At 46.9% G+C, this 55,695-nt stretch carries 72 protein-coding genes (2 of these 72 running past the window's edge); 67 read left to right on the forward strand and 5 right to left on the reverse strand.

The genetic code is table 11. From position 1 onward, the window contains the following. Positions 1-796: the 3' portion of a glutamine-hydrolyzing GMP synthase gene (guaA, locus tag B5F53_RS10575; protein ID WP_087223156.1), read on the forward strand. 749 nt of this gene lie to the left of the window's left edge; the window shows 796 of its 1,545 coding nt (coding positions 750-1,545); its start codon lies off the left edge, out of view; its stop codon occupies positions 794-796. A gap of 84 nt (positions 797-880) precedes the next feature. On the opposite strand, the gene B5F53_RS10580 is transcribed toward guaA, so the two are convergent. The 5 genes from B5F53_RS10580 to B5F53_RS10600 form a co-directional block, all read right to left on the reverse strand. Then, a complete protein-coding gene (locus B5F53_RS10580) occupies positions 881-2,383 on the reverse strand; it encodes a site-specific integrase (RefSeq protein ID WP_087223158.1) in 1,503 nt (500 codons plus the stop codon). 323 nt (positions 2,384-2,706) lie between these two features. Continuing rightward, positions 2,707-3,258 carry a helix-turn-helix domain-containing protein gene (locus tag B5F53_RS10585; protein ID WP_087223160.1) on the reverse strand — a complete coding sequence of 184 codons (552 nt, stop codon included), beginning with the start codon at positions 3,256-3,258 and terminating at the stop codon, positions 2,707-2,709. 23 nt (positions 3,259-3,281) lie between these two features. Further along, a complete protein-coding gene (locus tag B5F53_RS10590; protein WP_087223162.1) occupies positions 3,282-3,707 on the reverse strand; it encodes a zinc ribbon domain-containing protein in 426 nt (141 codons plus the stop codon). A 44-nt stretch (positions 3,708-3,751) separates the two neighbouring features. Further along, positions 3,752-4,102: a helix-turn-helix domain-containing protein gene (locus B5F53_RS10595; protein WP_162610579.1), complete on the reverse strand. Its 351-nt coding sequence runs from the start codon at positions 4,100-4,102 to the stop codon at positions 3,752-3,754. Between the two features lie 149 nt (positions 4,103-4,251). Beyond that, complete coding sequence (locus tag B5F53_RS10600; RefSeq protein ID WP_087223166.1) at positions 4,252-4,464, reverse strand: hypothetical protein; 213 nt, start codon at positions 4,462-4,464, stop codon at positions 4,252-4,254. A 103-nt stretch (positions 4,465-4,567) separates the two neighbouring features. Here B5F53_RS10600 and B5F53_RS10605 point away from each other — a divergent pair, with 103 nt between their 5' ends. From B5F53_RS10605 to B5F53_RS10930, 66 genes are all read left to right on the forward strand, one after another. Further along, positions 4,568-4,777: a helix-turn-helix domain-containing protein gene (locus B5F53_RS10605; protein ID WP_087223168.1), complete on the forward strand. Its 210-nt coding sequence runs from the start codon at positions 4,568-4,570 to the stop codon at positions 4,775-4,777. A 32-nt stretch (positions 4,778-4,809) separates the two neighbouring features. Next, on the forward strand, positions 4,810-5,286 hold the full coding sequence (locus B5F53_RS10610) for a helix-turn-helix domain-containing protein (RefSeq protein WP_087223170.1): 477 nt from the start codon (positions 4,810-4,812) through the stop codon (positions 5,284-5,286). 13 nt (positions 5,287-5,299) lie between these two features. Next, a complete protein-coding gene (locus tag B5F53_RS10615) occupies positions 5,300-5,515 on the forward strand; it encodes a hypothetical protein (protein WP_087223172.1) in 216 nt (71 codons plus the stop codon). Between the two features lie 16 nt (positions 5,516-5,531). Beyond that, on the forward strand, positions 5,532-5,699 hold the full coding sequence (locus B5F53_RS19855) for a hypothetical protein (RefSeq protein ID WP_162610573.1): 168 nt from the start codon (positions 5,532-5,534) through the stop codon (positions 5,697-5,699). After that, on the forward strand, positions 5,696-6,052 hold the full coding sequence (locus B5F53_RS10620; protein ID WP_087223174.1) for a hypothetical protein: 357 nt from the start codon (positions 5,696-5,698) through the stop codon (positions 6,050-6,052). The genes B5F53_RS19855 and B5F53_RS10620 overlap by 4 nt, the downstream gene beginning before the upstream one ends. Further along, a complete protein-coding gene (locus B5F53_RS10625) occupies positions 6,037-6,279 on the forward strand; it encodes a hypothetical protein (protein WP_087223176.1) in 243 nt (80 codons plus the stop codon). Before B5F53_RS10620 ends, B5F53_RS10625 begins: the two co-directional genes overlap by 16 nt. Positions 6,280-6,319: 40 nt before the next feature. Continuing rightward, positions 6,320-7,438, forward strand: coding sequence for a hypothetical protein (locus B5F53_RS10630; RefSeq protein WP_087223178.1), 1,119 nt, complete (start codon positions 6,320-6,322; stop codon positions 7,436-7,438). Then, positions 7,438-7,854 (forward strand): hypothetical protein, encoded by a 417-nt coding sequence (locus B5F53_RS10635; RefSeq protein WP_242970297.1) that lies wholly within the window; start codon positions 7,438-7,440, stop codon positions 7,852-7,854. Before B5F53_RS10630 ends, B5F53_RS10635 begins: the two co-directional genes overlap by 1 nt. After that, positions 7,851-11,681, forward strand: a complete 3,831-nt coding sequence (gene sbcD, locus B5F53_RS10640) for an exonuclease subunit SbcD (protein WP_087223179.1) — start codon at positions 7,851-7,853, stop codon at positions 11,679-11,681. Before B5F53_RS10635 ends, sbcD begins: the two co-directional genes overlap by 4 nt. A 9-nt stretch (positions 11,682-11,690) precedes the next feature. Further along, complete coding sequence (locus B5F53_RS10645) at positions 11,691-12,497, forward strand: phage replisome organizer N-terminal domain-containing protein (protein ID WP_087223181.1); 807 nt, start codon at positions 11,691-11,693, stop codon at positions 12,495-12,497. Continuing rightward, positions 12,494-13,102 carry a replicative helicase loader/inhibitor gene (locus B5F53_RS10650; RefSeq protein ID WP_087223183.1) on the forward strand — a complete coding sequence of 203 codons (609 nt, stop codon included), beginning with the start codon at positions 12,494-12,496 and terminating at the stop codon, positions 13,100-13,102. The genes B5F53_RS10645 and B5F53_RS10650 overlap by 4 nt, the downstream gene beginning before the upstream one ends. Next, positions 13,099-13,941, forward strand: a complete 843-nt coding sequence (locus tag B5F53_RS10655; protein WP_087223185.1) for an N-6 DNA methylase — start codon at positions 13,099-13,101, stop codon at positions 13,939-13,941. The genes B5F53_RS10650 and B5F53_RS10655 overlap by 4 nt, the downstream gene beginning before the upstream one ends. Continuing rightward, the gene (locus B5F53_RS10660; RefSeq protein ID WP_087223187.1) at positions 13,926-14,804 is read left to right on the forward strand and encodes a Cas9 inhibitor AcrIIA9 family protein; all 879 of its coding nucleotides are present in this window, start codon (positions 13,926-13,928) and stop codon (positions 14,802-14,804) included. Before B5F53_RS10655 ends, B5F53_RS10660 begins: the two co-directional genes overlap by 16 nt. A gap of 12 nt (positions 14,805-14,816) precedes the next feature. Continuing rightward, positions 14,817-17,009 carry a PcfJ domain-containing protein gene (locus tag B5F53_RS10665; protein WP_087223189.1) on the forward strand — a complete coding sequence of 731 codons (2,193 nt, stop codon included), beginning with the start codon at positions 14,817-14,819 and terminating at the stop codon, positions 17,007-17,009. 1 nt (position 17,010) lies between these two features. Next, the gene (locus tag B5F53_RS10670; RefSeq protein ID WP_087223191.1) at positions 17,011-17,202 is read left to right on the forward strand and encodes a hypothetical protein; all 192 of its coding nucleotides are present in this window, start codon (positions 17,011-17,013) and stop codon (positions 17,200-17,202) included. Next, positions 17,203-17,358, forward strand: coding sequence for a hypothetical protein (locus B5F53_RS19860; protein ID WP_162610580.1), 156 nt, complete (start codon positions 17,203-17,205; stop codon positions 17,356-17,358). Further along, positions 17,339-18,337, forward strand: a complete 999-nt coding sequence (locus B5F53_RS10675) for a DUF5131 family protein (RefSeq protein WP_087223193.1) — start codon at positions 17,339-17,341, stop codon at positions 18,335-18,337. The genes B5F53_RS19860 and B5F53_RS10675 overlap by 20 nt, the downstream gene beginning before the upstream one ends. A 12-nt stretch (positions 18,338-18,349) precedes the next feature. Then, positions 18,350-18,637 (forward strand): hypothetical protein, encoded by a 288-nt coding sequence (locus B5F53_RS10680; RefSeq protein ID WP_087223195.1) that lies wholly within the window; start codon positions 18,350-18,352, stop codon positions 18,635-18,637. Further along, positions 18,621-19,157 carry a Holliday junction resolvase RecU gene (locus B5F53_RS10685; RefSeq protein ID WP_087223197.1) on the forward strand — a complete coding sequence of 179 codons (537 nt, stop codon included), beginning with the start codon at positions 18,621-18,623 and terminating at the stop codon, positions 19,155-19,157. Before B5F53_RS10680 ends, B5F53_RS10685 begins: the two co-directional genes overlap by 17 nt. Continuing rightward, positions 19,154-20,230, forward strand: coding sequence for a DNA polymerase III subunit beta (dnaN, locus tag B5F53_RS10690; RefSeq protein ID WP_087223199.1), 1,077 nt, complete (start codon positions 19,154-19,156; stop codon positions 20,228-20,230). Before B5F53_RS10685 ends, dnaN begins: the two co-directional genes overlap by 4 nt. Then, entirely contained in the window at positions 20,227-20,715 is a 489-nt protein-coding gene (locus B5F53_RS10695; protein WP_087223201.1) for a hypothetical protein, read from the forward strand. Before dnaN ends, B5F53_RS10695 begins: the two co-directional genes overlap by 4 nt. 16 nt (positions 20,716-20,731) lie before the next feature. After that, positions 20,732-21,172: a hypothetical protein gene (locus B5F53_RS10700; RefSeq protein WP_087223204.1), complete on the forward strand. Its 441-nt coding sequence runs from the start codon at positions 20,732-20,734 to the stop codon at positions 21,170-21,172. Further along, positions 21,162-21,611, forward strand: a complete 450-nt coding sequence (locus tag B5F53_RS10705; RefSeq protein ID WP_087223207.1) for a hypothetical protein — start codon at positions 21,162-21,164, stop codon at positions 21,609-21,611. Before B5F53_RS10700 ends, B5F53_RS10705 begins: the two co-directional genes overlap by 11 nt. 25 nt (positions 21,612-21,636) lie before the next feature. Further along, positions 21,637-21,879 (forward strand): hypothetical protein, encoded by a 243-nt coding sequence (locus tag B5F53_RS10710; RefSeq protein WP_087223209.1) that lies wholly within the window; start codon positions 21,637-21,639, stop codon positions 21,877-21,879. Positions 21,880-21,889: 10 nt separating this feature from the next. Further along, positions 21,890-22,264 carry a hypothetical protein gene (locus B5F53_RS10715; protein WP_087223211.1) on the forward strand — a complete coding sequence of 125 codons (375 nt, stop codon included), beginning with the start codon at positions 21,890-21,892 and terminating at the stop codon, positions 22,262-22,264. Further along, positions 22,261-22,446 carry a hypothetical protein gene (locus tag B5F53_RS10720; protein ID WP_140398236.1) on the forward strand — a complete coding sequence of 62 codons (186 nt, stop codon included), beginning with the start codon at positions 22,261-22,263 and terminating at the stop codon, positions 22,444-22,446. Before B5F53_RS10715 ends, B5F53_RS10720 begins: the two co-directional genes overlap by 4 nt. A gap of 9 nt (positions 22,447-22,455) precedes the next feature. Next, positions 22,456-22,710, forward strand: coding sequence for a hypothetical protein (locus B5F53_RS10725; protein ID WP_140398237.1), 255 nt, complete (start codon positions 22,456-22,458; stop codon positions 22,708-22,710). A gap of 343 nt (positions 22,711-23,053) precedes the next feature. After that, positions 23,054-23,275 carry a hypothetical protein gene (locus tag B5F53_RS10735; protein ID WP_087223219.1) on the forward strand — a complete coding sequence of 74 codons (222 nt, stop codon included), beginning with the start codon at positions 23,054-23,056 and terminating at the stop codon, positions 23,273-23,275. Between the two features lie 12 nt (positions 23,276-23,287). Then, positions 23,288-23,674 carry a hypothetical protein gene (locus B5F53_RS10740; RefSeq protein ID WP_087223220.1) on the forward strand — a complete coding sequence of 129 codons (387 nt, stop codon included), beginning with the start codon at positions 23,288-23,290 and terminating at the stop codon, positions 23,672-23,674. Between the two features lie 14 nt (positions 23,675-23,688). Beyond that, a complete protein-coding gene (locus tag B5F53_RS10745; RefSeq protein ID WP_140398238.1) occupies positions 23,689-23,892 on the forward strand; it encodes a DUF6011 domain-containing protein in 204 nt (67 codons plus the stop codon). Positions 23,893-24,041: 149 nt separating this feature from the next. Next, positions 24,042-24,254 carry a hypothetical protein gene (locus B5F53_RS10755; protein WP_087223228.1) on the forward strand — a complete coding sequence of 71 codons (213 nt, stop codon included), beginning with the start codon at positions 24,042-24,044 and terminating at the stop codon, positions 24,252-24,254. A 4-nt stretch (positions 24,255-24,258) separates the two neighbouring features. Further along, positions 24,259-24,495, forward strand: a complete 237-nt coding sequence (locus tag B5F53_RS10760) for a hypothetical protein (RefSeq protein WP_204246929.1) — start codon at positions 24,259-24,261, stop codon at positions 24,493-24,495. 15 nt (positions 24,496-24,510) lie between these two features. Further along, positions 24,511-25,092, forward strand: coding sequence for an HTH domain-containing protein (locus B5F53_RS10765; RefSeq protein ID WP_087223230.1), 582 nt, complete (start codon positions 24,511-24,513; stop codon positions 25,090-25,092). A 204-nt stretch (positions 25,093-25,296) separates the two neighbouring features. Then, complete coding sequence (locus B5F53_RS10770; RefSeq protein WP_087223232.1) at positions 25,297-26,685, forward strand: sodium:solute symporter family protein; 1,389 nt, start codon at positions 25,297-25,299, stop codon at positions 26,683-26,685. Beyond that, positions 26,666-27,448 carry a phosphoadenosine phosphosulfate reductase domain-containing protein gene (locus B5F53_RS10775; RefSeq protein WP_087223234.1) on the forward strand — a complete coding sequence of 261 codons (783 nt, stop codon included), beginning with the start codon at positions 26,666-26,668 and terminating at the stop codon, positions 27,446-27,448. Before B5F53_RS10770 ends, B5F53_RS10775 begins: the two co-directional genes overlap by 20 nt. A gap of 55 nt (positions 27,449-27,503) precedes the next feature. Beyond that, complete coding sequence (locus B5F53_RS10780; RefSeq protein WP_087223236.1) at positions 27,504-28,139, forward strand: ParB/Srx family N-terminal domain-containing protein; 636 nt, start codon at positions 27,504-27,506, stop codon at positions 28,137-28,139. A gap of 161 nt (positions 28,140-28,300) precedes the next feature. Next, positions 28,301-29,281 (forward strand): phosphoadenosine phosphosulfate reductase domain-containing protein, encoded by a 981-nt coding sequence (locus B5F53_RS10785; RefSeq protein WP_330396187.1) that lies wholly within the window; start codon positions 28,301-28,303, stop codon positions 29,279-29,281. After that, on the forward strand, positions 29,271-29,792 hold the full coding sequence (locus B5F53_RS10790; protein ID WP_087223240.1) for an IbrB-like domain-containing protein: 522 nt from the start codon (positions 29,271-29,273) through the stop codon (positions 29,790-29,792). The genes B5F53_RS10785 and B5F53_RS10790 overlap by 11 nt, the downstream gene beginning before the upstream one ends. A gap of 105 nt (positions 29,793-29,897) precedes the next feature. After that, positions 29,898-30,716: a phage terminase small subunit gene (gene terS, locus B5F53_RS10795; RefSeq protein ID WP_162610581.1), complete on the forward strand. Its 819-nt coding sequence runs from the start codon at positions 29,898-29,900 to the stop codon at positions 30,714-30,716. After that, the gene (locus B5F53_RS10800) at positions 30,706-32,184 is read left to right on the forward strand and encodes a DEAD/DEAH box helicase family protein (RefSeq protein ID WP_087223245.1); all 1,479 of its coding nucleotides are present in this window, start codon (positions 30,706-30,708) and stop codon (positions 32,182-32,184) included. The genes terS and B5F53_RS10800 overlap by 11 nt, the downstream gene beginning before the upstream one ends. A 13-nt stretch (positions 32,185-32,197) precedes the next feature. After that, positions 32,198-32,506, forward strand: coding sequence for a hypothetical protein (locus tag B5F53_RS10805; protein WP_087223247.1), 309 nt, complete (start codon positions 32,198-32,200; stop codon positions 32,504-32,506). Between the two features lie 19 nt (positions 32,507-32,525). Continuing rightward, positions 32,526-33,908, forward strand: a complete 1,383-nt coding sequence (locus B5F53_RS10810) for a phage portal protein family protein (protein WP_330396188.1) — start codon at positions 32,526-32,528, stop codon at positions 33,906-33,908. 3 nt (positions 33,909-33,911) lie between these two features. After that, complete coding sequence (locus B5F53_RS10815) at positions 33,912-34,853, forward strand: phage minor head protein (RefSeq protein ID WP_087223252.1); 942 nt, start codon at positions 33,912-33,914, stop codon at positions 34,851-34,853. A 1-nt stretch (position 34,854) separates the two neighbouring features. Continuing rightward, positions 34,855-35,361, forward strand: coding sequence for an XkdF-like putative serine protease domain-containing protein (locus B5F53_RS10820; protein WP_242970298.1), 507 nt, complete (start codon positions 34,855-34,857; stop codon positions 35,359-35,361). A 144-nt stretch (positions 35,362-35,505) separates the two neighbouring features. Continuing rightward, the gene (locus tag B5F53_RS10825) at positions 35,506-36,720 is read left to right on the forward strand and encodes a hypothetical protein (RefSeq protein WP_087223344.1); all 1,215 of its coding nucleotides are present in this window, start codon (positions 35,506-35,508) and stop codon (positions 36,718-36,720) included. 17 nt (positions 36,721-36,737) lie between these two features. Beyond that, the gene (locus B5F53_RS10830) at positions 36,738-37,184 is read left to right on the forward strand and encodes a hypothetical protein (RefSeq protein WP_087223255.1); all 447 of its coding nucleotides are present in this window, start codon (positions 36,738-36,740) and stop codon (positions 37,182-37,184) included. 22 nt (positions 37,185-37,206) lie between these two features. Next, positions 37,207-38,232, forward strand: a complete 1,026-nt coding sequence (locus tag B5F53_RS10835; RefSeq protein WP_087223258.1) for a hypothetical protein — start codon at positions 37,207-37,209, stop codon at positions 38,230-38,232. 11 nt (positions 38,233-38,243) lie between these two features. After that, positions 38,244-38,690, forward strand: coding sequence for a hypothetical protein (locus tag B5F53_RS10840; protein ID WP_087223260.1), 447 nt, complete (start codon positions 38,244-38,246; stop codon positions 38,688-38,690). Further along, a complete protein-coding gene (locus B5F53_RS10845; protein WP_087223262.1) occupies positions 38,690-39,097 on the forward strand; it encodes a hypothetical protein in 408 nt (135 codons plus the stop codon). Before B5F53_RS10840 ends, B5F53_RS10845 begins: the two co-directional genes overlap by 1 nt. Position 39,098: 1 nt before the next feature. Beyond that, positions 39,099-39,452: a hypothetical protein gene (locus B5F53_RS10850; RefSeq protein ID WP_087223264.1), complete on the forward strand. Its 354-nt coding sequence runs from the start codon at positions 39,099-39,101 to the stop codon at positions 39,450-39,452. Next, the gene (locus tag B5F53_RS10855; protein WP_087223266.1) at positions 39,449-39,838 is read left to right on the forward strand and encodes an HK97-gp10 family putative phage morphogenesis protein; all 390 of its coding nucleotides are present in this window, start codon (positions 39,449-39,451) and stop codon (positions 39,836-39,838) included. The genes B5F53_RS10850 and B5F53_RS10855 overlap by 4 nt, the downstream gene beginning before the upstream one ends. A 9-nt stretch (positions 39,839-39,847) precedes the next feature. After that, positions 39,848-40,150, forward strand: a complete 303-nt coding sequence (locus B5F53_RS10860; protein WP_087223268.1) for a DUF5026 domain-containing protein — start codon at positions 39,848-39,850, stop codon at positions 40,148-40,150. Then, entirely contained in the window at positions 40,125-40,994 is an 870-nt protein-coding gene (locus B5F53_RS10865; protein WP_087223270.1) for a hypothetical protein, read from the forward strand. Before B5F53_RS10860 ends, B5F53_RS10865 begins: the two co-directional genes overlap by 26 nt. Before the next feature lie 5 nt (positions 40,995-40,999). Beyond that, entirely contained in the window at positions 41,000-41,227 is a 228-nt protein-coding gene (locus B5F53_RS10870; protein WP_087223272.1) for a hypothetical protein, read from the forward strand. Continuing rightward, positions 41,227-42,636 (forward strand): phage tail sheath subtilisin-like domain-containing protein, encoded by a 1,410-nt coding sequence (locus B5F53_RS10875; protein ID WP_087223274.1) that lies wholly within the window; start codon positions 41,227-41,229, stop codon positions 42,634-42,636. Before B5F53_RS10870 ends, B5F53_RS10875 begins: the two co-directional genes overlap by 1 nt. A gap of 14 nt (positions 42,637-42,650) precedes the next feature. Beyond that, positions 42,651-43,109, forward strand: a complete 459-nt coding sequence (locus B5F53_RS10880; protein WP_087223276.1) for a hypothetical protein — start codon at positions 42,651-42,653, stop codon at positions 43,107-43,109. Between the two features lie 63 nt (positions 43,110-43,172). After that, positions 43,173-43,739: a phage tail assembly chaperone gene (locus tag B5F53_RS10885; RefSeq protein WP_087223278.1), complete on the forward strand. Its 567-nt coding sequence runs from the start codon at positions 43,173-43,175 to the stop codon at positions 43,737-43,739. A 132-nt stretch (positions 43,740-43,871) separates the two neighbouring features. Next, positions 43,872-48,872, forward strand: coding sequence for a phage tail tape measure protein (locus B5F53_RS10890; RefSeq protein ID WP_087223280.1), 5,001 nt, complete (start codon positions 43,872-43,874; stop codon positions 48,870-48,872). A 12-nt stretch (positions 48,873-48,884) separates the two neighbouring features. Further along, on the forward strand, positions 48,885-49,574 hold the full coding sequence (locus B5F53_RS10895; protein WP_087223282.1) for a LysM peptidoglycan-binding domain-containing protein: 690 nt from the start codon (positions 48,885-48,887) through the stop codon (positions 49,572-49,574). Between the two features lie 15 nt (positions 49,575-49,589). Next, positions 49,590-50,834 carry an XkdQ/YqbQ family protein gene (locus B5F53_RS10900; RefSeq protein ID WP_087223284.1) on the forward strand — a complete coding sequence of 415 codons (1,245 nt, stop codon included), beginning with the start codon at positions 49,590-49,592 and terminating at the stop codon, positions 50,832-50,834. A 12-nt stretch (positions 50,835-50,846) separates the two neighbouring features. Further along, positions 50,847-51,191 (forward strand): hypothetical protein, encoded by a 345-nt coding sequence (locus B5F53_RS10905; RefSeq protein ID WP_087223286.1) that lies wholly within the window; start codon positions 50,847-50,849, stop codon positions 51,189-51,191. Between the two features lie 11 nt (positions 51,192-51,202). Continuing rightward, the gene (locus tag B5F53_RS10910) at positions 51,203-51,643 is read left to right on the forward strand and encodes a DUF2634 domain-containing protein (protein ID WP_087223288.1); all 441 of its coding nucleotides are present in this window, start codon (positions 51,203-51,205) and stop codon (positions 51,641-51,643) included. 18 nt (positions 51,644-51,661) lie between these two features. Next, on the forward strand, positions 51,662-52,786 hold the full coding sequence (locus B5F53_RS10915) for a baseplate J/gp47 family protein (protein ID WP_087223290.1): 1,125 nt from the start codon (positions 51,662-51,664) through the stop codon (positions 52,784-52,786). A gap of 14 nt (positions 52,787-52,800) precedes the next feature. Next, positions 52,801-54,018 (forward strand): putative phage tail protein, encoded by a 1,218-nt coding sequence (locus B5F53_RS10920; protein ID WP_087223292.1) that lies wholly within the window; start codon positions 52,801-52,803, stop codon positions 54,016-54,018. Further along, positions 54,018-54,398 carry a phage tail-collar fiber domain-containing protein gene (locus B5F53_RS10925; RefSeq protein WP_087223295.1) on the forward strand — a complete coding sequence of 127 codons (381 nt, stop codon included), beginning with the start codon at positions 54,018-54,020 and terminating at the stop codon, positions 54,396-54,398. Before B5F53_RS10920 ends, B5F53_RS10925 begins: the two co-directional genes overlap by 1 nt. A gap of 68 nt (positions 54,399-54,466) precedes the next feature. Continuing rightward, positions 54,467-55,695: the 5' portion of a hypothetical protein gene (locus tag B5F53_RS10930; RefSeq protein ID WP_087223297.1), read on the forward strand. It continues 460 nt past the right edge of the window; 1,229 of the gene's 1,689 nt are visible here — the first part of the coding sequence; it begins with the start codon at positions 54,467-54,469; its stop codon lies off the right edge, out of view.

Genomic DNA, 55,695 nt, shown 5'->3' on the forward strand with positions numbered 1-55,695 from the left:
CGGCCTTCTCCGCAAAAACGAAGGGGACGAGGTAGAAGCCGTCTTCGGCCCGGAAGGTCCCTACGACTTAAACTTCATCCGCGTCAACGCCCAGGAACGTTTCTACAGCAAACTGAAAGGCGTGGAAGATCCGGAAAAGAAGAGAAAAATTATCGGTGAAGAATTTATCCGTGTCTTTGAAGAAGAAGCCAAAAAGATTGGCCAGGTAGATTTCCTGGTGCAGGGAACCATCTATCCGGACGTGGTAGAAAGCGGCGTTGGCGGTGAATCTACGGTCATTAAATCCCACCACAATGTGGGCGGTCTTCCTGACTATGTAGACTTTAAGGAGATTATTGAGCCCCTCCGCGACCTGTTTAAGGACGAGGTTCGTCAGGCCGGCCTGGAGCTTGGCATTCCGGAATACCTGGTATTTCGTCAGCCTTTCCCCGGCCCGGGACTGGGCATCCGTATCATTGGAGAAGTAACGGCAGAAAAGGTGCAGATGGTACAGGATGCAGACGCCATCTGGCGGGAAGAAATCGCAAAAGCCGGATGGGACAAAAAGGTCAACCAGTATTTTGCCGCCCTGACCAATATGCGCTCCGTGGGCGTCATGGGCGACGAAAGAACTTATGATTACGCCATCGCCCTGCGCGCGGTAACCACGACAGACTTCATGACTGCAGAAAGCGCGGAGATACCGTGGGAGATTATCGGAAAAGTAACCAGCCGGATAGTAAATGAAGTAAAACATATCAATCGGGTAATGTATGACTGTACCGGGAAACCACCTGCGACGATAGAGTTCGAATAATTAGCAAATCCCGAGAACCCTTGTAAATAGAGGGCTCCCGGGATTTCTTATGCTGTTTTGATGTTAACGTGATGTTAAAAAGTTCTATTTTCCAGATATTCCATATATTTTTTCGTATTTAGGAATGGTCGTTTCAACGATAAAAACATCAAGATCTTTCAGGCTGCCGTTCTGAAGTTCGCATGAGGAAATGGCATCTGAGAACATGGCGAGAAGAAAATCACGAAGATCTTCTGCCGGCTTAAATGTAGATATGATCCTGACGATCGTATCTCCAAAAGCGATCCAGTCCAGATATGTTTCAAGTTTGTATCCATAAATCGAGTCCGTTGTTATATCAATCCCGTATTTCCTGAAGATGGACTGATTATTTTTTCGGATATGCTCATTTCCGTGAGATTCAGCTGCGGCCAATATCCCCGTGCTGGCGGGCCCCAATGGAGATCCGGGAACGGGAATGGCGTGTTGGGTCTCTGGAATAATGAGCTCACTTTCCGTTTCGTACGCTTCTTTCTGCATTAACATTTCAATGTCTTTGGCCAGCTCCTCATCTGCCCCGGGATAAAGATGAAAATAGGTATCCCACGTTGTCTTAATGGATTCGTGGCCGAGCCGGCGGGAGATCTCCTCAATCGGTTTTCCCATGTTAATGAGCATCGCAACGTGGCTATGCCTTAAATCATGGACCCGAATGTCCGTATCTCCGGACCGTTTGATCATGCGCTTGAATTCGCTATATAGTCCGCCCTTCTTAAAATAGAAGATCCGTTCATCCGGATCAAGCTGCATGCTGTCAATATATTCAAGCACTTCTTTATGCAGAGATACGGGTATGGTTACCCTTCGGATGCTCCGCTTCGTCTTGGGCGTTAAGAAATATTCGACTCCGTCCACAACGGCGTAGTTCTTATTTATATCAATAACGGGCTCTTCTCTTGGAACATCCTCCGGGGTGATGGCCAGAGCCTCGCCTTCCCTCGCTCCTGTGTAGAATAGAATTTTAAAAATGATACGATACGAAGGCTTTTGCTCGAATAGCATGGCGTGCTCAAACTGATCCGGCGTCCAGAAATTCATTTCCGCCGCATGGCTCTCTCCGATACTGCCTGCTATGTAACAGGGATTTATCCGCAGGCGGTAGTATTTTACTGCATAATTAAATATGGACGATAGCTGCGAATTTATTGTATGCAGATATGTCTCGGCGTATGGTTTTCCTTTTTCATCCCTATAATCGATAAGGGAATTCTGCCATCTGCGGACCAGATCGGCGTCAATATCACATATCCGTCGGGATCCGAAGAAAGGGAGCAGCTTCTTTTCTATTATGTACCTCTTCCCTTTCAGTGTTGTGAGTTTTAGGCGGCTCTCCATATCTTCAAGATAATTTTTTGCAAGAGAAGAGAACTGTATGGTCGGCTCCTTTGAAAAACGGTCTAAAAAGCTGTACTCATATTCCCTGGCAGCACCTTTCGTATCGAAACCTCTCTTACATTTGTGCTTCTTCTGGCCGAGCCAGTCTGTGTAATAAAAATTTGCATACCATTTCGTCTTCCCATCGGCTGTCTGATATTTGTATGCGGGCATAATCAATCTCCTTGTCGCATAAGATTTGACAAATAGCCCCCGAATGTATATAATGTACTTAACAAGGGAACCGTTGGTCAGTGTACACCTGACCGCCGGGAAAATAAGTACTATAAAAGAAATAGCGCCTTACTTTACCAGAGCAGGGGCGCTATTTTTTGTGCTTAATTATCGTTACGACAAGGGTAATTACAGCACAAAGCATGATGACAAACGTAAACAAGTCACTGTATGTAACCATAAGCACCAGCCTCCTTTCTTTCGTCCGGCGGCTGCATAGCACCTCAACGGTTCCCCGGTTAAGTACATTATATTTTCAGAGGTTATCTGTCTTTGAAATCTTCCAAGGCGCCCATCAGCAAACGCCGCCCGGTTTTTGACATTGTTCTATAGTATAGAACAATGTCCTCTTCGTCTTCGGAAGAGATGATCGTCGGATACGGGACGCTTCCTATCAGGAAGTCTATGGAAGTATTCAGGAATCTTGAAATCCGGGCCAATGTTCCGATGTTCGGCGTAACGGATCCGTCCAGGATGTCGGCCGCTTCTTCTGGCGTGATATCTACCGCCTCGGCGAACGACTCTATCCTGACGGATGCCTGATCGAGCAGATCTGAAATCCGGGCGCCGATATACGGCATCGTTGTTTCTGGATCCAATGCAATCCATTGGGATTTCGATTTTCCTAATAAATAATCTGAAGGAACATGGAAATATTCCGATATCTTTTTCAAGACAGCGGCGGAGGGATTAGTGTATCCCCTTTCTATATTCGATATTACCTGCCCCGAACAGCCGGCATAATCACCCAGCTGCAACTGGGTGGCGCCGGACTCCAGACGGAGCTCTTTTATTTTCTCTCCAACTTTACTCATGAGATCACCTGCAGTAGAAATGGCTATTTTTTAAGAAGGTTCCCAAAAGCGATTTTCCATTCCTCTCGCTTTGTAAAATAAAAATTATATTTTAGCCCGTCCACTGTATTAATCATTATTGTTTTGCTAATCCCTTGCTTCCCGTCTTCTATTGATAAAATCTGACTTATCGGAATATCAAATTCAAAGTCTCCCTTAGTAAGATTAACAAATGCGCCGAGAACAAAGGTTTTCGGGAGGCTGTGCTTCATATAAATAAAACGCTTATTGGTAAGTAAAGCGCTTCCGTTCTGAACAAAAAACGCATTTTTCACCCTGTTACAAAGTCCTGACATTATAATTTTTTCCTGATCATCTGATGGGTTGTTGATTGGACAACCACAGCGCGGACAAGCGGCGGCTTTGTCCGAAATTTCATTGCCGCATTCTGGGCATTTTATTAAACTCATATCTTTTTATTCCTTTCTACCCCTCCGGTACCACTCGAAGGGGATTATTTTGCCTCTCTCAATTTTTCTGGGCTATCTGCATCCCGGAGGATCCCCTTAATATACCCCTTTAATTCCCCCTTAAACTCCAACTGAGCATCTCTCGGGAGTCGATGAATCAAAGAAAGCCATTCGGCATCTTCGGCAGAGAGCGCCGTTGATTTTTCTCTTCCGTAAACTAAATAGTCTAAAGAAACATCAAAATGTTCAGAAAAACGCACCAAAGCTTCTCCGCTTGGTAATTTTCCCGCCTTCCAATTTGCCATAGATCCCTTACTCATCCCAAGGTTTGTAATTAAAGTAGTAGGCTTAATTCCGGCGTTTTCGCACAGTTTCAACAATTGATCGTAAAACAAAAAGACTCCTTTCCATAAAAGTTCAATAAAATGCACAAAAGTATTGACAAGTGCATTTTAATGCACTATTATTAAACTGTAATAACCAAATGTTTAAAACATTTTTGAAAAAAAGAGTGACGGAAATCACCCAAGGTATAGCTGATTAATTAGTCTGCTTCGGACAAGAGAGCCTTATTGTTTTCTTCGATCATAACAGAAACGGCTCTGATTACGGCTTCGGCAGAAGCTTGCAAAATCGAAGCGTCGTTCAAAGAAACACCGCTGTTTTCGATATCGGACAGAATTTTACGGTTGGCGCTGGAAAACTCTGACAATCCGATACGCTGCAGCTGTTCCGACCATGAGGACAGGCTATTCATATGAGTTACTCCTTTCTGTGATTGCTAACGTATACCGTTATTCTAAAGCACTATCAAACAAATGTAAACAACAAATGTTTACAAATTGACTGGAGGTGAAATTGTGAAACGAACTTTGCCGACGTGGTGTAAAGAAGTAAAGAAGTCGATGATTGATGATGATCTCAATGTGACTGAACTCGCAGAGCGTGTAGGGTTAAGCAGGAACTACGTTTCTGGAGTAGTAAACGGCCGTGTATATGCGCCGGAGATCGCAAAGATAATCAGCAAAGATCGCAACATCACAGTTCCTTATACGGAAAATATCGTTTGATTACATTGTATCGGACAGAGGAGGATAGATAAATGGGAAAACATATAACAAAAGCAGCCGGAAATGTCTTCGCTGAAGCACGATACCATGCGGCTGCGTTCAATGACCGCCTGTTCAGCCGGGAAGGGGCATCTGAGGAACTTGGAATAGACAGGAGCCGGTTGGCAAGGATCGAACTTGGAAGCAAAAATCCGTTTCCTGATGAGGTGCTTATGATGTCGGACATTTACAGTGCCCCGGAGTTAAAAAATTACTACTGCAAGCATATGTGCCCGCTCGGTAAAGACTTTCCGGAAGTGAAAGCGGAAGGCCTTGACAGGATCAGCGTAAAAGCCCTGTCATCTTTTCGGAAGATCTCGGCCGCAAAGGAGCTGCTTCTGGACATTACCGAAGATGGAATTATTACGGAAGACGAAAAGGGAGATTTAACAAAGGTCATTGAGACACTTGATGAAGTAAGCAAGATAGCGCAGAGTTTAAGGATTTGGGCAGAGAAAAATCTGGAATAAAGGAGGCGTCGGCATGCCAAATGGAGTATTAAAGGAAATTACGCCAGATGACAGGTCTTATTATATGGCAAGCGACATCACAGCGCTGCTCGGCATAAGCAAGTCTAAAGCGTACGACATGATCCGCACAATGAGGAAGGAATGTATTGATGCCGGAAAACTTACCAAAGCATATCCGATCGGACGCATTCCCAAGAAGTATTTTGATGAATACTGCATGATCAACTGAGGAGGTGAACAGGAAGATGTATGCGTATATTTGTCCTGACTGCGGTTGTTACCTTGATCCGGGTGAGAGATGCGACTGTGGAGAGGAAAGAGAGCGCGAAAAGGAAAAATCAGCAGAAATTTTGAAGATGCTGAAAGTAGAGAAAAGCGGTCAGATGAAGATCGAGTTTAAGGAGGCAATATGAAGTATTTAAGACTTTACGATTTAAGAAATGAAACGGTGACGGTAATCCCGTATTCAAGAACCCCGCTGACAGCTGCACGGACACCACGGGATTCCGAGGCTAAGAAAAGAAAGGTGGGAAGACGTATAATCCGGTGGGTAAAACACGCCGCTTTAGCAGTGGCAGAGTTTGCCGTATCACTTGCATCCGGACTGATTTTTCTTCAAATCATATCTGAGCGGTTACGGGAAATCAGGGGGTATGATGCCGTTGGAAGTGAATACTTTGCGGCGGCATTCATTTCGGTGTTCGTGTTCTGTATCGTGGACTATATCTTAGAAGTGGTGAGGGAGTGGTTATGGACAAGAAGATGATCGAGGAGATGATGGGGCTGGAAATTCCGCAGGAAACTTATGAAAGAGCGGTTGAAGCTGCAAATAGAAAGCTTCAATCAATAATCCAGCGTTTTGGCGATTGCAACGGCGTTAGACGGACACCGGGCTATCTGGCTAAATTAGTGATTGAAGCTGTCAAGTCAGAACTTTTAACGAAATATACACTGGCACGGGCTTTCGCCGATCGTGAGCATACGTTTTATTAAAAGCAACTCTATTTTAGCATGAGAAAGAGAGGAAATCAATATGAAAGATATCATGGCATCATTGCCGGAAGTAATAAATGAGTACAAGGGATATAACCTCCTGATCCCGACAGCAACGGACGTCCAGCTCAATCCGTTCTACAAATTCCATGTGGAAGAGGTCGCGGTGGATCTGAGTGAAACCAGCGGGGACATTTTCAAAGTCGGATCCGTAGATACCGGAAGGAAAGATGACAGAGGAAACAAGATCTATGCGGATGCATTTTCATTGTCAAAGCCGCTGCTCAATAAGATGGCTATGGCGGCAGGGATCCAGTTCAATCCGGAGCAGACGTATGGAGAACGCATTGACCGGGTGACATACCGGGCGCATGCACAGGGAGCAATGAGAAAGGCGGATGGAACTTGCCGGACAGAAACAGATCAGAAAGAAATCTGCCTTGAAGATGAAGAGCAAAAATACAGGATTGAATTTGCGGACAAAGCTGCAAGAGGCATTACGGACGATAAGCAGGCAAAAGCCGCTGCTGAAATTTTCAAGGGAACATGGACCAAGGCAACGAATAAATGGGGAAAGACGGTTGATGCTTATGTAATCGATGAATCAGATCGCGAGAAGTACATCGAGCGGTCGGTCATGGTGAACATGGCTCTCCTTAAAAAGACCTGGGCAGAAAAGGCGATCACCGGAGCAAAGCTCAGAGTGATCAGGGCGTTGCTCGGAGTAAAAGGAACATACACAAAAGAGGAACTGAAAAAGAATTTTGCCATCCCGACCGTGGTTTTCTCGCCGGATTATTCTGATCCGACGGTGCGTCAGGCGATGCTTGCACAGGGGATCGGATCCGTGAACAATATGTTTGGCGCAGCGGCACTCCCTGTCAGGAAGGTTGATTTTGATGACGAAGATACCTTTGATGCCGAGGCATTTGCGAGCAATCCGGCATTTCAGAGCGATGCTCCAGATGATGATATCCCGGACGTACCGGAAGAAATCCCGAATGAGCCGGATATGAAAGAACCGCCGGCGCCGCAGGAGAATGAAGGATATTTTTGTGACGGATGCGGTGTTGGAATCACTGAGAAAGTATATGAATACTCGCTGAATAAATACGGGCGCCCGCTGTGCGTCAAATGCCAGAGAGGGGTGGGCAGATAATGAAACTGATCAAGATTACTACGGAAAACCAGATTTCAGTACATGATTTCCCGGAGGGAAGTTTTATGGAGCGGAATCAGGCGCTGAGAGATCACATTGGTCCGAAGTGCGAACTTTATGAGCATGTTATGCCGAAGCGTCTGTATAAAGAGCTTCATGGATCCAGTAAAAGAGGAAACTGCGTAAGTATGCTGGTAGACGAAGACGGACATTATCATGATCTGCCTGAAAATCTTGTTGCATCATGGCTTTATGAGTCAGACAAGCATGGGTACCCAATTCTGGGGAATGTCCTGATTGTAGGAGAGAAATGGGAAGGTTCAGGCATCAGCTTTTGCGGGATTCCGGGGGATCAGTTCGACCTGCTCTTCCCGCAGCTTAGAAAATTAACAGAGGAAGCGAGGAAAAATAGATGAAGATATTACATACAGCGGATTGGCATATAGGCCAGTTTAAAGGGCCGGTTGAGGACGGAGTGAATCTCCGTTCTCTCGACACGGTGAGATGCCTTGAGTTTATGGTTGAAACGGCAAGAGAGGTTCGCCCTGATCTTGTCTGCGTGAGCGGAGACATTTTCCATCAGGAACAGATCGGTCCGGTTCGCTATTCGGATGAAATGGTCACGGCAACAAGGATTATCGAAGATCTTGCAGAATGTGCAAAGTTTGTGATCGTAATGCGAGGAACTCCGAACCATGACGGCGCCGGACAGTTCCGGGTACTGACGAAGATCCTTGAAAAGAATAAAAAGGTTGCGGTTGTTACTACGCCGCAGGTAATGTCCACTCCAATCGCTGATGTTGCATGCATTCCCGGGTTTGATAAGCAGGAGTTCAGAGCACGGTTCCCGGGGTTGTCTTCCGAGGAGGAAAACACGACATGGACACAGTATATCAGCAGTATGGTACTGGGGCTTAGGGCTCAGTGCTCACCGGATCGGGAGAAACCATCCATCCTGATGGCACATTACACGGTCCCGGGTTGCAACATGGAATCCGGACAGACGTCTTTCTTTTCAAATTTTGAACCGGTCATCCCGAGGGAAGCCCTCCAGACGGCGGATTATTCAGCGGTGCTTCTTGGGCATATCCACCGGCCGCAGATCATAGATGGCTTAGACGATGTGTTTTACTCCGGAGCCATAAATGCTATGAACTTCAATGATGAAGGGCAGAGCAGGGGGTTCTGGATACATGAATTTGACCGGGGAAGCTTGAAAACTGGACATAGATACGAGACCCCGTACAGGAAGTTTCAGACGATCACGTGGTCACAGGAGGACGTTGAAAGCTACCTCCTTAACGGGAAAGAGTTTCTTTTCGCAGAAGGCTACCCGTTCATGGTGGCCGATAAGATTGTAAGGATTAAATATAATTGCACGATGGAGCAGAAAAAGGCTCTTAACATACCGATCCTTCAGTCTGATCTGTACGAAATGGGCGCATTCTATGTGGCAGATATCGAAGCTGAAAGCATGGTTGATGTGGCAAATCGAGGGCTGTTATCGGAAGAAAGCGATCCTTTGATGAACTTGAAGAAATGGCTTTCGGAGAAATGCATTAAAGATGCTGATAAAGTTACGGAGCTTGCGGAGCCGATCATTGCGGCGGCGATGAAATCGGAAGCGACATCGGAGAACCATGGCGTACTCCGGCCGGTATCTATTTCCGTAAAAAACTATCGTAACTACAAGGAAGAAAGCTTTGATTTTTCAGATGTTTCGTTCTGCTCGATAAATGGAGTGAATGGAGCCGGAAAAAGCAGCCTTTTCATGGATGCGATTGCGGATTGCCTGTATGAAGAAACAAGAGAAGGAGACAATAAGGCGTGGATCCGGGGGACGGAAGACGCAAGAAGCGGATCGATAGAATTCGTATTCGACATAGGGGAAAATCGGTTCCGTGTCGTTAGGACCAGGACGAAATCCGGAAGGGCGACACTGAATATATCACAGAAAGATGGGGAAGAGTGGCTGAACCTGTCGGCAGAACGCATCCGGGATACGCAGGATGAGATAGAAAAGATCCTCGGTATGGACTCGATGACATTCCGCAGCTGCGCTTTGATCATGCAGGATCAGTACGGATTGTTCTTGCAGGCGAAAAAAGAAGACAGGATGACCATTCTCGGAAATCTTTTAGGGCTTTCGATATATGGACTGATGGAGCAGGAGGCAAAGAAACTCCTGTCGGATACAAGGCGCAGCCTTATGGCCAAAAAGGAGGCCGTAAAGGTAAAGACAGAGTTCATCGAGGAGAAAGGGGATCCGGACAGTGAACTTGCCGAACTTGAAAAAAAGGCCGGCGAGCTGGCACAGATACGCAAGATGACGGATCAGGACATCGAGGTGTGCAAAGCGCAGATCGCAAATTATAAAGAGGCTCTGGCTAAGAGCGATGAACTTCTTCGGGCAACCGACGCAGCAAAGAAAGAACTTCTTTCGATACAGTCCGAAAAAGAAACCGCAGAGAAGGAGATGGAAACATACGACACATTCCTGTGTAATGCGGAAATGATTATGGCTAAAGCAGAAGAATGCGAGGCTGCGGAAGAAACAATTAAAAGACTGGCGCCGGATGTCACGGAATACGAGGCGTGTAAGCGCACTCTGGAAGAGAAAGAAAGCCAGATCCAGCGTTACGAAAATATCATAAATACCACCCGCATACAGAACAAATCAATAGAAGACCAACTGGCGGCGATCGGTACCGAAGATGAAGATCTTATTTTTGAGAAACTGTATGAGCTTGATGCGAAGCGGCTGGAACTTACAGAAATGCGTAGGAAAAAGGATAAGTGCGCTGAATTCTCAGCGAAGAGCGCCAAAGCCCATTCGGAAGCGATTCAGAAGATCTCTGAATATTCCACGCAGCTTCGTGTTGCAGAATCAAGGCTTGAGGAATGCAAAAAGCAGCGGGATTTCATAGCGGACTCCGGATGCCCCGATATCGAGCATGCAACATGCCGTTTCCTCGAAAGCGCAAAAGAAGACGCCGGTCGAATTGATGCTTTAGAAGATGAGGTGGCGGGCTTAAAAGGGTCTATACAGGGAGTAAGAGAATCGGATGAAGAGTATACGAAGTTTTGGAACGAAGAGATTGCGGCGGTCGGCTACTCTGCAGAAAGGGAAAACGAATTAGTCGCAGAGATCGAATCGCTTAGCGCATACCAGAAAAAGAAATCTGAACTGGAAGAGAAGAAGGCGCTTAGAGCCCGCTTAGAAGGCGAAAAAGCATCTAACGATAAAACAATAGGCTCATGCGTTGAAAACGTCTCTACGGTCAGATTAGAAAGCGAGAGACTAACGGAAAAAGTTTTAAAGCTAACGGATACAGTTGAAAAGTATCAGGAAGCAAGGCGCTTGTCTCAGGATCTTCGTACATTCGCCGATCAGAAAACTAACATTCCGGTTTATGCGGAAAGAAAGAAACACGTAGAAGAAAAGCTGAGAGTCCTTAAAGAGCAGGAAGAAAAGAAAAATGCGGAATGGGTACGGCTTACCGCAGAATATATACGCTTCAGGGATCAGCTCGCCGGTATGCCTTCCGGAAAAGAAGAACATCTTTCGGAACTGGAAAGAAAGAAGGCTGATCTGGAGGAAAAGGCGTCATCTATGCAGGTAAGAAAAGGAGTGCTGCTCCAGAGGATTGAGGATACTAAAAAAATCCGAGAGGAGATCGGCAAGCTCAAATCCGGTATTTCCTGTGACGCAGAGGATGCGGCGAGATACGAAGTTTTAAAGCAGGCATTCTCACAGGACGGTGTGCCGCATCAGATCGTCAGAAACATTATTCCACATATCACAGATACGGCAAACAATATCCTGGGGCAGATGACCGGCGGGACAATGGGCGTTGAGTTTGTGATGGAACGGACCGTAAAGGGTAAGGATGGAGACAAAGCAACTTTGGATGTGCTTATCGACGAATATGGAAAAACAACTCTGCCGTACGCTTCCAAAAGCGGCGGAGAGAAGGTTAAGGCGTCGCTGGCGGTAATCCTTGCTCTTTCGGAGATCAAGGCAACAGCGGCCGGGATCCAGCTCGGAATGTTGTTTATCGATGAGCCCCCGTTTCTTGATGACGACGGGGCACAGGCATATGTGGACTCGCTGGAAACAATACGCAGTCGCTATCCTGACGTCAAGATCATGGCTATAACACACGATGATGCCATGAAAGCAAGGTTCAGTCAGAGTATTACAGTCATCAAAACAGACGAAGGATCAAAAGTGATCTGTTAGGAGGGAACCATGGGAAAACGTTACTATTGGCTGAAACTGCCGGAAGATTTCTTCCGGCAGAAGCCGATAAAAAAACTCAGAAAGATCGCCGGCGGCGATACATACACAATCATCTATCTCAAAATGCTCCTGATTGCGATGAAGGAAGACGGGAAACTCTATTTCGAGGGTGTGGAAGATGACTTTTACGAAGAACTTTCACTGGAATTGGATGAGGATTCCGAAAATGTAAAGGTTACCGTATTGTTCTTGATTCGACAAGGCTTAATGGAGTTGATTGATGAAACAGAGTACCGCCTGACAGAATGTGAGAAAATGGTGGGTTCTGAAAGTGCAAGCGCAGAACGTGTTAGACGTCATAGAGAAAACAAAGCGTTACAATGTAACACCAGTGTAACGGATGTGAAACGCAGCGGTAACGTAGAGAAAGAGATAGAGAAAGAGAAAGATATAGAGATAGATAAGAATAATATATGCCCGGAGGTAGAAACCTCCGCGCAGGAGGTGTTCATATCCCTCCCCCTTGTAACGGGATCTGGATCTTTCGATGTTACGATCAATTATTTGAATTCGCTCCGCCAACTGTATCCCGCTGTTGATGTGGAACAGGAGTTCCGGAAGATGTACGGATGGCTTGACAGCAATCCAAGGAACCGGAAAACGGCGAGGGGGATTAAACGGTTCATCACCGGATGGCTTGGACGAGCACAGGATCAGGCACCGGTCACAAGAACGGCTCCGGCCGACAACCGGCGGCTGTCTACGGGAGAGTATATGAAGAATACGGCTGATTGGTACGGAGGTGATAACAGGTGACGCCGCAGGAATTTGATGTGATAAGAGCCGCAATCAAAAGTGCGTATCCAACATTTAACATCATGCCTGACAAATACAGTATTCAGCTTTGGTACCGGATGCTTGGGGATATAGACTTCAAAGTCTGCGAGACAGCGCTGCAGGAACTGATCGCAACGCAGACATATCCTCCGCAGATAGCGGAAATAAGGGCGAAATGCGCGGAGTACACAACACCGCAAATGAAAGATGCCGGGGAAGCATGGGGAGACGTTCAGCGGGCAATCCAGAAATACGGGTATTACCGGGCGGAGGAAGCTATGGCAAGCCTGTCTGGACCGACAAAGGAAGCGGTAGAAAGGATGGGGTTCCGGGAGCTGTGCCTGGGAGATAATCCGGTTGCGAACAGAGCCCACTTTTTTAAAATTTACGACGCTATCTTACAGCGAAAGATCAATGATAGCCGCCTCCCGGAACTTGTCCTGAAAAAGAAAGCGGAGTACATGCTGAACTGTGCAGAGCAGGAGAAGCCGGCCGAAATCGAGGACCATGCCGAGAAACCAGAAGTCAATGTATCAACTCCAGAGTTTATAGATCGGCTCATGAAGGAGAAGGGATTGAGATGAATGCGAAAAAAGAAGCACAGACGATACAAGGGACCAAGCAGGAATTCTTAAAGATCTTCCGGGAAATGTGCTACAGCCGGAGTACATGGCAGGTGTGGGCGGACCTCATCAGCATGATAGCGTGTACTCTGGCAAATTCCACAGATCCGGACAAGGAGGGGGCTCGATATTTGGATCGGGAGCGGGAGTACCGGCAATGCGCCGAACGTCTCGGCGGAGTAGATAAGCCGGCGCTATGTATGAGCGTGATTGTCGAAGCACTTGAAAGAAACCCGGAGCAGGACTTTCTCGGAGAATTGTTCATGGAGCTGGAACTCGGGAATCATTGGAAAGGACAGTTTTTTACACCTTATTGCATATGCAAGGCAATGTCGAAGATTGTCGTGGGCGATGTGGACAAGCAGATAGAACAAAGAGGATACATAAGTGTTTGCGATCCTGCCTGCGGCGCAGGGGCAACTCTAATTGCCACTGTGAGCGAAATGAAACGGTCAAAGTTTAATTTCCAGAACCACGTATTGTTCGTAGGTCAGGATATTGATCGGGTGGCAGGAATGATGTGCTACATTCAGCTTTCGCTTCTTGGGTGCGCTGGATATATTTGCATCGGAGATACACTGACAAATCCCATGGCAGGGCATGTGCTCTTCCCGCAGGAGCGGGAGGGGCAAGAATTGTGGATCATGCCAATGTTCAGGATAGGAGTATGGCAATGGCGTCGGATGTTTTTCTTGTTAGGAAAAACCGGCCGGGATACGAACAAGGAGAAGGGAAGAGAAAGATTTTACATGTTTTTTGATTTTAACGATAAGGAGGAAAAACGATGGGAGAAAATGTAAAGCATTTCACGTCCGAACAGAAAGATGAAAACACCTATGGTTGGCCATGGAATGAAGTGGTGAAAAAGTATCTGGAGAGCGGATATGCAAGTGAGCAGAAAGAGTGCCAGGTTACGATCCGGGAAAAGGAGTACAAAATTCTCAAACGGGATGCGGTCACAGTATTCTATGACGCTGATGGAAATACGCTGTTTGATGTGACAAACGATCGGTTGAAGAAAGAGTATGAATCTGATCACGGCGAAGAAAAGGAGACTGAAGATGCCGCTGAGGGGGTGGAGATGGGGAAAGCTTCTCTTGCTGACATTATAACGGGGAACCTTCCGAATCCGACTCCGGAAGAAATAGAAATCGCAGAAAAAGCGAATGCGGGAGATGTGCAGGCAAAAGCAAAACAGAAACTGGATGACGAATTAAAGAGCGCTGGAAACAAGGCGTTCGCTATTCCGATAATGACCTATCTGAAAAAGCGGTGTGATGAAGATCCGGGCATGGCGGAAGATATATTGCAAGAGCACAAAACCTGGAAAAAGTGCTTTGACTACATCCATGAGAAAGCAAGGGGATACGCTTCTGGGATCTTCGTAGCCGTTCCTGATAATGTCGTATACGAATGGTCCGAAGATTATTTCAGATTAGACGACAAAGCTCTGGAAGAGAAGAAAAAGAAGGAGCGGAAAGAACTGGAGGATAAAAGAAAAGCGGAAGCGGCAAAGAGAAAATCGGCATCCGGAAAGCAGAAAAAGAAAGCAGCTGCCAAAAAGGATAATGAAGATAAGAAAGCTGCAGCACCGGATAAGAAAGGCAAGACTCCAAAGAATAAGGAGCCGGAAGGGCAAATGTCGTTGTTTGATTTACTTTAGGAGGCATGGAAAGTGGATAAGAGAAAGTTATCAAAGATTTCAAGGCCATGTGCAGCGCCGGATATTCTGGAAATGGGGAGGCGACTTGCAGACTGTGCGACTCACATAGTGACTGCAGAATTGGTCGAAGATAAAAAAATTCTGCTCCTGAATTTCTTTAAAACAAACAGCTTGGCCAGCGGAAATACAGAAGCAGAGTTTAGGACATTTCTGTCTCACGAGGATTATATCACACAAGATCTGAAGACGTCAAAAACAAAGTGGATCACCGGAGCATTTGAAAGAATGCAGAATTTTACACTGTTTGATTATGTGTGGGATAGCCATCGTCACAAAGGGGAATACCGGTTGAATGCCGTTATGAGATCGGATGATGATTTGAGAATTGTCGAATTTTTTTTTAAGGAGTACATAGATCGGGAAGATAAGTATAGGCCATGGACAGGGATACATAGATTCCAACAAGGGATCCTCGACAGAAAGCTGGCGGCACGACACAAAAAAGAGACTGACAAGATTGACGCAGTGATGGATCCGATCAAGGCACCGCCGAAACAGTTTGAAGACTGGGTATGGGAGACTGGGATGAGCTTCAGCCGGTACCTGATCTACAAAGAGGAGAAGAAAGGCGAGGCTGTATGTGAATGTACGCACTGCAGGAAGATCGGGACAGTCAAGAGGAAAGACATCCGTCTCCGGAACAACGAAAAGGGAACATGCCCCTTTTGCGGAAGCCGTGTGACGATCAAGGCAAGAGGGGTAATGCCGGCCCCGCTGCTTGATGAAAGATGGTTTCTGTATGTGGATCCAACAGAAAAAGGATTTGTTCTCAGGTATTTCCTGGCATATCGGAGGATACAAAGTGACAAATATGTTGATTTTCTGGTTAATAACAGCCGGATAGAGCAGGGGATGTTCGAATACAGCAGGGCAATATATACATTCCCAAACGGAAAACCGAAATATGAATCCTATGAGTGGGGTGTATATAAGCAAAGAGGAGATTGTCGGTGGTGTCCGGACACGGGAAGCATAGATTGCATGGAATGTATCTTATATCCCGGGAACCTTCCGGCGGCATGGGAGCATACACCAATGAAATATTCGGCATTAGAAGTGCTTTCGGGGAATATGCCGACGGTAGCGCTGCGGTATGAGGACGCAATTAAAAAATATATAAAGTTTCCGAAGTTAGAGTGGATCTGCAAAATGGGCCTGAACAAGCTTGCAAAAAACATTATCAATAGCCGGTATTCGGGCGACCTGACAGGGAAAATCAGGGAAAAGGGTTCTACGATATACGAGATTTTGGGACTGAATAAGGTAAATACAAAGCTGCTTCAGGCGATCGATGGGGATCATTACGAACTCCGGCTTTTGCAGGTGGCGCAGGAAATAGGCCTGCAGTTCAAGGCTGAACAGTTGAAGGACTATTACGAGACGTTTAGCTGCAATACGGATCTGCTGAAGCAGGCGAACAGGAAGACAACGCTGCACAAGATTGTCAAATACATTACGAGAGAAAGCGAAAAATATCCGCTCGGAGAAGAAAGCGGATGCTGGCGATATTCCTACATGCGCTATCGAGAGCGGGAAGATCCGAGGATCGAGAGAAAACGCAATATGGCAAAGGACTGGCTTGAATACCTGAAATGGTGCAAAGAGCTCAGATACGATCTGGACAATATGTTTATTTATATGCCGAAGAACTTCAAGAAGGTTCATGACCGGACCGCAAAGGAATATCGGGAACATTTGGACAAGAAAGCGGCTGCGGAGAAAAAGCGCAGGGAGCGGGAGGCAAAGAAACAGATGGAGGAAGCCAAACGGGCACTGGAAGAGATCCTGGGAGAGAACAAGGATGTTCAAAACGCCTTTCAGGTCAAAGGAAAAGGGCTTCTGCTTGTTGTTCCTGCCAGTGCAGAAGATATCAGGGCTGAAGGAGCTGCTCTGCATCATTGCGTGGGAACCTACGTTGACAGAGTAGCAAGAGGGGAAACCAATATTTTCTTCATCCGAAAGGAGAAAGAACCGGACAAGCCTTATTTTACGATGGAGTGGAGAGACAATGACATCGTGCAGTGCCGGGGATCCAGAAATTGTGGGATGCCGCCGGAAGTGAAAGCATTCACCGAGGCTTTCAAAAAGAAAATGTTGGAAAGCGCTGAAAAAGATAAAAACAAAGGACTCAGGAGGTGCGGATGATATGGGAACAAACATAATCAGGAGCTTGCGAAAAGGATCGGTACAGTGGAATGAAGAGGATCGGCTCCAGTTGGTATCAATATTGGCCAAAGCCGGATATGCCGTAAAGATTGGGAGACGTATCGTTCGCGGAACAGAAGATAAGGCAAAACCGCAGTTTGAATACACAGTGGAATATTGGGAGGCGGAATAGATGAAGATTGGAGAAATTGTTGAAATCCTGATAAGGGTGAAAGATGACTACAGCTATACGGATTATCGCAAACAGGCGATCGAGGAAGCGTGCAATCTGCTTGACAAGCTGCCTCGCATGGAGGAGGCGAGAGAGTATGAACCGGTCAAAAATTGAGTGGTGTGATCACACGCTGAATATCGTGACTGGGTGTCGGCACGGATGCGAGTATTGCTACGCCAGAACGATGAGCCTTAGATTTTCCGGGAATGTAAAGCTGAACATAAGGAGAACCGACAAATACCGGAAAGATGAAGGCGGTTATGTATTGGACGAGCCTTTCATAGGGGAAAACGGAAAACAGATCATATATCCTTTTGGGTTTGAACCGACGATGCACAGATATCGCTTCGGCACTCTGGATAAATTGAAGATGGGCCAGAACATTTTCGTTGGAGCCATGGCGGATCTGTTCGGAGACTGGGTGCCGGATGCCTGGATCAACGATGTGTTCCGGTGCTGTGCGGAGCATCCACAGCATAACTATCTGTTCCTCACGAAAAACACAGAGAGGTATGCGGATTTGGATATGCTTCCCGGCGGGGCGAATATGTTTTACGGAACATCGATCACACGGGAAGAGGAAATGCATAGGTTTAACTTCCTGCCGGCGCGGCGCAACACATTTGTGAGCATAGAACCGATTCTGGAAGACGTTCTTCCTGAGAAGCATAACATTTTGTTCCGTCAGGTGGATTGGGTAATCATCGGCGCAGAGACGGGGCGGAGAAAAGGGAAGGTCATTCCGAACCTGGAGTGGATCCGGAAGATCGTTGAAGCGGCAGAGAAGGAAAAGACACCGGTATTTATGAAAGACAGCCTTATCGATATTGTTGGAGAAGATTCCATGAAGCGGGAGTTCCCTGATCAGCTCCTTGTAAGGAAAAAGAGCGAGAAAATCCTTGCAAAGCTGATGGGAGAATGTGCGGAATGCCACAAACAGCAGGAGAAAAACAGGATGGTATCCATTACGGCACGAACCAAAAGAGGTGGAAAGACAAACGCCTTTGCATATATGTGCAAACCGTGTTTCGTAAAGTGGTGCAAAGAACATGGAGTAAAAGTTCCTCCGCTCGAAGGGCTGGAGGACGAATAGAAAGGAGCAGACATGGGGAAGAGTAAACGGAACTGCAGAAGAACAGAAGATGAAGTTCGTATCCACGAAAAGGCAGTAAAGATGCGGAAGATGACGGATGAACAGCTCGTACACTATGTGGAGGATCGGGTTGAGAAAGCCAGAAGCGAGGGCTTTAACATCGGCAAGAAGTCGGTCCGCAGCGGGAAAAGTACAAATGATTTCCTTGCAGAACTGCAGACATCCAAAATCCCGGGGATAGGAGCTGTTACGATCAATAAATTACTGAAGGTGGCAAAAGAGAATGGATACATACAGTAGGGCATTGGTCGGGAGCCGGTCCAGAGTATCAGGAGAATATTTTGAGGGCATGATCAGCGCAGCTTGCCAATTTTATGAGGAAAAGGGGATTTCCGTCATAGAGAAAACCCCGGAGCCGATGAGAGTGCTGAAACCGTATGACCGGAAAAGAGGACAATTTATCTGTTGCTTTGCGAAACAGGCACAGCCGGACTTCAAAGGGATCCTGATGGATGCAACTATGGTGCTGTTCGACGCAAAGCATACGGATAAAGAGAAGATCATGAGAGACGTAGTTACAGAAGAACAGGAGAGCTGCTTTGAGAGATACATGAAACTTGGAGCGATGTGCTTTCTGGTAGTTTCAATAGGCCTGGATGATTTTTACCGTGTTCCATGGGTGGTGTTCCGTGACATGAAAAAGATCTACGGGCACAAGTACATGAACAGGGAGGATCTCGAAGCATATAAAATCAAGTATTCAAATGGAGTTCTACGATTTTTAGACGGGATAGAACTTCGGGAAGGAGACAGATCATGAAGTTAAAAAAGTATGAACTGGTCAGAGCTATTGACAAAGTAAAGAGTGTTGTGCAGAAAAATCCACAGATTCCCGCCCTGGGAGGCGTTTTGATCAAAGAAGGTTATGCAATAGCTGCAAATGGAGAAATGACGATACAGGTCAAATTAGAGGGCACAGAGGACGAATCATTCATCATTCCAATGAAAGCGTTTGACCTGATAAAAAATCTTCCGGAGGGTGATGTGGAGATCACCTGTGATGATAAAGATGTGGTGACCATCCAGATGGAGAAGATTAAAAACAGTTACCAGTCATTCCCGGCGGAAAGCTTTATGTACGATAAAACAGAAACCGGCAAAGAGGAGGGGATTGTCCTTCCGGGAGCGCTTTTGATGGAGGCAGTATCGCATGCGCTTTATGCAGCTGCCGACAAGTCGCCGGGGCGGCCGGAGCTTGAAGGAATATATCTCGAAGGAGAAAATGACAATCTGAACCTTGCGGCCACAGACGGACATGTTATGTGTTGGGATCAGGTTAATTCTGTATCCGGTGTTTCCGGACTTAAGCTGATCGTTCCAAAAACAGCCGCAAAGAAACTTACTTCAATGGGGATGGATGATGATATAACACTTTCGCACGATGCAAACAGTGCGATTTTCAAGACCGATGCATATTTGATTCGTACCCGGATCCGTGACGGTAAATTTGTTCCGTATCAGAAGATGTTCGTAAATATGGAGAATTACGCTATTGTGAACAGGGAGGAGCTTATAGGGGCCATGACCAGGGCGAAGATGTGTACGGATGAAAGCGTTCCTGCCGAGTTCGATATTGAAGGAGAGGAGATCAATGTGATTCTGCAAGACAAAGTAACAAATTATCGTGAAAAGATAATGCTCAAGAGCCCGATCGAAAAGCCGATCCGCATTGGATTTGATTCCAGGTTGGTGTTGGAAACGATAAAGGCATTTACTTGCGAAAATATTACATTGAATTTTTCGTCGCCTTCTACGCCGATGATTGTTCAGGCGGAGGATTCAGATATGAAAGCGCTGGTTCTTCCGGTAAGGTTGAAAGGAGCAACAAAATGAGAAAAATAGATGATCTGGTAATAAAGCTTTTGGAATATGATCTGCGTCCCACGCCGCAGGGCGGTTGGGAGATTACGGAGGAAATGCGTGCGTTAATCCACGAAATTGCTGAGGAGTGCAATGGTCTGGAAATAGTCCAAAGAGTAACAGAAGGTAAAGAGGAGTGGATTGAACAGGCCGCTCCGGAAGAAATCTACATACATATGCTTAAAAAAATAGTGGAAGCTCCGACAAGGATGCATATGATTTGCGTTCCTCGCGTCTTGATACCGCTCATAGACCAAAAGCTCCGCGAAAACGAGGAAATCTTTCCGCATGTTGTTGGACAGGAAGCAGAGATGTTTATCGACGGAGAATGGAAAAGAGGGAGAGTTGTTGAGGGCTACCGGTTTAAAGACGGGATCGTGACGCTTGAAACTCCAGAAGGGGAACGGATATGGTGCGGAGAAGATAGAAAGGATCTATACCGACCGACGAAAGATTAGGCGCGAGGATGATGGCATGGAAGGCAAAGAACAAAGGTTGTGGTTTCTTTTCCAGTTTCTCCATGAGGTCGAGGAAGAAATGTCGAAGGAAGAGCAAAAGCAGGTGATGATAGAGAAAGCGATAAATCTAAAGCTCATGTGCGATTATGCTGTAAGCTGCTCCTATCTCGACATAGTGCTGATCATCTGTATGTTAAGGGATTACGTCCAAATTGTTGACGAAATAAGAGCGGACGATATTCAATGGTCAGCATATTACCGAGATAAATTCCTTAAAATGGCAGATCGGCTTTCGGAACAGATCGAATATGACTATGATGCGGCGAAAGAGAGATGCCTGACGAAGAGACAGAGAGAAGAAAACGCAGGAGATATAGGCGAAGATGCAATGGCAATGGCCGTTAAGTATGGAAAAGGAAAGAAAAAGAAAGAAAAGGAGAAGAGCAATGAAAATTAGTGTTTCAACGGATGGAAAAGATGTAGTTGTGGAAATGTCGAAGGAGAAGGGGGAAAGGATTTTTAATAAGATTGTCGCCATGTTATTGCAACCAGATACTGAGGATAACAATCCGGAATCACATATAGCGCCAAAGCAAGAAAAAAAGGCAGAGAAACCGGAAGAGGAATATAAAGGATTTATTTATATGAAATGCCCAAAGTGCGGTAAGGTTAAAGGATTTTGCACGAAAGGGATAAGAGAATACCGGTGCGGGTGTGGGCACATAACACCATTACATGATTTAAAACCGCTCTATGTGAATTGTCAATGTGGTCAAAAATTTAAGTACATGACAAATATGGATGAAGATATGTTCGATGTAAAATGCATAGAATGCGGGAATCCAGTCGCGGTGTTATGGAATTCGAAGAAAATGATATATCAGACGATTATGTAATGGATCGAATGAAAGGAGAGCGGAGATGAAAGTAAAAGAAGCAAAAGAAAAAATAAACCATTTAAAACAGTTGTACGACAATGCTGTTAAAATTCAAAATTGTTGCCTGAATAATAAAATATCGGAAGGCACTGTTGATGATTTGGAAGAAAAATCAGGCATAAATACATCTCTGAGAATATTCGCAACATGCGTGGGTACTTTAGCAGCAGGCGAAATGAAGCGGATATCAAATATTATTGATAATGCAGACGTAAATATTGATTAGGAGAGCGGAGATGGAGAGGTTAACGGTAATATATGGCGGAATGATGGTCCCTCGGAAAGCATGTACATTCGACAGAGAAGGAGGGGCGGACGATTGCAAAGAATGCACAGAAATATGCGAAGACGAAGGAGGAGTGTGCCGCACATGCATTCTTCAGGAGTGCTTGACAAGACTGGGGGAGTACGAGGATACAGGACTTGAACCAGATGAGGTCATGGAACTGAAGGAGCGAGATACGGCGAAAGAGCCAACAAAAGTCTCGGATTCTGAAGTGAGGTATACGGACGATTATATTTGTCCGAATTGCGGAAAACACTTTATTGGAACTGGAATAGCAGAGTTTTGCTATCATTGTGGACAGCGATTGAAGTGGGAGGAGTTATGATGCTTACAGTAGGAGAATGGGTAGACAAAGTCCATGAGATCACAGACACACTTGAACATAAAGCTACGGAAAGCTGCGACGAATATATCAGAAAAGCGCAGTCATATCGAGATGGATATATTCAGGCATGCGAAGATTTTGGGCGGGAAATGAGACGCGCGATAAGCAAAGAACAGGGATAAGGAGGGGCAATGATGAGATTGATTGATGCGGATGAACTGATAAATGCAATAGAGAAGTCGAGAAACAATAATCCTCATAAAGATCGCTGTGCTATGAGAAACCACGACACAGAACATGCGCATTTTGCGAAAATGGTATCGGATCAGCCGACGGCGTTTGACAAGGAAAAAGTGATTGAAGCGCTGAAAGAGGAAGGATGCATTATCGACAATGATGCGGGGAATAGAGCAGTTGAAATTATCGAGAAGGGCGGGTGTAAATGACATGAAATATCCAGAGGAAATGTATTTAAATAGCGGGTTTTATGATGGGGACATGGACGACAGTGTAGAAAATCATAAAGAAAAAATAGTGAAATGCAGAAAAGACCATAAGTGTTCAGCGTGTCAGAATACAATAAAGAAAGGCGATCAAGCATTATACGAAAGCGGATTTATGGACGGAGCACCGGTAAGCTGCTATACATGCCTGAAATGCATAGAAGACTGGTTAGAAGAAAGTGGACAAATAGAGTCGGAGGACTAGAAATGAAGTGCAAGATAAATAATGCAGTGCAGTTGATTCGGAGCCAGGGAGAACAGATATTAAGAGGGGAGGAAGGAAAAAATGCCAGACAACATGGGAAAAAACGGGGAAGGATATCCGGATCCTACAGCCGGATCGGCATGGAGAAATATCCGAAAAGAAGAGAATCGGCGGGAGATGGAGAGAACAGCAGTGATCAGCAACCTTATTCCGATTATGAAACAGACTGCGGAGCTGGCAGGCTTTGAGGTTGTTGGCCGGATTGTCCTGAAGGACAAGCAAACAGGAAAAGAATACAGATAGGAGCGTGGTATTGTGAATGCAAGATATCCGAATTTGGAACTTCTTGAGTACAAAGCAAGAGTAGCATTATCTCAAGATGAGGAGTTTTTGAAGCTCTTCGAAGAGAAGAAAAGGAATAATAAGTATGCATATGCGGAAATAGATGCCGTAATGTTCCCTCAAATCTGGGGAAGTACATGCACCGGGTTTGATGTTACTGAAGATGGAAGTCCTGCGATAGGTGGCTGCTCGATGACAAAAGAATACACAACGGTGCTCCATGAACTTGGCACCGATACATACATCATATTCTTCGGCGAGAAGATATGCTATAAAGTGACCAATGCTAATGCAGAGTTCTATGAAGATCTTCAGGCAAGGAGAATGGCAAGCCTGAGCGAAGCAAAGAAACGGTATTAGTGAAAGGGGCAAAGATGTATACAGTATGTCAGAAATGCGGAAAGAAACTGACGGATCCGGAGAGCATGCGAAGAGGATATGGACCGGAGTGCTGGTCGCAGATCAGCGGTATTTCCACGGCTGATTCCGGCGGGGTGGGAAACGAAGCAGATCTTCCAGGGCAAATGACCATATTTGATTTCCCTGATGCTATTCCAAGAGGTGAGCAGAATGAGTGAAATTATTTTGTTCCCTACCTGCAAAGATTATTGCGGTAAATGCGAATACCATGGGGAGAAGGGAGAATGCACAAACGAGAAGTATATACAAAACATGTACATGGTGTGCTGCGTATGGCACAGATGCCCATACAGAAAGGAGAGAACGCATGAACAAAGAGCGGGAAGTAGATAAAATTACGATACACTATGACGATGGCACCGAGAAAACTGTCGAAAAGGGAATTGTTTTAAATATAAAAGAGGAAAACGGAGAAAGGGTTTGCGTATTTACTATGTGCCATATTCAGGGAAGAGAGCGCACGCTTGCCATTGAGGGATGTCTGCACCTTGGATTTATGCTTGTTAAAGAGGAGGAGTGATTCTGTGGAGGAGCATTGTGTGATATGTGGGGAAGTGATACCAGAGGGGCGTCAAGTGTGTCCGATCTGTAATCGGGAGTATGAGGGGGTGCCGGCGCTGTCGAGAACTGATAACGAAACATTGATCTGCCCGGAGTGCGGCACCGCCCAAGCGTTAGATGACGCATTAAGGGGATCTGATATGCCGGAGGAAGAAAAGCAGGCATATAAAGAAGGGATCCTGAAGGCAATATATCGATAGTCGGAGGTAAAAAACATGGATATGAAAGATCACGTTGAATTCGTTGCTCTCACAAAAGAAGAAGTAGAGCAAATGATCGCCAAGGCAGCTCTTGCGGGTGCATCTGTCGCGGCTGAAACACTTGAAAAGGCACATCAAAAAGAGCAGAAAGAGCTGAAGGATCGCAGACTGCATAATACGAGACTGCTTCTCAGGAATTACAGAATGTTGAGAGAAAGCTGCTCCAAAGCAATTTATCAGAAAGAGCATTCTGAAAAATCTACAGAAGAAGTCATAGAAGATCTTATGAGCATGAGGGCAAGTGACGGGGTGATTGTGAATTCGATCAAGGAGTCTGCAGAGAGGACGGGGATTATCATATCTCATGTTGACCGAATGCTTGATGTCTTCCGGATGTATTGCGGAAAATGCGGAGAGAAGGAAAAACGCCAGTATAAGGTTATAAAATCAATGTATATCACTAAAGAGGGATCTTCTGCGGCGGAATTGGCAAAGAAATTCGGCGTCAGCAAGGTAACCATATACGATGATATCAAGACAGCGGAGGAAAGACTTTCTGCTTTGTTTTTTGGAATTAACGGACTCCGTTTTTATTGATTTTAAAGGCTTGAGGGATATTAACGGAAATCGTTAACTTAAACTTGACTTAATAACGGAAAATGAGTATGATAAGGGAGTAAAATCTTATCATAAGCCAAGAGCCACCGGGTGTCCGGTGGCTCTTTCAGTATAGTCTGGGGAGGAGGAAGAGAAAAAGAAAGATACAGGATGCTCCTTTAATACATAAAAGGAGAATTTGGAATGAAAGGGTTAGTAATTCTGGCGGTTTACGCAGCGATCATGATCACTGCCACGCTGATATTTACTAAAAAAGAAAAGAATGTAGAGCGGTTCTGCGTTGGGAATCGAAAGGAAAATTGGATAATGTCTGCTTTGAGCATAGCAGCTACATGGATCTGGGCGCCGGCACTATTTGTATCGACAGAGAAAGCGTATACAAATGGGTTTGTCGGTCTTTTTTGGTTCTTGGTGCCAAATGTGTTATGTCTGATCATTTTCATACCATTCGCAAAGCGGATACGGAAGGAAATGCCGGAGGGCATCACACTATCCGGATATATGAGGGATAAGTATCATTCTGAAGGCGTTAAGCGGGTGTATCTCTTTCAGCTTATGGGGCTTTCGGTATTATCGACCGGGGTTCAGCTTCTGGCCGGCAGCCAGGTGTTGAGCACTGCGACCGGAATATCATTTGAGCTTGTCACTGTTCTGTTGGCGGTCATCGCTTTATCGTATTCTTTGTTTTCGGGGATAAAAGCGTCCATGTTGACAGATGCAATACAGATGATCTTTATGCTGGCGGCAAGCGCAGCATTCTTGATCATGACGATAAAGTCCGGCGGAACTTCTGGAATACTGGAAGGAATACATGGAATATCCGGGAATTACACGTCATTTTGGTCGAAAGACGGGATAGAGGTGTTTCTTGCTTTCGGATTGCCAACGACAATCGGATTGCTTTCCGGGCCATTTGGAGATCAATCGTTCTGGCAGAGAGCGTTCGCAGTGAAGAGCAATCGGATCGGCCATGCCTTTTTGGTTGGGGCGATATTGTTTGGGATGGTTCCTTTTTCAATGGGGATCCTCGGGTTTGCCGGAGCTGGGATTGGATATCAGGCGAAAGATCTTGGAGTTATCAATTTTGAACTGATTCGTGAGATGTTCCCTGCGTGGGTGGTGCTTCCGTTCCTGTTCATGATCATATCGGGGCTTTTATCAACGGTAGACAGCAATTTATGCGCTGCTTCATCTCTTGTAACGGACATGTGCGGAGGGAAGGAACTCAAAAAGACGAAGACGGCCATGGTCGTCCTGCTTTTGGCGGGGATCCTGATTGCCAATATACCGGGGATGACGGTCACGCACCTGTTTCTCTTTTACGGGACACTGAGGGCATCGACGCTGTTGCCGACTGTTATGACGCTGAAGGGAGTGAGGTTTACTCCGAGAGGAATACAGTATGGAGTCGTCTCTGCTTTGGCCGTAGGGCTTCCTATTTTTGCCTACGGGACGGTTTTGAACAGTGGACCATATAAAACCCTCGGCAGCCTTACAACAGTGCTGTTAAGTGGAATTGTGGGGGTGATAGTTACAAAAGCGGAGGTGCGGCATGGAAAGAGTGCTCGGTAAAAAACAGTCAATACGGAATGAGGACTGGCTGAAAGCCGTGAAACGTATTGAAGAGTTGGTTTCAAGAGAGGAACTGGATGAAAAGGTCCGCTCGACCATTGATGAGATCCGGCATACGACCGGCGGGAAAAAAGCAGCATACGCATGGTCCGCCGGGAAAGACAGCCTTGTGCTCGGAAAAATATGCCGCAGAGCGGGAATTGTGGATTGCATGATGGGGATCTGCAACTTGGAATACCCGGCATTTATGAAATGGGTGGATAAGCACAAACCAAAAGAACTGGAGATAATAAACACAGGACAGGATTTGGAATGGCTATCCAAACACCCTTCTATGCTTTTTCCGCAGGACAGCGCAACCGCAGCGAAATGGTTCTCCATTGTGCAGCATAGGGCGCAGGCGAAGTATTACAAAGAGAATAACCTGGACGTGATACTTCTTGGGCGCCGGCGCGCAGACGGGAATTACTGCGGAAAAGGCTCCAATATATACAGTAACGGGAACGGCGTTACCAGATACAGCCCTTTGGCTTCGTGGAGCCACGAAGAAATACTTGCCTTTATCCATTATCATAAAGTCAGCATGCCGCCGATATATCGGTGGAAGAATGGCTATTTATGCGGGACCCACCCGTGGCCGGCCAGACAATGGACCGGATCAGAGGAAAATGGATGGCGAGAAGTATATGAAATTGATCAAAGCATTGTTTGTGATGCGGCGAAGTGGATTGACGGCGCCGCAAAATTCCTTAATTCGCTATAAAGCTATTTGCAGATAGCCATAATGCTCCTTCAAATACAGCATTTGGAGGAAAAGTATGAAGCAATTAACCATGAAACTGAAAGATCTGGTCCGGCCGGAGCGTAACATCAGAATCCACACGGAAAAGCAACTGGCGGAATTTGAACGCAGTGTTCGCATGTTTGGACAGATCAGACCGATCGTCGTAGATGAGAACAATATCATTCTGGCGGGGAATGGATTATATGAGACGCTTCTGCGAATGAACAGAGAAGAGGCGTTGGTCTATAAGTACGAAGATCTTACAGAAGCGCAGAAGAAAAAGCTGATGATCGCCGACAATAAGATCTTCTCCCTTGGTATCGAAAACCTTGATACGTTAAATGAGTTCCTGGAAGAATTGGAAGGAGATCTGGATATCCCGGGATTCGACGAGGATATTTTAAGGCAAATGGTCGCCGATGCGGATGAAATCACGGAAAAGATTTCGGAGTACGGAACCCTTGACGAAGAAGAAGTCCGCAAGATAAAAGAGGCGAACGAAAAGAGGGAACAGGCAGAAGCCACAGATAATGGAGCGGATCAGGAAACAGATCTTCCATTGCAGGCACCAGAGCGTCAAAGCGGGAGCGATGCGGGCGTCGGGCAGGAACCGGCGGAGACTGGGAGGTTTGTAATTTGTCCGAAGTGTGGTGAGCGCATATGGCTGTAAAAAGAAAGGAAGCCAGCATCAACGTGGTGAAGGCCGCAGAGATCCGGATCAAGAATGTGTTCCGGAATGGACTCCCGGTATTCTTTTCGTTCAGCGGCGGAAAGGACAGCTTGTGCGTAGCGCAGCTTCTTATGAACCTTGCAAATCGGGGAGAAATAGACATGAAGCAGCTTACCGTCCAATTCATAGACGAAGAAGCGATTTTCCCATGCATGGAGGAGACCACAAAAGCGTGGAGAAGAAAGTTCATGATGATGGGGGCAAAGTTCGAATGGTTCTGCGTAGAGGTGAAACATTTCAACTGTTTCAACGCCTTGTCGAATGACGAAACATTTATCTGCTGGGATTCTACAAAGCAAGATGTATGGGTAAGGCGCCCGCCGAGCTTTGCGATCCGGAATCATAAATTGTTGCGGCCGAGGATTGACGCATACCAAGATTTCCTCCCAAGAACCTGCGTGTCAGGGATTACGATGGTAGGGATCCGGACGGCAGAGTCGCTGCAGCGTTTGCAGAATATCGCCGCAATGACAAAGGCCGGAAAGACCATGACCAACAAAAAGCAGATCTTCCCGATATACGACTGGACAAATAATGATGTCTGGCTTTATCTGAAGCAAGAAAAAGTCGATATCCCGGAGATATATCTGTTTTTGTGGCAATCCGGAAGTTCAAAGCCGCAGCTTAGGGTTTCGCAGTTCTTTTCCGTAGACACGGCGAGATCGCTGGTAAAGATGAATGAATATTATCCGGACCTTATGGAACGGATAATCCGGAGAGAGCCAAATGCATATCTTGCGGCGCTTTATTGGGACAGCGAGATGTTTGGACGTAGCAGCAGAAAACGTCGTGAAATGGAAGGAGATGCACCGGAAAAGGATTATAAAACCGAACTCGTGCGGATGTTTGGAAACATGGATGTATATTTCGATACGCCGCATAAGAGGCAAATTGCGGAACGGTACAGGAATTTCTTCCTGCAAGTGTCGGCGATTGCGACTCCAGAGGATTTCAAACATATTTACGAAGGTCTTATATCCGGGGATCCCAAAATGAGGACCTTCCGGGCTCTTTATCACCGGATTTATGGGAAATATATTGCAGAAGCGAAGAAAACGGAGGAAAGCAGACATGGACAATAAATTGGCCGCACCGCTGAGTACGCTGCAATGGGTACCGCGGGAATGGCTTAAACCAAATGATTACAACCCGAACAAAGTATCGAAAGAGAATTTGAAGCTCTTAACGCAGTCGATTTTGACAAATGGCTGGACGCTCCCTATTGTGGTCCGGCCGGATTACACGATTATCGACGGTTTCCACAGGTGGACCGTGGCGGGAGAAGATCCGCTGATGTCTATGCTTGACGGGAAAGTGCCGATCGTTGTTGTCAAACATTCGGAGCGATCAGAAGACATATATGGAACTGTAACACACAACAGGGCAAGGGGTACCCATCTTTTGGAACCCATGAAAGCTATTGTAAAAGAGCTGATGGGCGAAGGGAAAAGCGTAGAAGAGATCGGAAAACAGCTCGGTATGAAACCGGAGGAAGTTTTCCGGTTATCGGACTTCTCGAAGGAGGATTTTCTTGACATGATGACCAAGGGAGTCACAGGATTTTCAAAAGCAGAATATGTTACTAAAATTTGATGTTATTCTGTTATAGCATATGTAGAACACTGACCGGCGGCGCGAGAGGAAGTGCCTGCCGGTTGTTCTATATCCGAAAAAAATACGATATAGGAGGTGATGGCGGTGCCGAGAGCAAGAAGCCCTGACAGCATAGAGGCGGAGAAGTTGTATAAATCTGGCATGGCTCTTGTTGATATCGCAAAGAAACTCGGCAAGCCAGAGGGAACCGTCCGAAGATGGAAATCGACCCAAAAGTGGGATGAAAACGGTAAAAAAAAACAAGGCGAGCGTTCGCAAAAGAAAAATGCTTCAGAAAAAGCGAGCGTTCGTAAACGAGGCGGACAGCCCGGGAACCAGAATTGCAAGGGCAAACAGAATGCAAAGGGGCATGGAGCGCCGAAGGGAACGCAAAATGCGCTAAAGCATGGAGGGTATTCTGCTGTTTACTGGGATACGCTTGACGAAGATGAAAAAGAACTCATCGAGACGATGCCGCAGGATGAGGAAGAAATCCTGATAAATCAGATCATGCTGTTTACGGTGAGAGAGCGACGGATCATGAAGGCGATCAACAAGTACCGTGAAGCAAAGGGCGGCGTCTATGTGGCCGGAGTCACGAAGTTTGAGGAAAAGAGGACATTCAAAGACGATGCGGAAAGAGAGCTTTATGAGAACCGTGTCCGGGAAAAGGTGGAGAAAGGAGATCGCCTGCCGGGAGAGCATTACAGCCTCCAGACGATGACAGCATCCACGGCGGATCTGGTCGCTCGCCTTGAAAAAGAGCTTACCTCTGTTCAAAGCCAAAAAACAAAGGCTGTAGATGCGCTTGCCAAACTCCGATTTGAGAAGGAGAAGATCGCAGGAGAGTCAAAAGGCAACGAACTTGTGCGAACTTGGGCGGAGAGCGTCATAAAGGCAAGGAGGGAGAAAGATGGACAATAATATGGATTGGCTATCAGATTTCCTAGATGAAAGCATACCGCTTTGGCGAGATGATCCCGTGATGTTCTTCCGGGAGGTTCTGGTGTTTGAACCGGATGAGTGGCAAAAGGAAGCTGCCGAAGATCTGGCGCATAGCCCGAAAGTCAGCATCAAGTCCGGACAGGGCGTAGGAAAGACTGCTTTCGAGGCTGCCGTGTTCCTGTGGTTTATCACCTGTTTTCCTTATCCACGTATAGTAGCAACTGCGCCGACAAAGCAGCAGCTACATGATGTTCTGTGGTCTGAAATTTCAAAATGGATGAGCCACTCTCCTTTGCTCTCCAGGCTTCTAAAATGGACGAAGACATATGTTTATATGGTCGGCAATGAAAAGCGTTGGTTTGGTGTAGCGAGGACCGCTACAAAGCCAGAAAACATGCAGGGATTTCACGAGGACAATATGCTGTTCATTGTTGATGAGGCGTCCGGCGTAGCCGATCCGATCATGGAGGCTGTTCTTGGTACCTTGTCAGGAGAGAACAATAAGCTTCTCATGTGCGGGAACCCGACAAAGACAACGGGGACATTCTATGACAGCCATACACGAGATCGGGCACTATATAAGTGTCATACCGTGTCATCGGCAGACAGCAAGCGGACCAATAAAGAGAACATTGATTCGTTGGTCAGAAAGTATGGGTGGGATTCCAACGTGGTGCGGGTTCGTGTCCGTGGCGAATTTCCAAATCAGGAAGATGATGTGTTTATAGCCCTGTCTACGATCGAACAGTGTGGAAGCCGCCTGTTTGAGCTGCCGGAGGACGGTCAGTTACCGTACATCATATTCGGAGTCGATGTTGCGAGGTTCGGAGATGATGAGACGGTAATATACCGGAACTCGAGGGGGAAGCTGCAGATAGTTGCAACCCGAAGGGGGCAGGATCTCATGAGAACAGTCGGCGATATTGTTCGCCAGTACAAGAAAGCGATCAAAGAATTCCCGGATTATCGAGGCAGAATCTATGTGAACATAGATGACACTGGTCTTGGCGGCGGGGTGACAGACCGCTTACGGGAGGTCAAAAGGGAGCAAAAGCTGAACAGGCTGTACGTTGTTCCCATTAACGCAGCTGAAAAGATCGAGACGGATACTAAAGCAGGGAAAGATGCCGCAGAGCATTACAATAACCTGACAACGCATATGTGGGCGACATTGAAGGACCTCATGGAGAATAAAGAGGTTGAGATCGAGGAGGATCAAGAGACATTCGCACAACTTTCTTCCAGAAAGTATTTCCTTGCGAGTAACGGGAAGCTGGAGGTTGAAAGCAAGAAAGAAATGAAAAAGCGAGGGCTCGACTCTCCGGACCGTGCGGATGCGTTGGCATTATCTGTATATCTTGGAAAAATCAAGAAGTACACCGGAAGCGCTCCGAATCAAGAAAGCTCTGCTGGTCTTGGTAAGAGCAGTTACTGGAGAAACAAATAGGAGGTAGATATCTGTGGGCATAATGAAAAAGAAAGAGGCATATGTCACGAAAGGGACTCGGCTGATCGAGGAAAAGAAGCTTCCAGAGGCGACAGAAGTTGTGGTGGAAGGGCTGAATTTTTACCAGAACAAGATCATAAAGGCTTTGAATGGGCATCCCGTTGCGGATACCGCATTGGTCGTTGTGGCTTTGAGGAATACGGCCGATATGCTTGAAAAGCAGGAGCCGAGTTGCCGAGGATTGGTCGAGTGGCTCGACAAGAAAACTACGAAACCAGAACTGCGGGCGCAGAGAAGGGTAGAAAAAACAAGAAAACGATGAAAGAAAGGAGGAGATGGCTATGGCAGAGATCGGCCGGATAGGTCAGAAACGATGGAATGGCGTATTTTACGAAGAATTTCTTCGGGATCTGCAGGGAATACGTGGAGTCGAGGTTTACCGGGAAATGGCAAACAATGACGATACGATCGGCGCCATTCTTTTCGCCATAAAGATGTTGATCCGCCACACGGTATGGAACATTGAACCCGGCGGAGACTCGGCGAAGGATCGTGAGGCTGCTGAGTTTGTTGAATCCTGCATGGATGATATGCAGAGCACATGGACCGATACAATTTCGGAAATCCTATCGTTTTTGGTTTATGGCTGGAGCCTGCATGAGATCGTATATAAACGGCGCATGGGGAAAACACGGAGCCCACGGACGAAAAGCAAATACTCCGATGGGTTGATAGGCTGGCAGAAACTCCCGATCCGCAGCCAGGACACGCTTTACAAATGGGAATATGACAGGCATGACAACCTGATTGGCATGACACAGATGCCGCCGCCGGATTATGGCTTTATTACAATCCCGATGAAAAAAGCTATGCTTTTTCGCACGGAGAGCGCTAAAGACAATCCGGAGGGGCGCAGTATACTGAGAAATGCATACCGACCGTGGTACTTTAAGCGCCGCATTCAGGAGATCGAGGCGATAGGTATTGAACGGGATCTGGCAGGACTCCCGGTATTTCATACTCCTGAAGGAACCGATATCTGGGACGACACTGATCCGGAAATGATCAAGATAAACGCAGCTCTTACCAGAATGGTAAAATCGGTCCGCCGTGATGAATACGAAGGGCTTGTATTGCCGCATGGATTTGAATTTGAGCTTGTCAGTACCGGCGGGGCCAGACAGTTTGACACAAATGCAATTATCAACAGGTATGATACGAAGATAGCCATGACGGTTTTGGCAGACTTTCTCATGCTTGGGCACAATAAGGTTGGAAGTTTTGCGCTCAGCTCCGATAAGACGGAGCTTTTTTCTGTTGCGATCTCTTCGTTCCTGGATGTCATTTGTGAGACGTTCAATAACCAGAGCATACCGGCCCTTATCGATATCAACGGAGATCATTTCAATGGGATCACAGATTATCCTAAGATGACTCACGGAGAGATCGAAGACGTTGATATAAAATCAGCAGGACAGTTTATCAAGGATATGACTGGCATCGGAATCATCGTGCCGGATGACGGTTTGGAAGATTATGTTCGCGAGATCGGACATCTTCCGGAAAGAACTACGGACAACCGAAGAGAGGATCCTGCAAGGACAGCGCAGCAAAATCAAAATCAGCCGCCGGAGGATGATCTGGAAGATCCGGAAGAGATAGACGACGATCAGGACGAAAAGAACGCCAAAGCTGCAAAGAGGAGGCTCGGAAGGGAGAGATAGCGTATGTATATCTTCAAAAAACCCCAACCATTGGGAAAGGCAAAGAAAAGAAGCAAAGAAAATCTTCGCCTGCTCAATATGCTGAATCGATATATTACGGATACGGCGGCGGTCCCGGTATCTATCCTCACAAGGTTTTGGGCTGATCAGGCGGCGGCAATTACATACAAGGAAATACGGAAATTGATTGAGGATGAAGATATATCCAAAGAGGATCTTGAAAACTGGTCCAAAGATTACTCTTCATTTGTTTCTGAAACCCTTGAGCCCATGTGGTTAGAAGCGATTGTGGCCGGCCAACTCAGCAATGCGATCATGGATGAGATCAGAGGCAAAGAATTTGAGTTCGATGCTACTGATGAAGGGATAAGAAACTGGATCAAGGATCGTGGAAGCGAATTCGTGACAAATGCCGTGCAAGAGCAGAAAAAGGCAATACAGCGGCTTACCATGAAGGCGGTACGGGAAGATCTTTCGCCAAATGAATTGGCAAGGGTTATTCGTCCGTGTATTGGGCTTACCGAGAGACAGGCGCAGGCGAACTTGAGATATTACAACCACATTAAGGAGCAGTTGCGAAAAGACCATCCACGGATGAAGGAGGAAACCATCGTCAGGAGGGCGAGAGACAAGGCGTTAAAGTATGCCGAAAAGCAACATCGATATCGAGCCGAAACAATAGCACAAACAGAGCTTGCGGAGGCGTATAACGCCGGCGCCCATCAGGGGATCAAGCAAGCACAGGAAAGAGGATACATAGGGCATGTTAAAAAAGTATGGGTGACAGCCCGGCAGGATAATGTGTGCAAACATTGCGAAGCAGTAGAGGGCGTCAGCAAAGAAATGGACGAATATTTCGATGTTGGGAAATGTGGAAGGGTCCTTATCCCTCCGGCGCATCCGAGATGCCGCTGCGTTGTTAAGTATGTAGAAGTGGAGGAATGACATGGAAAGCATGTATAAGCTGCTTGGAATCCACAAACCATCGGAGAAAACTAAGGATAATGTGGATAAATCCAAGAAAACAGACCATGAAGTGTTGAAAGGTCGATTTAAAATACAGAAATCGGACAATGATAAGCATCTGGCGTTCGGGTGGGCGTCAATCGCCATAGATGAGGCTGGAGAACAGCTTGTGGACTGGCAGGAAGATATGATTGATCCGGAAGATCTTGAAAATGCAGCATACGCCTTTGTTCGTATATATCGAGAGGGCGGAGAGATGCATGAACGTGGAGATTGCGCTGTATTGATAGAGAGTGTGGTGTTCACGGAAGAAAAAATGGAGGCGATGGGAATACCCGTCGGAACAATTCCTGTCGGTTGGTGGATCGGCTTCCTTGTTACAGACGAAGAGGTCTGGGAAAAGGTAAAAGATGGGACATACACCATGTTTTCAATCGAAGGAGAGGCCGAAAGAGTGGAGGTTGAGGAAGATGGAGATTCTGATTGACGTTGGAATATTCTTTCTCGGAGCGTTGGCGGGCATTGCTCTGACATGCATAGCCGTAGCCGGGAGAGATGAATAATGGTAATTCAGAAAGCGGGCAACCCCGCTTTTTGTTTTATAAAAAAACGATGGAAGGAGGTAAAAAAATTGGCAACAAAACTTAAAAACTTGCACATCCGAAAAGTTGATTTCGTAGACGAGGGAGCTAACCAGCGGGCAGATATCAAGATCGCAAAGAAAAAAGATGCAGATCCTGAAGCAGATATTCCTGTCCGTGAGTCCACGATGAAGAAATTCATGCGTGCGATAGGAAAGGCGGTTGGCATTACCGACGATTATCTTGATGCCTTGGAAGATGTGCAGAAAGGGAACTCGCAGACATTCGGCGAAAAAATGACAGAGGTAAAGCGTCAGAAAGTGGCCGATGAAATGTGGAGCATCTGCTATGCGCTGCAGTCTTCGCTTCAATCAATCCTGTATGATGAGGATCTCGATGGAGCCACGGCACAATCCATGATGGAGAAAAGTGTATCAGAATTTGACGAAATTATCGGCGAATCGATCAGCAGTTGGTCCGCAGGAAAGATCAGCGGGATCAAGAAAGACATCGGTATTAACGATATCGAGTCATTAAAGAAGTTCAGGGATCACCTGGATGAAAACATTGAAAAAGCACTGAACAGCGAGAAAGGAGAAAATGAAGAAATGGCAACAATCGACAAATCCAAAATGTCCCCGGAAGACAGGGCTGCTTACGAAGATATCCTGAAGAAGTACGGTATCAATGAGGAGGAAGACCCTGTTGCAAAATCCAATGTGAAGCCCGGAGAGAACAAAGAGGGCGAGGAAGAAGAGGAAGATCTTGACAAAGGCTGCGGAAAACAGACAACAAAGAAATCCATTTCCGGACAGGCTGATCCGGAGGAAGATATCTACAAAGGCCTGCATCCGGCGGTTAAAGCAGAGATTGAATCTCTTAGAAAGTATCGCGAGGCTGCGGAGAACAGAGAGTTTATGGAGGTGGCCAAGAAGTATGAGGTCATCGGAAAGAAACCGGAGGAGCTGGCGTCTGTTCTGAAAAGCCTGAAAGCTGCCGGTGGAACAGCGTACGATGATATGATCTCTACGCTTGACTCCATGATTGCGATGGCTGACAGCTCTGGAATCTTTTCTGAGATCGGAAAATCAGGAAGAGGAAGTCACGCATCCGTTGCGAAAGGGAAATCCGAGGCGCAGGTAGAGTCTATCGCCAAGGCGTACATGGAAAAAGATCCTGATCTGAATTATGCAGATGCCCTTGCAAAAGCATGGGAAAGCAACCCCGAGTTACTGGCTTCTTATGACGAAGAAGCAGGATTTTAAGGAAGGAGGAAACACTCATGGGAAAGAATTTCAATGGAACACAGATCAATAACTCCGCAACGATCGTTGAAAAAGCCGGCGCAGCAATTACCGACTGCAGGAACAAGATCCTAAAATACGATGAAAACGGCGATGTGGTTCTTGCTACATCTGGAAAAGACATCCCGATCGGCGTCGCCCTTATTGAGGCAGGGTGCAACGATATTACAGGAGCAGAGTCCGGCAAGGTGTCCGTTGGAGACGATGTGGATATTCTTGTGAAGGATATCGGATTTGTTCTCGCTGGAGCCGCAATCACGAAGGGGCAGGAGATCGCAGCTGGGGCAAATGGACTTGCCGCAGTAGCGACGGACGGAGATTATGTTCTGGGCGTTGCCCTGTCAAGCGTTAAAGCGAATGAATACTGCCGTGTTCAGATCGCAAGGTATCAGAAAGCCGCCGCAGCTGCAGGCGGAGAAGGTTAAGAAGAAAGAGGAGGAATAACACATGAGAACTACAACAAAGGGAATTGCGGCAGAAATTGCAAAGGGAGCATTCAGACCGCATACGGCACTGACCAACATGGCACTGTCATACTATCAGAATTCTGCAAATTATTTTGCAAAATCCCTGTTTCCGATTTGCCCGGTGGATCTGTCATCTGATAATTTCTACATTTTCGATAAGGAGGATCTCCTGAGAGACAGCTGGCAGAGAAAACCGGCATATGGCAAGGTCAACCCGGCGGTTGTATCTGAGCACACAGATACATACAACTGCGGCGTGGATCAGATGATCATGGGAATCGACCAGATCCGGCAGACAGATCTCCAGCGTCGTCAGGGACCGGCAACAAGAGATCCGAGAGTGCAGAGGACCAAGACGATTGCTGAACAGGCAAACATCCATCAGGACGTTAAGTTTGCCGGCAGCTTCTTCAAGAAGGGTGTTTGGACAAATGAATACACCGGTATCGATTCAACGAGCGTATCCGGCAAGCAGTTCATCAAATTCAGCAATGACAACTCGGATCCGGTTAAGTTTTTCGATGAAAAAGCGACGGAGATGCAGGAGGTAACCGGCCGCAGACCAAACCGCATTGGTCTTGGAGCGAACGTGTTTACAACGCTGAAGAACCACCCGGGCATCCTTGAAAGGGTAAAATATGGCGGCTCTACCGCAAATCCCGCAAGCGTTACCCTGAACGTGCTTTCACAGCTTTTCAGCACGGAAAGAGTCGTTGTTATGCAGTCCATCATGAACAAGGCGGATATGGGCGGTGAGGCAGATATGGGATTCATCGGCGATCCGAATGCAATTCTTCTTTGCTACGCAACAAACAGCCCGTCTATCGACGAGCCCTCCGCCGGATACATCTTCACATGGGATATGCTCGGAGATGGGCAGCTTCTTCCGATTCTGAACTACCTCGGTGAAAATGGTACGCATACAGAATATGTGGAAGGTCTTATGGCGAGCGACATGAAGAAAACCGCTGATGATCTCGGAATGTTCTTCGCAGACGCTGTTTAAGGAGGGATCTTATGAGGCTGATAGCAAAAAAACCCTGCTCGTTTAACGGTCAGGTCTTTTACATCGGCGATGAAATTCCTTCTGAATTTGTCATCAACCCAAAAGCGCAGGAGAAACTTGGCGTTATTGCCATTGCTGCAGGCGGAGAAATGTATGCTGAATCACCCTCTTCGGATGAACGTGTCGGACAGGTAGAGTTTGCAGTTCCGATCAAACAGAAAGATGGGGACGAGACTATGCATTTCACAGAAGAGCAGATAAGCAAAGCTGCAGAGGTAATGCAGATGACGACGGCATACGCCAAAGATGCGATCAAGGAAATCTCAGATGAGAAGACGCTGATCCTGATCAATGCCTGCGACTCGAGAAAAGCAATTAAGGAAGCGACAGAAGAGGCGGCATCCAAACTCTTTGATGGAGAGGCAAACGGACAGGAGGAAAGCGAAGGTGATGAGTAATGGCTGGGATGTACAATTACGATCCCGGGAAATTATCTGAGCGCGGAAAAGATCTTATGCGTTTTGAGCTTGGAGACACGATGGTAGAGGGCAAGGAGAAGACCTGCGCCCTTACCGATGAAGAATATGATGCCATACTTAAAATGCATAAGTCATGGAAACGTGCAAAGTTAGCCTGTTTGGAGGCTATATTCAGGCGATTTTCCTATGAGGTCGATACACAGACTGGTCCGTTATCGTTACAGTTCGGAAACCGGGCAAAGCTGTGGCAGGAAGAATACGAGAAGCTTAAAGCATCGGTATCTCAGAACTGCCTTTCTGCTGCGGCTATTTCGGCCCAGGGAGATGAATGTGGGAAACCATACTTCTATACCGGAATGATGTCAACTGAGAGAGAAGGTGGTTGATATGCAGATGTATCTGCGCCCGGGAAACCTTTTTAAAGAGTTCATTGTAAAGAGCAAAGAGGCTGATGTATCAGACATCGGCCTTCCTGTTGCGAAATACAAGGATACCGGGATTCTTGTCAATGGTGTGTTGGCTGAGGCGAGTACTGATGATCGCGAGAAGACCAAACACATGTGGGATCAGGATCAGCATTCACTCACTCACACTATTGTAAGCTGGACCGGACCGGAAGCAAAAAAAGGAGATGTTCTTTCGATGGGAAGTAGATATTTCCTCATTCTCGCAATAGATGATGCCGGATCATTGGGCGTGGCGACAATTTATTATGCAGAAGAAAGGAATGATTTGAGATGACGCCGGGAGGAGCATCAGAAGCAATCCGCCGGGCCGTCCGTGAGGCGGTCAGGGAAGTGAATCAAAAGACGATGTCAAAGGCATTTCGTGTATCAAATGCCATGAGGAACAGCGCTATTGAAGTCCTTACGAATCCGAGCCCATCATCCCCGGGAAATCCTCCCGGGGTCAGAACAGGCTTTTTACGGAGAGCGTGGAAGACTGGCGTCCGAATGAACGGCGGAAATTCAAATTCCAGCATTTCAATAACAGCGTATGCCGACTCTAAAGCTCCTTACGCCGGATACTTGGAAGATGGAACAAGTAAGATGGCGGCAAGGCCGTTCGTGGATCCTATATTGGATGATGTAGAGCCGGAAGTTGATTCGATTTTTTCTGATTTTTAGGAGGTTTATATGCTGATTATTAGGAATCCGACCAATGTATTTGATACAGATGAAATACAGCGAGGTACCTTGATCTACGCCAAGCATAAAAGCTGGAGCGTTGGGGAGCAAGGGTTCGTGGTTTCTGTTGTGAAGGACAAGGTAACTGTGCAATACCCGCCGCAGATCGGGAATGTCACAAACCATTTCTTCATTTATGCCGATGAAGTGGCAAATGGAGATTGGGAAATTCGTTACAGCAAGGATATGCAGACTATCGAGCGGTATCCGGAGGAAGGAGCAGAGGATGAACCTGATAAGTCTGATTTATAGGCGATTGTTGGATTCGGAAAAGCTAAGGTCGCTATGTGCGACTTATGCAGGGAAGCCGGCTATATTTAACACGGAAGCCCCTGACGACAAGCAGGAGGGATGGGAAGGGAAAAGCCAGTACCCTCGCATCAATTTTACGTGCGATATGCAGGCAAATGAGGAAAGATCCAGCGTAGGCACTCTGAATATCGTCGCTTATACGGAAGGCACCTCCTTGGTCATATTAGAGATCGAGGCGGCTATTAAGGAGTGCTTTAGAGACATCCTGCTCTGTCCGGATGACGGTGGGCCGTACAGCTTTGCGTGGGCGAGAACGGACCCGTTCTTGCTTGAAGGAAATGTGATAGGTCAGGAGATATCCATAGACATGGTGGAGTATTCTCCGCAGGAGACGACAGATCCGGATCCTATTATCGCCCTGAACCAATATATCAAAGAACTGTATCCTGATTCCACGGTCGTTGGAATCGATCGGCTGAATGAGGTGACGGATACATCGAAGACGCCGGTGTTTTACTGCCGGCTGATCACGTTGAACAAGGTAAATGGAAACAATATGAATACCGTTGCATGGATGGACTGCAGAATAGCGGTCCATCTTTTATGCCCGGATAAATCAAAAAACATCAAAATGATTGCGGCAGTCGCTCAAAGAATTGCCGTGGATGAAAGAATAATCCTGTTAGATAACTCGCCAATGAATATATCCGAAGTTCAGGTGGATCGTCAGGCAGATTACCTGAAATCGGGGCAATTATATGTAGCGGGCAAATATGGAGTTTTGAAATACAGGGCAAAAGAACACGCAATCATGAAAAATGTAATTTTAAGCAAGGAGGAGTAAAAACCATGGCAGAAGCAAAGACATCTGGTGCCAATACTTCGCAGAAAGAAAAGGCATCAAAGAAAAATGCTGAACCGGTTTACAGCGCAGAAGAACTTTCTAATGCTGCGAGTCGGTTTGGAACACGCAAGGAATGCGTTGCTGCGGCTCTGAAATACTACGGTAAAGACAGGGCAACAGTAAAGGAAACAAAAGAGCTTGTCAGCAAATTTATGAGCAAGGAGGTTAAGTGATGGCAGGAACATTTATTGTTGGCGAAACAAAAATTCGCCCGGGAACATATTTCAACATCCAGAAGGTTGGAGAAAATCAGATCGTAGGAGCTTCAGACGGAGTAGTGGCGATCTTCTTTAAATCTGATTTTGGACCGCTTGCGGAGGCAGTGGAAATCACTCCCGAGGAAGGGTATGAAAAGATGTACGGAACTGCGGGTTCAACTAACGCAATCCGTGAAGTAATCAGGGCTGGTGCAACGAAATGCGTTTGTGTCCGTGTTGGAAAAGGCGGTACCGCAGCTACGGTCACTCTGGACAAAGAGGGAGATACAGAGGCGTTAAAGATCACCGCCAAATACCCGGGAGCGAAAGATTTCGCAGTCACTGTAAGAGAGAAGCTGTCAGATTCTTCCCTGAAAGAGTGCGTGATCTATTCCGGAGCAAAAGAGTTTGAGAAGATCGAGTTTGCGGCCGGAGATGACGAAGTAAAGGCGCTGAATGAAGCGTTTGTCAATTCAAAATGCTTTACATCGGAGATCATCGCAAGCGCTACCGGAGTTCTCGCAGATGTGAGCGAAGAGGCATTTACCCCGGGAACGGATCCTACTGCAAGCAATACTGAATACAGCGAAGCGTTTGTGGCGGCAGAGGCATACCGGTTCAATGTGGCATGCGTTGACACGGAAGAGACGGCCGTTCATCAGCTTCTTGCTTCGTTCATCGATCGGATTTTCGATGCCGGACAGCTTGCAATGGCTGTTGTGGCAGAGAAAAAGACGGTTGCGCTTACTGACCGTATGGCGCATGCGGCAGCTTTCAACAGTGAAAAGATGCATTACGTAGTCAATGCATCCGCTGAGATCTCCGGAGAAACCGTGGAGGGCTATCTTGTGGCGGCAAGAATCGCAGGAATGATTGCTGCGTGTGCGTCGAATAAGTCTCTTACTCACACGGTTGTGGAAGGATACACGAAGCTGAACGATGCCCTCACTCCGACGGATATTTCTGCGGCGGAGCAGAAGGGTTGCATCGTGCTCAGCACAAACACGAATGGACAGATCTGGATCGACAGTGCAATCAATACGCTGGTAAGTCCGTCGGATAACCAGGATGACGGATGGAAAAAGATCAGAAGAACCAAAACGAGATACGAGCTGATCACGAGGTGCAACGATCAGGCGGACGCCCTGATCGGCAAAGTAGATAACGATGTAAACGGGCGGGCTACGGTAGTTAGCCAGCTGCAGGGCGTTATCAATGCGATGATCAACGAAGGAAAACTTGTATCTGGTACCGCATCCGAGAACACGACGTATCAGGCTGATGGAGACTATGCATATGTGGACATCCAGGTGATCGACAAGGATTCCATTGAGCATCTGTATCTGACATACAAATTCCAGTTCTCAAGCAGGACGACTGAATAAAGGAGGGAAAATAAATGGCTATTAACGAAAGAGCATCATCTGATGCACGTCATGCACGCACCGGTAAGGACGCTGGTCTCTACAATGGAACCGGCGATCTTCTTGCGTCTATGGAGTCTTTTCAGGCGAAGGCTACATACAACAACGTAAAGTACAAACCTATGGGAGATCCGCAGGAGCATGAGACAAGTGACTCTTACGGAATTACGATCACCGTCACGGAAATCGTGATCGAGGATATCGATATGTTCCGTGAACTCATGGCATCCATGAAGTCCGGAACGACACCGCAGTTTGTGTTCCAGGGAGTCCTTCTTGGACTTAATGGCTCCGAAGAGCGTGTTGTATACAGAGAGTGTATCCCGTCTGGAGACATCGATCTTCAGAATGTAGCGAATGGAGATGTCATTAAGCGTAATTGGAACTTCTTCGTCAACGGAAAACCGGATCTTCAGAAGGAACTCACAATTTAAGTCGGATATTTTATCGGAGGGCGGCCATGGAGCTGCCCTTCGACATTTTAAGGAGGATATGGAATGGCAAATTTAGCAAAAACAGCAGGAAAGATGGAAAATACGCAGGAAGTTCGCGAGGAAGAATTTTCTGAAAAGGAAACACAGGGGCAGCTTTTAACGGTTGAAAGCGATTTTATTGCCGGTATGCTGGCGGCGGCCGCTTATAAAAACGATGAGCTCCGGCAGATTGACATCGTTCGTGATGGAAAGCTGTATTTCTCCTTCCGGGTTCATGCGCTCGGAGAAGAAGAGGCGAACAAATGCCGCAAGAAGTATACGAAGTACGTGAGGAACAAGCAGATCGGCATCAAGTTTGCAGAAGAAACAGACAATGCAAAGTTCCGTTCTTCGCTGATCTACCACGCAACGGTCGAAGAGGACCGTACAAAGCTCTGGGATAATCAGCAGGTGTGGGAAGGTCTCAGAAAACAGGGCGTTCTTGTTGTTACGGCCCTTGACGTTATCGAATCAGTGCTTCTTGGAGGAGAAAAAGACAGGGTTATTGACGAAATCAATAAACTGAGTGGGTTCGATTCTGAAAACCTCGAAGAAGTTGAAAACAAGATGGAGGAAACAGCAAAAAACTGATCCGGGCAGGAGGAAAAACTACCCTCTTGCATCAAATATTTCAGCGGCTCGGCATAACGCCGGATGAAGTTTATGCAAAGCCTGCTGGAGTGCGGGCGTTCATGTTCGCATCAATGAGAATACGTCTTGAAGATGACGAGAAAGGAGGAAGAGCGGGTGGCGACTAAGGTTATTAAGATCGAGATCCCCATAGAGACTAAAGACAACACTGGTCAGGTTGTCGATAGTATATCAGAGAAGATGGAAGGCCTTGACTCTGCGGCGAAAAAGGCGCAGAAGAGTATGGAAAATACTGTGAACAGCGCAAATAAAGCTGCGAAAGGTTTTGAAAATGCCTCTAAGAGCGTCTCCGGGTTTGAGAAATCGGTCGGGAGTGGTTTTGATGCGGCTTCTAAAAAGGCGTCTGGTTTTGAGAAGTCTGTAAATCAGACGAAGAAATCACTTCTTGCGATGCTCAAAGAGAAGTATCAGATTCTTCTTGAAGCGAAGGATCGGATTACACCGACTGTGAAGCAAGCAATAACCTATGTGAAAAGCCTGACCTCAAAAGCGTGGAAGGTTACGCTTAAAGCGGTAGACCTCGTGACATCCCCCGTCAGGAGGGTGTTCGGGTTACTGCAAAGCCCGCTTGTGGCGGCCGGAGTCACGATATCTGCCGGCGCCGGTATTGCGGATACGGTTAAGACATATGCGGATTTTGAAGCTGCAATGTCAGAAGTCAAGGCAATATCAGGCGCTACAAGCGAGGAATTTGCTCAGCTGACTGAAAAGGCGAATCAGATGGGAGCTGTCACGAAGTTTACTGCTTCTGAATCGGCAGAAGCTTTTAAGTACATGGCTCAGGCAGGCTGGGACGCAAAAGAGATGATGGACGGTATCGAAGGTCTTATGTCCCTGGCGGCCGCCTCTGGAGAAGATCTTGGAACTACGTCCGATATTGTAACGGACGCATTGACGGCATTTGGAATGGCGGCGAAGGACAGCGGACGGTTTGCTGATGTTATGGCTATGGCTGCCAATGCAACGAATACCGATGTCGCAAAAATGGGCGACACGTTCAAATACGTTGCACCGGTTGCCGGAGCCCTCGGATACAGCATAGAGGACACGGCGGTAGCGATCGGTCTTATGGCAAACAACGGTATCAAGGCATCTCAGGCAGGAACGAGCCTCCGGAGCTTGCTTACGAACTTAACGCACCCCGTTGGACAAGCGGCTGACGCCATAGAAGAACTGGATATCAGTATCACAAATGCTGATGGATCAGTTAAGCCGTTATCACAGACCCTTCAGGAATTAAGATCGAAATTCAGCGCATTATCTGAGGCGGAGAGAGCCCAGTACGCTGCGATGCTGGCCGGTCAGGAAGGTATGAGTGGTCTTCTTGCTATCGTAAATGCATCCGAGCAGGATTTCGCAAGCCTTACAGATCAGATAAACAACAGCTCCGGAGCAGCGGAGGAAATGGCAGATATCATGATGGATAATCTGGCCGGAAAATTTGAGCTGTTCACGGGATCGCTTGACTCGATGAAGCTATCGCTCGGAGAAAAATTTAAGCCTTATCTGATTGAAGCTCTTGACTGGCTTACAAATAAGGTTCCAGATGTTGAAAATGCCCTTCTTACGGCCATGAACTCATTTGATCGTTTTGTTGAGAAAACAAAAGCGAAGATAGATGAATTTACGGCAACAGATGAATGGCAGAATGCGGATTTGTTCGGAAAAATTGGTATTGCATGGGATGAATTGGTGGCAGAACCGTTTTCTGACTGGTGGAACGGGTCCGGGAAGACGAAGGTTGCCGGTGTTGCCCGTGATATAGGGTTAGGCATTGGAACAGCGATTTCTACCGGGATAATGGCTTTGATGGGAATAGACGTTTCGTCCGTCGTTGACGAAGGGAGCAGCATAGGGCGCCAGTTTGCCGAAGGCTTTGCTGAAGGTATGAACGGTGTCAGCATTGCGGGAGCTCTCGGAACACTTTTGACGGGGGCGTTCTCAAGTGCGGCAAAGCTTCTTCCGGGAGGTGAGTCTCCGGATATAACATCATTGTTATCGGCCACAGCTATTGCAAAGGTAGCCGGTCCGATGCTGAGTCTTGGATCCGGCGTGTTCAAAGTCGGAAAAGGGATATATAAAAGTGCGACCGGAGGAGTTCTGAACAAGGCGATTGGAAGCTTTTCGGTGGCAGATGAACTGGCCGGAGTCGGCAATGTAACTGGAAGCGGGCTTCTGGGATTGGCCGGAAAGACTGGAATGGCGCTTGGATCTGGAGCGTCTACAAGTGCAGGACTTGCAGCTGCCGGAGGCGGTGCAATACTTGGCGGTGTTGTTGGAGGCGCAACGCTGATAAGCGGCGGTATGGATGCCTTCGATGCGTACAATTCCTACAAATCCGGAAACAAGGAAGCTGCCAAGGCGCAGGGCACGTCTGCTGGGTTGAAGGTTGGAGGCGTAGCGGCTGGAGCTGCGGCCGGAGCAGCGATAGGATCGGTAGTTCCGGTTCTCGGAACTGCGGTTGGAGCTTTGATCGGAGCTGGTATCGGAGGACTTGCTGGTTGGTTTGCCGGAGACAAGGTAAAAGAGGATTACGAGGAAGCTGCGGCAGCGGCGGAAAATCTGGAGCAGAAAAGCAGATATGCCCTAGAAGGTGCAAAATTTGACAGTCAAGAACTGAAAGAAGCTTTTGACGATACGAATGTATCTGCAGAGCAGTTCGGCGCCATGATGCAGGAAGCGACATCGAATAAGATCCGGGATAGCTTCGGGGATATAAAGCTGTCTATGCAGGAAATCCAGGAAGCTGCGAAACAGATCGTGTTTGCGGATCAGGCAGAGGCGCTGAACAAATTCTCCGCAGCAGCAGAGACCGCAGACAGTTCTCTTGCTACTCTGCAAAGTTCGTTCCAGACGATGGACAAGTTGAACTGGAAGGCATCGCTCGGCATGAAGCTTGATGAAGGCGATATATCGGAATATATTTCGGCTGTTGATTCCATGATCGAAAGCTCGAAGCAGTACCTCGAAGACAAGCACTATGAGGCGACAGCGGCTATAGATCTTCTGGTTGAGCCGGGAAATGAAACTGATATGACAACAGGGCTAAATCAGATGTATTCGGATCTGCAGTCTAAGATTGAGACTCTTGGCGGCGATCTGAAAGCAAAGGTCAATGTAGCGCTGGAAGATGGAGTGATCACGCTTGATGAGCAGGCAGAAATCACGAATTTGCAGAACCAGATTGCCGACATCACGAACCAGATCAGCCAGGCGGAAACGGAAGCGAGTTTCCAGAGCTTAAAAATTAAATACTCCGGAGCATCGCTGGACGCTGACTCTTTCGCTTCTTTGGTATCTGAAATTCAGGCAAACGTGGAGGAAGCGGCATCACAATATGATGAGGCTTTGCAGGTTTCGCTGACAAACCTAAATCTCCAGCTTCAGAATGGAGCGATTTCTCAGGAACAGTTTGATGAACAATTGCAGGCGCTCACCGAAGGGTATCAGGCAAAGATCACGGATCTGTCTGTCAGAGTTGAAAGTTTTGAACTGCAGTCGATTGCAGATGCATTCGGTAGCGAATTGGATGGGATACTTCCGGATCTTGAAGGATCCGTTGCGGAACGGCTCGGAACTGCAATGCATAATGCGATGTCAAACGGTGTAGATGTGGAAAACTGGGATTTGGCCACGGCAACAGAGTGGCTTGATCTGGATGGACTTTCGGCAGAGACACAGGCAGCCATCACCGAAATGATGAGTCAGGTCGCGGCGTCAATGCCGGATCAGATGACGTCGGCACTGGAGGGAACCAGCGTAGATATGAGCGAAGGCGTAAATAATATGTTGAACTCGTCCATAGAAAATGTGGACTTATCTCCGACAAGCGAAACTCTGGTGAATCAGCTTAACAAGAGCCTTGGAGAGGTGGATATGTCTGAATCGGGTGCAGGGTTGCAGACAGGCATACAGAATTCGTTAACTTCATCTATTGAGAACGTGGATCTTACGGAAGCTGGAAGCCTTATGAACCAGAAACTCGGAGAGGCGATGTCGTCCGTGGATATGTCTGAAACTGATGCCGGACTTCAAGAGGGATTGCAGAGTTCTCTGACCGCATCGTTGGAAAACATTGATCTTACAGAGGTCGGCGGGATGATGAATCAGAAGCTTGGAGAAGCCATGGCATCGGTAGATATGGCCGAATCGGGAGCTGGACTGCAGGAGGGGATCCAGAACTCATTAACTGCTGCGCTCGAAGGAATAGACCTTTCAGAAAGCGCACAGATGATCAATACGTCTATTGTAACGGCCCTGTCATCGACTGAAGGCATCGATATGAGTGGTTTTACCGCCGCTTTGCAGAGCAGTATAACGTCATCGATTGATGGTTTGGATTATTCCGGCGTCACAACCGCTGTTGGAACCGGCATCTCAAATGCAATTACCGCAACCATGGGAACAATTCAAGGATCGATCACGAGCTTATATTCGTCGGTCGGGGCTGCGATCAACAGCGCATTTGCCGCAGGGTTTACTACCACGACCACGGTAACGATCACTGTTAATTATAAGCTTGCGAACCCATCTGCGACAATCAGTTTCAGCGGCGGCGGAAGTGGAACGGCCACGGTGAGCGGAAGCATATCATCCAATGCAAACGGCGGCTTTGCTTATGGCCCGGAGCTTACATGGTGGGGCGAGGACGGACCAGAGGTGATCATCCCGCTCGGAAGCAAGAGAAGACAAAGAGGTTTGGAACTGTGGGCACAGGCCGGAGAAATGCTTGGAGTTGGAAAGCATGCTGATGGCGGCTTTATCGGTTCGGGGGCGTCTTCCAATAAAAATATATGGGAGAACACAGAAATACCCGCAGAGCCGATATCAGAAAGCGACAGAGGCACTTCCGATATTTCAACTGTAATTGACAGCGAGAAAAATACGGACACGAAAGAGGTTAGCCTTAGCGTTACTGTAAATCCGCAGTTCGTGATCTCATCAACAAGTCAAAGGGAAGATGATATCCTTCAAATCATTAAGACACATATGAAAGAGCTGGCAGACGATCTCGGAGGCGAGCTTGCTGACCGCCTTGGCGAGGTCTTTTCAAATATGCCGGTAAGTAGTTAAGGGAGGCGCTTTATGGATGTTAGTTTAACTGAAGTTGAAAACGGTAAGAGTAAATTTATCTTTCCGAGCCTCCCTGAGGAGGTAAGCGGAAGAAATCGGACGAATTATCAGTCCTACGATATCCTGTCTTATGGAGAGGTGAAAATCCCCAAAGGAATGAAGCTTACAGAGATTTCGTTCGAGGGGATTTTTTTCGGAGAGGCGAAAAAAAACGAGTCCATTGTGAAACAATGGATTAAGCCGGCAGAATGCGAAAAAATTCTGAAAAACTGGCAGGAAAAAGGGACCGTGCTACGGTTGATGGTTACTGAAACCAACATCAATATTGATGTTACTATCAGTGATTTTGAATGTACAGATTATGGCGGTTACGGAAACAAGAAGTATTCGCTGGAGTTTGTGCAGTACCGGTCCCTGAAGGTTTATACAACGGACGAACTCAAGATTGTAAAGTTCGTTAAGAAGACGGTGACAAGGCCTGCGGCCGCAGCTCCCAAAAACAAGGGCAGCTATACCGTGAAATCAGGCGACAATCTATGGTCGATCGCAAGGAAGTTCTATGGCGGCTCCGGATCCACTTGGACAAAAATATATAGTGCGAACAAGTCAACGATAGAATCCACTGCGAGAAGATACGGGAGATCAAGTAGCGATAATGGACACTGGATTTACCCGGGGACCGTGTTGGTTATCCCGAATTAGGAAGGGGGCGGTATAATGATAGATCTATCTAAAGTGCAATACCGCTTCGTTATTATGGACGAAAAGGGAAACCAATACAATATAAAAGATTATGTAGAAAATCTCGGGTGGGAGCAAGGTGAAGACGAACTCTCCACCCGAATTTCATTTACAACAAAAAACGAAAAGTCATCAAAGGAAGTGTTTTCGGATATAGCGAAGCTTGGGTGCTTAGTCGGGATATTCGCTTCTGACGGAGTCACCGACGACGAAGTGGCAAGAGGAAACATTATAGACTGGAAGCCATCGTATTCTTCGGATTCATATAAGTTTGACGGCAAATGCTATGACAATTTATATAATCTGCAGGAAAGCCAGGACAATATATACTATCCCGCCGGTACCGGTACAAAATCTGCTGTAACGAAGATCTTTGATGATTGGGAGATTCCCCTTGGATCCTATGAAGGGCCGAATGAGACGCACGCAAAGCTGACTTTCAAATCGCAGGACCTTGCAAACGTCATTACGGAAATTCTGGATGACGCTTATAAAAAGGGTGGCGTAAAATGCGTCGTGCAGGACAGGAAGGGCAAAGCGTATGTTGTCCCCTATGCGAACAACAAGACGGTCTATCATTTTGCGGCTGAAAACGTGGTCACGGCCACGCATAAGAGAAGCACTGCCGGGATGATCACCCGTGTAAAGGTGATTGGGCAGGAAGATGATGATGGGAAAAGCTCGGTCGAGGCTGTGTTAAATGGCAACACAAAATATGGCGTTCGCCAGAAAATTGTTCGCAGAGGCACTGATGAGAGCCTTGAGGATGCGAAAACATCGGCGCAGACAATTCTCGATGAAGATGGAGAGATCCAGGAAGAAATGACTGTGAAAGCGCCGGACATCCCATGGGTGAGGAAAGGGGATCTGGTCCATGTAACGGTTGGAACCATGAATGCCTATTACTATGTTATCGGTATAAGGCATGATGTGGATAGCCGCAGCATGACATTAGATCTTCATGTTCCGTTCAAAGAATATGAAAAGAAAGCACAGCAGACGGTTCAGAAAAAAACTTATAATGTGGGCGATATCGTGAATTTCCACGGAGGAACCCACTACGTCAGCTCTTATGCGGGATCCCGCGGATACAACGCAAGAGCTGGACGGGCAAAAATAACGATCAAGAATGGATCAGGAAAAGCACATCCATGGCATCTGATACACGTTGACAGTTCAAGCAATGTGTATGGATGGGTGGATAACGGCACATTTGATTAAGGAGGGATGAAGATGGCGTTTGATGCACATGCCGGAACGAACAAACTGGCAAGGACGCTTCACAAAAGGATAAAAAGCATGTCAGACAGCCCACTTGTTCTCGACTTTGGAAAGATAGAGTCTGACTACGGGCTGGTTACAAATACTTTTCCGGTAAAAATACCGCAAGGCGATTATACGGTGTGCCGGCATGTGACAGGCATATCCCTCGGGACTTCCGGAGGTAGTCACGGCGGGCACGAATACGGCGATGGATCGCATTCGCATTCTATACCGGTTCCGGGGCTGTCTCCCGGGAACCACGTTCTTGTTGCGTGGGTGCAGAATGAAGCAGTGGTTATCGATGTGATCAGTTAGGGGGTGGGAATATGGATGAAGAGAACACGTTATTTCCTGTGGAAGAGTCCCCTGAATTTATCGATGACGGAGATCAGTTGGACAGGGATTACCACTATACAGTTGCGTGGGACGTTGAAAAACAGGACTTCGTCTTGAATGGGAAGGGCCAAATGGAGCAGTGCGATGGCGTGGAAGGCTATAAAGTATGGTGTTGTAAAATGGCCCTCACACAGCGATATGCTTGTGCAGCTTATCAGGACGAAATTGGCACCGAACTGGACGAAGCTCTGGCAGAGGACAGTGAAAAGGCAGTTGAGTCCGCAATAGAAAGAACAATATCAGAGGCGTTACTGGTGAATCCGAGGACTGAATATGTAAGAAACTTTGAGTTTTCGTGGTATGGAGAAGCGGTAAGCGTCTCGTTTACTGTAAAGGGAGTAGACACGGATGAATTCAAAGTGTCTATTTGATGACTGGAGGTGAGAAGTGTGAGTTATGAATTTACTCCGCCGGAATTTGTCGATGGAGCTGAGCCGGAAGAAATACAGCAGCGCATGATGGATGCGCTTCCGGATGGGATTGACGATATGCCCGGAGGATTCCCGTATGATTTTACGATGCCAACAGCAATAGAAAAATCAGAATTGATCCAGTTTCATCTCGTGCGCACCTTGATGTTAATGTATCCGCAATATGCATGGGATGAATGGCTTGATCTCCACGCAGCGGCGGCAGGCGTGGAGCGCCGGCCGGCGGGACATGCAAGCGGATCGGTGACGGTTTCCGGAGACGCAGGAACTGTCATACCAGAGGGGGCAATATTCTGTACAGAAGCAACAGACTCTTCTCCGGCTCTCGAATATGCCGCTGACTCAATGGCTGTTATACCAGAGTCCGGAAGCGTGGTCGTTGAGGTTACGGCTGTTGAGGCCGGAAAAGAGTCGAATACCAAAAAGAATACGGTAGTATTCTCTCTTACAAGCATAAAAGGGCTGTCAACAGTGAACAATCCGGCAGACATTACCGGCGGGACGGATGTGGAAGGCGACGAAGATCTTCGGGAGCGTATCGAAGAAGAGAATTTTAGAGATGGAGCAACATTTGTCGGAAACGATGCGGACTATATCCGATGGGCAAAAGAGGTAGTTGGCGTTGGCGACTGTATTGTCGTGCCAACATGGGATGGTCCGGGCACTGTAAAGCTGATAATCGTAGACTCAAATGGTGAGCCGGCAAATGAACGGCTGACAAAGGCGGTTTATGATCACATTGTGTCTCCGGACGATAGGTCACGAAGGCTTCTTCCTACCGCATGTGCAAAGCTGACCGTCGTAGCTGCGGCCACAAAGAAAATTTCTTATGTTTGTACGGGACTTGTATATGACGATACTACCGATATACCGACAATCGTGAGTCAGTTCAAAGAACTTGTAATGCAGGAATATTCGGAAGCGAAAGCAGAAGGCGTCCTTGTTTACAATCAGGTCCGTCCTCTTATCACGGATATACCGGGAGTATCCGATTTCGACACATTTTTAATGAATGGGGCAGAGGAAAACATCCTGCTTTCTAATGATGAATATGCGGCAACAGATCAGGTTGATTTTAGTTAAGGGGAGGGAATGCGATGAATATTGAAAACTTTCCCACATCTGAAGCGGCAAAAAGAATGATGGGATACATTACCGGCAATGGATTTTATGACAGATCCTATGTTGGGAAGTGGATATTCCAGGTTATGGGAGTGGAGATGGACGAGGCCCGCCGGATCATTGAGGATGAACTGCCGTATCAGGCGTTTCCGGAAACAGCAACATGGGGGCTCCGATATCATGAAGAGAAGTTCGGGCTCCCGATCAGGGAGAACCTTAGCCCGGAAGAGCGACGAAAGCTTATCTTAGACAGAAGAGACACAAAAGCACCTATAACCCCATGGCGATTGGAAAAGATGGTAAACAGTATCCTCGGATGCGATGTAAAGGTTGTGGATATCCATGAACCTGACAACAAGATATCTCACCCAAACACTTTTATTGTTTACCTCGAAGGCGAAGGGGAATTTAGTCTGCAAAAAGGCATTGACAAGATCAACGACGCAAAGCAATCGCATACGTCGTATGAGCTGCATGTTCGCCTTGCAGTCTTTGTTCTGGTCGAGAACATCCTGTTTAATCGCATGACGGTACGAATGCCAATCACATGGTGGGGTGCTACGTGGGATGGAGAATATCCTTTTGATGGTAGCATTTATTTCAATGCTCGGCAACCTCCATATTTCTATATGGCAGTTCCGTTTAGCATCCCGAATATTATCAAAATTGAAAATCTTCGGGTATCGCACCGGGTTACAAAAATAAGCGAATACGGCGATCTTTTGATAAAAATAGTTCATCGGATCCCAATCACATGGTGGGGAGCATCTTTTGACGGAAGATACCTTTTTGATGGAGAGGCGCTTCTAAATGCAGCGAGACCTCCGGAATTCGGGAGGGTCGCATACAATTTTGATTCTTTCAATGCAGAAGAGGTGTTATTCGGGCATGCGGAGCTTGCTGCCGCTGAAATAAAAAATGAGAACACATGCAATGTTAGGGATGTCCACAGGGCATCCTTTTTGTGGCCCGACTATGTAATTACTTTTGATGGAGAACTATCGTTTGATGGGGAAGAGACATTTTCGCAGGAGTCTCCACCGAAGGTAACATCAATCACGCATCGCATAAATGCTGAGATCGACGAAGATTTTGGCATTGCGATATATATACCGTCAAAAGCGATTCTCTTTAACGGAGCGTGCGCTTTTGATGGAGCAAATGATTTCAATTCAGGAAGGGAGGACCTGTAATGGCAGGAACGACAGTTACAACAAAGGCAAAGAAAAAAATGTTAGAGGCGAGAGCTGGCATAGCACCGCTCAGCAAGATCGTAGGCATGGCATTTGGTACCGGCGGGGTGAATGGATCCGATGAGATTGTTCCGCATTCCCCGGATCAGAACGCATTGCACAATGAAGCGTTCAGGAAAGAAGTGGATGGGTATGAAGTGATCTCTGATACCTGTATCCGGTATAAATGCACCCTGGAGGAAACAGAGCTGGCAAACACATACATTTCCGAAATTGGCATTTACGATGCTGATGGAGATATGGTGGCCATGAAAGCGTTCATGAAAAAAGGCAAGGATGCAGACATGGAAGTTGTGTTTGAGTGCGATGATACTTTCTAACGCATTTCGATATTTTGCAACATGTTAAACACTTTTTTGAGATAAATATTATCATATGGAGGTAGATTATGGCGAATTTTGATATATCTGGCGCCAGATTCAATGAGCAGCTTCGCATGCTCGAAACAACGGATCCGGTACATGCGGATCTCATGAATGCCATGTTCGGGCAGCTCATTAAGAATGACGTGGCTATGCGTGATGCGGTAAGTGTTTTTGCCAAATCAAAAAATGAACAGGCGTTGTTCCTGCTCAATCTTAGGAGGACCGGCAAGCGGTATGGTGTGCATTTCGATGCATATGGCGTAAGCCCTGCATCAACAGGAACGAGGCTTTATGACGCTGTTGGGAAAGTGGCCACTCCGTCTACAGATTCGGTGCGTGGAATAAATGATTTTGAAGGAGAAAGCGTATTCTATGGACTGGAAGTAAATGGATACGTGGACACGGATGGCGAATTCGTCGTGGAGTACATCAAGGGAATTGACAATGAATTCTCCCGGGAAGACGAAGATAAGGATGTTTATATTCTTTTCCTTACGCAGTGGATTGAGATGGAAGTGACTGCGAACGGAGAGAATATTATTCTTTCAGATGAAAATCATCCCGGATCCTTCCCGGAAGCGGCAGCTATCCGGCCGGACGGAACAGTAAGACCCTTCGTTCCTATTGCGAAGTATCTGGCATGGGATGATGAGTCCGGCATACCGCATTCTGTAAGCGGAAAAACAGTAAATCACAATCAGAGTCACAACAACATGATCACTCGCTTCCGGAAGAAGGGGAACCAGTATTGCGGAACCACTGCACAGGACAAAGCACATTTGGATAACCTGTTTCTTGTGGCTTTTGCAACAAGAAATACCCAGTCTATCATGTATGGATGTACAAGCTATTCCGCACAGTACGCAGCTACGGTGCAGGAGTCTGGAGTGGAGCGGATTATCGTATCAAAGACGCAGGCAGCGTATTTTATCGTTGGATCCGTTGTTTCTATTGGAAATCCTACGATTCTTTCAGATGAAGGAACGCCAATCTTAGATAGAGGGTATTCCGGCATGCACGCAAAAGCGGATCGTGTTCTGATCACAGCGATCGAGGAATACGATGAGTCGAACAGCGCAATCTATGTTGATAACGGAGGAACCACATTCTCAACAGCATCATCTATGATCAACGATAGCGTTGAGGCGAAGACGTACATTTCAACCATGCCATGGAGAACGGGAACGTGCGACGCCGTTCTTGGCTCATGCGGATCACCTGTCAGCAACACAAACGGTAAATATCCGTATAT

The organism is Blautia sp. An249 (genome assembly GCF_002159835.1).
GTDB lineage: Bacteria > Bacillota > Clostridia > Lachnospirales > Lachnospiraceae > Blautia_A > Blautia_A avistercoris.

Coding starts and splice junctions, on each gene's coding strand:
- B5F53_RS10700 (WP_087223204.1), top strand. CDS start 20,732: ATGGAAGGCAAAGAACAAAGGTTGTGGTTTCTTTTCCAGTTTCTCCAT.
- B5F53_RS10855 (WP_087223266.1), top strand. CDS start 39,449: ATGACGCCGGGAGGAGCATCAGAAGCAATCCGCCGGGCCGTCCGTGAG.
- B5F53_RS10705 (WP_087223207.1), top strand. CDS start 21,162: ATGAAAATTAGTGTTTCAACGGATGGAAAAGATGTAGTTGTGGAAATG.
- B5F53_RS10785 (WP_330396187.1), top strand. CDS start 28,301: ATGAAGCAGCTTACCGTCCAATTCATAGACGAAGAAGCGATTTTCCCA.
- B5F53_RS10585 (WP_087223160.1), bottom strand. CDS start 3,258: ATGAGTAAAGTTGGAGAGAAAATAAAAGAGCTCCGTCTGGAGTCCGGC.
- B5F53_RS10765 (WP_087223230.1), top strand. CDS start 24,511: ATGGATATGAAAGATCACGTTGAATTCGTTGCTCTCACAAAAGAAGAA.
- B5F53_RS10870 (WP_087223272.1), top strand. CDS start 41,000: ATGGCAGAAGCAAAGACATCTGGTGCCAATACTTCGCAGAAAGAAAAG.
- B5F53_RS10630 (WP_087223178.1), top strand. CDS start 6,320: ATGAAAGATATCATGGCATCATTGCCGGAAGTAATAAATGAGTACAAG.
- B5F53_RS10675 (WP_087223193.1), top strand. CDS start 17,339: ATGAACCGGTCAAAAATTGAGTGGTGTGATCACACGCTGAATATCGTG.
- B5F53_RS10615 (WP_087223172.1), top strand. CDS start 5,300: ATGCCAAATGGAGTATTAAAGGAAATTACGCCAGATGACAGGTCTTAT.
- B5F53_RS10820 (WP_242970298.1), top strand. CDS start 34,855: ATGGAAAGCATGTATAAGCTGCTTGGAATCCACAAACCATCGGAGAAA.
- B5F53_RS10845 (WP_087223262.1), top strand. CDS start 38,690: ATGGCTGGGATGTACAATTACGATCCCGGGAAATTATCTGAGCGCGGA.
- B5F53_RS10910 (WP_087223288.1), top strand. CDS start 51,203: ATGGATGAAGAGAACACGTTATTTCCTGTGGAAGAGTCCCCTGAATTT.
- dnaN (WP_087223199.1), top strand. CDS start 19,154: ATGAAGTTAAAAAAGTATGAACTGGTCAGAGCTATTGACAAAGTAAAG.
- B5F53_RS10790 (WP_087223240.1), top strand. CDS start 29,271: ATGGACAATAAATTGGCCGCACCGCTGAGTACGCTGCAATGGGTACCG.
- B5F53_RS10875 (WP_087223274.1), top strand. CDS start 41,227: ATGGCAGGAACATTTATTGTTGGCGAAACAAAAATTCGCCCGGGAACA.
- B5F53_RS10900 (WP_087223284.1), top strand. CDS start 49,590: ATGATAGATCTATCTAAAGTGCAATACCGCTTCGTTATTATGGACGAA.
- B5F53_RS10835 (WP_087223258.1), top strand. CDS start 37,207: ATGAGAACTACAACAAAGGGAATTGCGGCAGAAATTGCAAAGGGAGCA.
- B5F53_RS10905 (WP_087223286.1), top strand. CDS start 50,847: ATGGCGTTTGATGCACATGCCGGAACGAACAAACTGGCAAGGACGCTT.
- B5F53_RS10720 (WP_140398236.1), top strand. CDS start 22,261: ATGATGCTTACAGTAGGAGAATGGGTAGACAAAGTCCATGAGATCACA.
- B5F53_RS10600 (WP_087223166.1), bottom strand. CDS start 4,464: ATGAATAGCCTGTCCTCATGGTCGGAACAGCTGCAGCGTATCGGATTG.
- B5F53_RS10780 (WP_087223236.1), top strand. CDS start 27,504: ATGAAGCAATTAACCATGAAACTGAAAGATCTGGTCCGGCCGGAGCGT.
- B5F53_RS10925 (WP_087223295.1), top strand. CDS start 54,018: ATGGCAGGAACGACAGTTACAACAAAGGCAAAGAAAAAAATGTTAGAG.
- B5F53_RS10860 (WP_087223268.1), top strand. CDS start 39,848: ATGCTGATTATTAGGAATCCGACCAATGTATTTGATACAGATGAAATA.
- B5F53_RS10655 (WP_087223185.1), top strand. CDS start 13,099: ATGAATGCGAAAAAAGAAGCACAGACGATACAAGGGACCAAGCAGGAA.
- B5F53_RS10695 (WP_087223201.1), top strand. CDS start 20,227: ATGAGAAAAATAGATGATCTGGTAATAAAGCTTTTGGAATATGATCTG.
- B5F53_RS10880 (WP_087223276.1), top strand. CDS start 42,651: ATGGCTATTAACGAAAGAGCATCATCTGATGCACGTCATGCACGCACC.
- B5F53_RS10625 (WP_087223176.1), top strand. CDS start 6,037: ATGGACAAGAAGATGATCGAGGAGATGATGGGGCTGGAAATTCCGCAG.
- B5F53_RS10775 (WP_087223234.1), top strand. CDS start 26,666: ATGGAAAGAGTGCTCGGTAAAAAACAGTCAATACGGAATGAGGACTGG.
- B5F53_RS10865 (WP_087223270.1), top strand. CDS start 40,125: ATGAACCTGATAAGTCTGATTTATAGGCGATTGTTGGATTCGGAAAAG.
- B5F53_RS10635 (WP_242970297.1), top strand. CDS start 7,438: ATGAAACTGATCAAGATTACTACGGAAAACCAGATTTCAGTACATGAT.
- B5F53_RS10710 (WP_087223209.1), top strand. CDS start 21,637: ATGAAAGTAAAAGAAGCAAAAGAAAAAATAAACCATTTAAAACAGTTG.
- B5F53_RS10680 (WP_087223195.1), top strand. CDS start 18,350: ATGGGGAAGAGTAAACGGAACTGCAGAAGAACAGAAGATGAAGTTCGT.
- B5F53_RS10885 (WP_087223278.1), top strand. CDS start 43,173: ATGGCAAATTTAGCAAAAACAGCAGGAAAGATGGAAAATACGCAGGAA.
- B5F53_RS10725 (WP_140398237.1), top strand. CDS start 22,456: ATGATGAGATTGATTGATGCGGATGAACTGATAAATGCAATAGAGAAG.
- B5F53_RS10660 (WP_087223187.1), top strand. CDS start 13,926: ATGGGAGAAAATGTAAAGCATTTCACGTCCGAACAGAAAGATGAAAAC.
- B5F53_RS10920 (WP_087223292.1), top strand. CDS start 52,801: ATGAATATTGAAAACTTTCCCACATCTGAAGCGGCAAAAAGAATGATG.
- B5F53_RS19855 (WP_162610573.1), top strand. CDS start 5,532: ATGTATGCGTATATTTGTCCTGACTGCGGTTGTTACCTTGATCCGGGT.
- B5F53_RS10610 (WP_087223170.1), top strand. CDS start 4,810: ATGGGAAAACATATAACAAAAGCAGCCGGAAATGTCTTCGCTGAAGCA.
- B5F53_RS10895 (WP_087223282.1), top strand. CDS start 48,885: ATGGATGTTAGTTTAACTGAAGTTGAAAACGGTAAGAGTAAATTTATC.
- B5F53_RS10580 (WP_087223158.1), bottom strand. CDS start 2,383: ATGCCCGCATACAAATATCAGACAGCCGATGGGAAGACGAAATGGTAT.
- B5F53_RS10840 (WP_087223260.1), top strand. CDS start 38,244: ATGAGGCTGATAGCAAAAAAACCCTGCTCGTTTAACGGTCAGGTCTTT.
- B5F53_RS10815 (WP_087223252.1), top strand. CDS start 33,912: ATGTATATCTTCAAAAAACCCCAACCATTGGGAAAGGCAAAGAAAAGA.
- B5F53_RS10850 (WP_087223264.1), top strand. CDS start 39,099: ATGCAGATGTATCTGCGCCCGGGAAACCTTTTTAAAGAGTTCATTGTA.
- B5F53_RS10890 (WP_087223280.1), top strand. CDS start 43,872: ATGACGAGAAAGGAGGAAGAGCGGGTGGCGACTAAGGTTATTAAGATC.
- B5F53_RS10735 (WP_087223219.1), top strand. CDS start 23,054: ATGCCAGACAACATGGGAAAAAACGGGGAAGGATATCCGGATCCTACA.
- B5F53_RS10800 (WP_087223245.1), top strand. CDS start 30,706: ATGGACAATAATATGGATTGGCTATCAGATTTCCTAGATGAAAGCATA.
- B5F53_RS10620 (WP_087223174.1), top strand. CDS start 5,696: ATGAAGTATTTAAGACTTTACGATTTAAGAAATGAAACGGTGACGGTA.
- B5F53_RS10715 (WP_087223211.1), top strand. CDS start 21,890: ATGGAGAGGTTAACGGTAATATATGGCGGAATGATGGTCCCTCGGAAA.
- B5F53_RS10745 (WP_140398238.1), top strand. CDS start 23,689: ATGTATACAGTATGTCAGAAATGCGGAAAGAAACTGACGGATCCGGAG.
- B5F53_RS10770 (WP_087223232.1), top strand. CDS start 25,297: ATGAAAGGGTTAGTAATTCTGGCGGTTTACGCAGCGATCATGATCACT.
- B5F53_RS19860 (WP_162610580.1), top strand. CDS start 17,203: ATGAAGATTGGAGAAATTGTTGAAATCCTGATAAGGGTGAAAGATGAC.
- sbcD (WP_087223179.1), top strand. CDS start 7,851: ATGAAGATATTACATACAGCGGATTGGCATATAGGCCAGTTTAAAGGG.
- B5F53_RS10590 (WP_087223162.1), bottom strand. CDS start 3,707: ATGAGTTTAATAAAATGCCCAGAATGCGGCAATGAAATTTCGGACAAA.
- B5F53_RS10645 (WP_087223181.1), top strand. CDS start 11,691: ATGGGAAAACGTTACTATTGGCTGAAACTGCCGGAAGATTTCTTCCGG.
- B5F53_RS10685 (WP_087223197.1), top strand. CDS start 18,621: ATGGATACATACAGTAGGGCATTGGTCGGGAGCCGGTCCAGAGTATCA.
- B5F53_RS10830 (WP_087223255.1), top strand. CDS start 36,738: ATGGGAAAGAATTTCAATGGAACACAGATCAATAACTCCGCAACGATC.
- B5F53_RS10755 (WP_087223228.1), top strand. CDS start 24,042: ATGAACAAAGAGCGGGAAGTAGATAAAATTACGATACACTATGACGAT.
- B5F53_RS10670 (WP_087223191.1), top strand. CDS start 17,011: ATGGGAACAAACATAATCAGGAGCTTGCGAAAAGGATCGGTACAGTGG.
- B5F53_RS10810 (WP_330396188.1), top strand. CDS start 32,526: ATGGCAGAGATCGGCCGGATAGGTCAGAAACGATGGAATGGCGTATTT.